Annotated in this window: 52 protein-coding genes and 2 pseudogenes (2 of these 54 cut by a window edge); 26 read left to right on the top strand and 28 right to left on the bottom strand. The window is 66.5% G+C overall.

What is annotated here, in order from left to right; all coding sequences use genetic code 11:
• Together BSY239_RS01505 and BSY239_RS01500 are read right to left on the bottom strand one after the other, a co-directional pair.
• Positions 1-659 carry the 5' portion of an ABC transporter substrate-binding protein gene (locus tag BSY239_RS01505; RefSeq protein WP_069045280.1) on the bottom strand. Its footprint begins 574 nt before the window's first position, so the window shows 659 of its 1233 coding nt (coding positions 1-659); it begins with the start codon at positions 657-659; the stop codon falls past the left edge of the window.
• Between the two features lie 321 nt (positions 660-980).
• Positions 981-2132: an ABC transporter substrate-binding protein gene (locus BSY239_RS01500; protein ID WP_069045279.1), complete on the bottom strand. Its 1152-nt coding sequence runs from the start codon at positions 2130-2132 to the stop codon at positions 981-983.
• A gap of 95 nt (positions 2133-2227) precedes the next feature.
• Between BSY239_RS01500 and BSY239_RS01495 the strand changes: the two genes are divergently transcribed.
• Genes BSY239_RS01495 through BSY239_RS01485 form a run of 3 tightly spaced genes read left to right on the top strand, consistent with a single transcriptional unit; the run spans position 2228 to position 5714 of the window.
• On the top strand, positions 2228-4270 hold the full coding sequence (locus BSY239_RS01495; RefSeq protein WP_069045278.1) for a molybdopterin-containing oxidoreductase family protein: 2043 nt from the start codon (positions 2228-2230) through the stop codon (positions 4268-4270).
• An 8-nt stretch (positions 4271-4278) separates the two neighbouring features.
• The gene (locus tag BSY239_RS01490; protein ID WP_442905756.1) at positions 4279-5370 is read left to right on the top strand and encodes an aminopeptidase; all 1092 of its coding nucleotides are present in this window, start codon (positions 4279-4281) and stop codon (positions 5368-5370) included.
• A gap of 20 nt (positions 5371-5390) precedes the next feature.
• On the top strand, positions 5391-5714 hold the full coding sequence (locus BSY239_RS01485) for a polyhydroxyalkanoic acid system family protein (RefSeq protein WP_069045276.1): 324 nt from the start codon (positions 5391-5393) through the stop codon (positions 5712-5714).
• A gap of 27 nt (positions 5715-5741) precedes the next feature.
• On the opposite strand, the gene BSY239_RS01480 is transcribed toward BSY239_RS01485, so the two are convergent.
• Positions 5742-5996, bottom strand: coding sequence for an acyl-CoA-binding protein (locus tag BSY239_RS01480; protein WP_069045275.1), 255 nt, complete (start codon positions 5994-5996; stop codon positions 5742-5744).
• A gap of 291 nt (positions 5997-6287) precedes the next feature.
• Here BSY239_RS01480 and BSY239_RS01475 point away from each other — a divergent pair, with 291 nt between their 5' ends.
• A complete protein-coding gene (locus BSY239_RS01475; protein ID WP_069048702.1) occupies positions 6288-7721 on the top strand; it encodes a wax ester/triacylglycerol synthase family O-acyltransferase in 1434 nt (477 codons plus the stop codon).
• Positions 7722-7808: 87 nt separating this feature from the next.
• Here the strand turns inward: BSY239_RS01475 and BSY239_RS01470 are convergent, their stop codons facing one another.
• Both BSY239_RS01470 and BSY239_RS01465 read right to left on the bottom strand, forming a co-directional pair.
• A complete protein-coding gene (locus tag BSY239_RS01470; RefSeq protein ID WP_069045274.1) occupies positions 7809-8579 on the bottom strand; it encodes a type III pantothenate kinase in 771 nt (256 codons plus the stop codon).
• A gap of 141 nt (positions 8580-8720) precedes the next feature.
• Positions 8721-9389, bottom strand: a complete 669-nt coding sequence (locus BSY239_RS01465; RefSeq protein ID WP_069045273.1) for a helix-turn-helix transcriptional regulator — start codon at positions 9387-9389, stop codon at positions 8721-8723.
• A 90-nt stretch (positions 9390-9479) separates the two neighbouring features.
• Here BSY239_RS01465 and BSY239_RS01460 point away from each other — a divergent pair, with 90 nt between their 5' ends.
• Both BSY239_RS01460 and BSY239_RS01455 read left to right on the top strand, forming a co-directional pair.
• Positions 9480-10820, top strand: coding sequence for a sensor histidine kinase (locus BSY239_RS01460; protein ID WP_069045272.1), 1341 nt, complete (start codon positions 9480-9482; stop codon positions 10818-10820).
• A 7-nt stretch (positions 10821-10827) separates the two neighbouring features.
• Positions 10828-11814, top strand: coding sequence for a response regulator (locus BSY239_RS01455; RefSeq protein WP_069045271.1), 987 nt, complete (start codon positions 10828-10830; stop codon positions 11812-11814).
• Here the strand turns inward: BSY239_RS01455 and cqsA are convergent.
• From cqsA to BSY239_RS22745, 3 genes and pseudogenes are all read right to left on the bottom strand, one after another.
• Positions 11802-13049, bottom strand: a complete 1248-nt coding sequence (gene cqsA, locus BSY239_RS01450; protein ID WP_069045270.1) for an alpha-hydroxyketone-type quorum-sensing autoinducer synthase — start codon at positions 13047-13049, stop codon at positions 11802-11804. The genes BSY239_RS01455 and cqsA overlap by 13 nt on opposite strands.
• Before the next feature lie 173 nt (positions 13050-13222).
• Positions 13223-13642 carry a rhodanese-like domain-containing protein gene (locus tag BSY239_RS22750; RefSeq protein WP_236944225.1) on the bottom strand — a complete coding sequence of 140 codons (420 nt, stop codon included), beginning with the start codon at positions 13640-13642 and terminating at the stop codon, positions 13223-13225.
• A gap of 24 nt (positions 13643-13666) precedes the next feature.
• Positions 13667-14347: pseudogene (locus BSY239_RS22745) on the bottom strand (MBL fold metallo-hydrolase); the annotation flags it as partial.
• Positions 14348-14643: 296 nt separating this feature from the next.
• On the opposite strand from BSY239_RS22745, the gene BSY239_RS01440 reads away from it, so the two are divergent.
• The 6 genes from BSY239_RS01440 (at position 14644) to BSY239_RS01415 (ending at position 23758) form a co-directional block, all read left to right on the top strand.
• Positions 14644-15762, top strand: coding sequence for a TRAP transporter substrate-binding protein (locus BSY239_RS01440; protein WP_069045268.1), 1119 nt, complete (start codon positions 14644-14646; stop codon positions 15760-15762).
• Between the two features lie 59 nt (positions 15763-15821).
• On the top strand, positions 15822-16442 hold the full coding sequence (locus tag BSY239_RS01435) for a TRAP transporter small permease subunit (RefSeq protein ID WP_069045267.1): 621 nt from the start codon (positions 15822-15824) through the stop codon (positions 16440-16442).
• Positions 16439-18478, top strand: coding sequence for a TRAP transporter large permease (locus tag BSY239_RS01430; protein ID WP_069045266.1), 2040 nt, complete (start codon positions 16439-16441; stop codon positions 18476-18478). The genes BSY239_RS01435 and BSY239_RS01430 overlap by 4 nt, the downstream gene beginning before the upstream one ends.
• Before the next feature lie 137 nt (positions 18479-18615).
• Complete coding sequence (locus BSY239_RS01425) at positions 18616-19506, top strand: PPK2 family polyphosphate kinase (RefSeq protein WP_083239752.1); 891 nt, start codon at positions 18616-18618, stop codon at positions 19504-19506.
• A gap of 45 nt (positions 19507-19551) precedes the next feature.
• Positions 19552-22845 (top strand): fused isobutyryl-CoA mutase/GTPase IcmF, encoded by a 3294-nt coding sequence (gene icmF / locus BSY239_RS01420; RefSeq protein ID WP_069045265.1) that lies wholly within the window; start codon positions 19552-19554, stop codon positions 22843-22845.
• A gap of 7 nt (positions 22846-22852) precedes the next feature.
• The gene (locus BSY239_RS01415; RefSeq protein WP_083239751.1) at positions 22853-23758 is read left to right on the top strand and encodes a diacylglycerol/lipid kinase family protein; all 906 of its coding nucleotides are present in this window, start codon (positions 22853-22855) and stop codon (positions 23756-23758) included.
• Here BSY239_RS01415 and BSY239_RS01410 read toward each other — a convergent pair.
• Together BSY239_RS01410 and BSY239_RS01405 are read right to left on the bottom strand one after the other, a co-directional pair.
• On the bottom strand, positions 23755-24837 hold the full coding sequence (locus BSY239_RS01410) for a DUF6352 family protein (RefSeq protein ID WP_069048700.1): 1083 nt from the start codon (positions 24835-24837) through the stop codon (positions 23755-23757). The genes BSY239_RS01415 and BSY239_RS01410 overlap by 4 nt on opposite strands.
• A 91-nt stretch (positions 24838-24928) precedes the next feature.
• On the bottom strand, positions 24929-26179 hold the full coding sequence (locus BSY239_RS01405; RefSeq protein ID WP_156775390.1) for a right-handed parallel beta-helix repeat-containing protein: 1251 nt from the start codon (positions 26177-26179) through the stop codon (positions 24929-24931).
• A 204-nt stretch (positions 26180-26383) separates the two neighbouring features.
• On the opposite strand from BSY239_RS01405, the gene rocF reads away from it, so the two are divergent.
• Entirely contained in the window at positions 26384-27301 is a 918-nt protein-coding gene (rocF, locus tag BSY239_RS01400) for an arginase (protein WP_069045262.1), read from the top strand.
• Here rocF and BSY239_RS01395 read toward each other — a convergent pair whose 3' ends face one another.
• Positions 27302-27601, bottom strand: a complete 300-nt coding sequence (locus tag BSY239_RS01395; protein WP_069045261.1) for an antibiotic biosynthesis monooxygenase family protein — start codon at positions 27599-27601, stop codon at positions 27302-27304.
• Positions 27546-29246 carry a GMC family oxidoreductase gene (locus BSY239_RS01390; protein ID WP_083239750.1) on the bottom strand — a complete coding sequence of 567 codons (1701 nt, stop codon included), beginning with the start codon at positions 29244-29246 and terminating at the stop codon, positions 27546-27548. Before BSY239_RS01390 ends, BSY239_RS01395 begins: the two co-directional genes overlap by 56 nt.
• Positions 29247-29423: 177 nt before the next feature.
• On the opposite strand from BSY239_RS01390, the gene BSY239_RS01385 reads away from it, so the two are divergent.
• The gene (locus BSY239_RS01385; RefSeq protein WP_069045260.1) at positions 29424-30275 is read left to right on the top strand and encodes a 3-hydroxybutyryl-CoA dehydrogenase; all 852 of its coding nucleotides are present in this window, start codon (positions 29424-29426) and stop codon (positions 30273-30275) included.
• A gap of 3 nt (positions 30276-30278) precedes the next feature.
• On the opposite strand, the gene BSY239_RS01380 is transcribed toward BSY239_RS01385, so the two are convergent.
• The 3 genes from BSY239_RS01380 to BSY239_RS01370 are packed head-to-tail and all read right to left on the bottom strand — an operon-like array spanning position 30279 to position 32594.
• The gene (locus BSY239_RS01380; protein ID WP_069045259.1) at positions 30279-31025 is read right to left on the bottom strand and encodes an SDR family NAD(P)-dependent oxidoreductase; all 747 of its coding nucleotides are present in this window, start codon (positions 31023-31025) and stop codon (positions 30279-30281) included.
• Between the two features lie 7 nt (positions 31026-31032).
• Positions 31033-31974: a pyridoxamine 5'-phosphate oxidase family protein gene (locus BSY239_RS01375; RefSeq protein ID WP_069045258.1), complete on the bottom strand. Its 942-nt coding sequence runs from the start codon at positions 31972-31974 to the stop codon at positions 31033-31035.
• On the bottom strand, positions 31971-32594 hold the full coding sequence (locus BSY239_RS01370) for a glutathione S-transferase family protein (RefSeq protein ID WP_069045257.1): 624 nt from the start codon (positions 32592-32594) through the stop codon (positions 31971-31973). The genes BSY239_RS01375 and BSY239_RS01370 overlap by 4 nt, the downstream gene beginning before the upstream one ends.
• 102 nt (positions 32595-32696) lie before the next feature.
• Between BSY239_RS01370 and BSY239_RS01365 the strand changes: the two genes are divergently transcribed.
• Entirely contained in the window at positions 32697-33602 is a 906-nt protein-coding gene (locus BSY239_RS01365) for a LysR family transcriptional regulator (RefSeq protein ID WP_069045256.1), read from the top strand.
• Entirely contained in the window at positions 33599-35008 is a 1410-nt protein-coding gene (gene gorA / locus BSY239_RS01360; protein WP_069045255.1) for a glutathione-disulfide reductase, read from the top strand. Before BSY239_RS01365 ends, gorA begins: the two co-directional genes overlap by 4 nt.
• 55 nt (positions 35009-35063) lie before the next feature.
• Here the strand turns inward: gorA and BSY239_RS01355 are convergent, their stop codons facing one another.
• Positions 35064-36305, bottom strand: coding sequence for an MgtC/SapB family protein (locus BSY239_RS01355; RefSeq protein WP_069045254.1), 1242 nt, complete (start codon positions 36303-36305; stop codon positions 35064-35066).
• 42 nt (positions 36306-36347) lie between these two features.
• Here BSY239_RS01355 and BSY239_RS01350 point away from each other — a divergent pair, with 42 nt between their 5' ends.
• The 3 genes from BSY239_RS01350 (at position 36348) to BSY239_RS01340 (ending at position 39638) form a co-directional block, all read left to right on the top strand.
• The gene (locus BSY239_RS01350) at positions 36348-37850 is read left to right on the top strand and encodes an AMP nucleosidase (RefSeq protein ID WP_069045253.1); all 1503 of its coding nucleotides are present in this window, start codon (positions 36348-36350) and stop codon (positions 37848-37850) included.
• A gap of 76 nt (positions 37851-37926) precedes the next feature.
• Entirely contained in the window at positions 37927-38586 is a 660-nt protein-coding gene (locus tag BSY239_RS01345; protein WP_069045252.1) for a DUF6088 family protein, read from the top strand.
• Complete coding sequence (locus BSY239_RS01340) at positions 38583-39638, top strand: nucleotidyl transferase AbiEii/AbiGii toxin family protein (RefSeq protein WP_172823056.1); 1056 nt, start codon at positions 38583-38585, stop codon at positions 39636-39638. The genes BSY239_RS01345 and BSY239_RS01340 overlap by 4 nt, the downstream gene beginning before the upstream one ends.
• On the opposite strand, the gene BSY239_RS01335 is transcribed toward BSY239_RS01340, so the two are convergent.
• From BSY239_RS01335 to BSY239_RS01325, 3 genes are all read right to left on the bottom strand, one after another.
• The gene (locus BSY239_RS01335) at positions 39613-40317 is read right to left on the bottom strand and encodes an anti-sigma factor (RefSeq protein ID WP_069045251.1); all 705 of its coding nucleotides are present in this window, start codon (positions 40315-40317) and stop codon (positions 39613-39615) included. The genes BSY239_RS01340 and BSY239_RS01335 overlap by 26 nt on opposite strands.
• Positions 40314-40880: a sigma-70 family RNA polymerase sigma factor gene (locus BSY239_RS01330; RefSeq protein WP_069045250.1), complete on the bottom strand. Its 567-nt coding sequence runs from the start codon at positions 40878-40880 to the stop codon at positions 40314-40316. Before BSY239_RS01330 ends, BSY239_RS01335 begins: the two co-directional genes overlap by 4 nt.
• Before the next feature lie 137 nt (positions 40881-41017).
• Positions 41018-41560, bottom strand: a complete 543-nt coding sequence (locus BSY239_RS01325) for a DUF3455 domain-containing protein (protein WP_069045249.1) — start codon at positions 41558-41560, stop codon at positions 41018-41020.
• A 168-nt stretch (positions 41561-41728) separates the two neighbouring features.
• On the opposite strand from BSY239_RS01325, the gene BSY239_RS01320 reads away from it, so the two are divergent.
• Entirely contained in the window at positions 41729-42496 is a 768-nt protein-coding gene (locus BSY239_RS01320; protein WP_172823055.1) for an ABC transporter ATP-binding protein, read from the top strand.
• 7 nt (positions 42497-42503) lie between these two features.
• Here BSY239_RS01320 and purT read toward each other — a convergent pair whose 3' ends face one another.
• Positions 42504-43706, bottom strand: a complete 1203-nt coding sequence (purT, locus tag BSY239_RS01315; protein WP_069045247.1) for a formate-dependent phosphoribosylglycinamide formyltransferase — start codon at positions 43704-43706, stop codon at positions 42504-42506.
• A 25-nt stretch (positions 43707-43731) separates the two neighbouring features.
• Entirely contained in the window at positions 43732-44583 is an 852-nt protein-coding gene (asd, locus tag BSY239_RS01310; protein ID WP_069045246.1) for an archaetidylserine decarboxylase, read from the bottom strand.
• A gap of 98 nt (positions 44584-44681) precedes the next feature.
• On the opposite strand from asd, the gene BSY239_RS01305 reads away from it, so the two are divergent.
• Positions 44682-45617 (top strand): ATP-binding cassette domain-containing protein, encoded by a 936-nt coding sequence (locus tag BSY239_RS01305; RefSeq protein ID WP_069045245.1) that lies wholly within the window; start codon positions 44682-44684, stop codon positions 45615-45617.
• The gene (locus tag BSY239_RS01300; protein ID WP_442905755.1) at positions 45618-46451 is read left to right on the top strand and encodes an ABC transporter permease; all 834 of its coding nucleotides are present in this window, start codon (positions 45618-45620) and stop codon (positions 46449-46451) included.
• 3 nt (positions 46452-46454) lie between these two features.
• Here the strand turns inward: BSY239_RS01300 and BSY239_RS01295 are convergent, their stop codons facing one another.
• The 4 genes from BSY239_RS01295 to BSY239_RS01280 form a co-directional block, all read right to left on the bottom strand.
• Positions 46455-46709 (bottom strand): hypothetical protein, encoded by a 255-nt coding sequence (locus BSY239_RS01295; RefSeq protein WP_069045244.1) that lies wholly within the window; start codon positions 46707-46709, stop codon positions 46455-46457.
• A 178-nt stretch (positions 46710-46887) separates the two neighbouring features.
• Positions 46888-48012, bottom strand: coding sequence for a YbdK family carboxylate-amine ligase (locus BSY239_RS01290; protein WP_069045243.1), 1125 nt, complete (start codon positions 48010-48012; stop codon positions 46888-46890).
• Positions 48013-48015: 3 nt separating this feature from the next.
• Entirely contained in the window at positions 48016-49203 is a 1188-nt protein-coding gene (locus BSY239_RS01285; protein ID WP_069045242.1) for a cation:proton antiporter, read from the bottom strand.
• Positions 49204-49350: 147 nt separating this feature from the next.
• Entirely contained in the window at positions 49351-50262 is a 912-nt protein-coding gene (locus BSY239_RS01280) for a class I SAM-dependent methyltransferase (protein WP_069045241.1), read from the bottom strand.
• Between the two features lie 57 nt (positions 50263-50319).
• Between BSY239_RS01280 and BSY239_RS01275 the strand changes: the two genes are divergently transcribed.
• From BSY239_RS01275 to BSY239_RS01260, 4 genes are all read left to right on the top strand, one after another.
• Entirely contained in the window at positions 50320-51360 is a 1041-nt protein-coding gene (locus tag BSY239_RS01275) for a serine/threonine protein kinase (protein WP_069045240.1), read from the top strand.
• Positions 51361-51592: 232 nt separating this feature from the next.
• Positions 51593-52366, top strand: a complete 774-nt coding sequence (locus BSY239_RS22665; protein ID WP_083239745.1) for a PEP-CTERM sorting domain-containing protein — start codon at positions 51593-51595, stop codon at positions 52364-52366.
• A 371-nt stretch (positions 52367-52737) separates the two neighbouring features.
• The gene (locus tag BSY239_RS01265; protein ID WP_069045238.1) at positions 52738-53190 is read left to right on the top strand and encodes a MarR family winged helix-turn-helix transcriptional regulator; all 453 of its coding nucleotides are present in this window, start codon (positions 52738-52740) and stop codon (positions 53188-53190) included.
• Positions 53191-53256: 66 nt separating this feature from the next.
• On the top strand, positions 53257-53685 hold the full coding sequence (locus BSY239_RS01260) for an organic hydroperoxide resistance protein (protein WP_069045237.1): 429 nt from the start codon (positions 53257-53259) through the stop codon (positions 53683-53685).
• A 98-nt stretch (positions 53686-53783) separates the two neighbouring features.
• On the opposite strand, the pseudogene BSY239_RS01255 reads toward BSY239_RS01260, so the two are convergent.
• The 3 genes and pseudogenes from BSY239_RS01255 to BSY239_RS01245 form a co-directional block, all read right to left on the bottom strand.
• Positions 53784-54119: pseudogene (locus tag BSY239_RS01255) on the bottom strand (hypothetical protein); the annotation flags it as partial.
• A 95-nt stretch (positions 54120-54214) separates the two neighbouring features.
• Positions 54215-55171 carry a response regulator gene (locus BSY239_RS01250; protein ID WP_069045235.1) on the bottom strand — a complete coding sequence of 319 codons (957 nt, stop codon included), beginning with the start codon at positions 55169-55171 and terminating at the stop codon, positions 54215-54217.
• On the bottom strand, positions 55168-55785 hold the 3' portion of the coding sequence (locus tag BSY239_RS01245; protein WP_069045234.1) for a hybrid sensor histidine kinase/response regulator. The gene runs 591 nt beyond the window's last position; 618 of the gene's 1209 nt are visible here — the last part of the coding sequence; the start codon falls outside the window, past its right edge; the stop codon is at positions 55168-55170. The genes BSY239_RS01250 and BSY239_RS01245 overlap by 4 nt, the downstream gene beginning before the upstream one ends.

The raw sequence follows: 55785 nt of genomic DNA, 5'->3' as shown, positions 1-55785 counted from the left end.
TTCACACCCACCTTGAAGCGCACGACGATCTGCGGCTTGAGGCCCACGGCCTGCAGCGCCGCTTCCAGGTCTTTGAGGCCGCCGTCGCCGTAGCCGGTGCTGTCCACCAGCAGCGCCACCTTCTTCAGGTTGCGTTTGACGATGTCGGCCACCAGAAACTGCGACTGGAGCTGGTCGCGCGCCGAGGTGCGGAAGATGTAGCTCTCGGCCGCCGGGTACTTGGCGGTGATGGCGGTGCCGGTGGCACACGGCACGATCAGGATGTGCTGGTTGGCCTGGAACACATCGAGGGCCTTCATGGCCACGCCGGTGTTGCAGAAGCCCACGGTGGCCGCCACCTTTTCGGTGAGCACCAGGTCTTCCGCGTGTTTGAGACCGGCGTCGGGGTTGGCCTGGTCGTCACGGATCACCAGCTCCAGCTTGCGCCCGAGGTAACCCCCCACGGCGTTGATCTCGTCCACCGCCACCTGCGCCCCCACCCGCGCGCTGTTGCCCATGTCGGACGACCCGCCGGTCAGCGGCAGGATCAGCCCGAGGCGGATGAGTTTGGGGTCTGGCGCGACCGGCGCAGCGCTGGCGGGAGCGGGCGCCTGAGCCCAGGCGGGAGCCAGGACAAGCGACAGGACAAGCGCCACCACAGGGCGAACGGACAACTGCATGAATAGCCTCCTGAGCGGATGAGATGTTCATCAACCAACTCGGAACAGGCTACAGCGCAACACTTTGGGAAGGCAATCGGGCGAAACGCGCTGTGGGGAATCGACACCGCTCGTCGCGGCGCAAGATTGCGCGGAGGGCAGTTACCTCAAACCCAATAACTTCATCTTGAAAACCACCAGCAAACAGATACCAAAGCATCTGTTTTCACATCGGCACCAACATCGGTTTTGCCAACGCCCCGGTGGCGCCATCTGTGCACGCAGCTGGCCCCCACGCCGCACAAGTGACGCAAGCGAGCAACGCGTTATTCCAGCCATCGGTTACCGGCGGATGCGCCCGTCTTCGGTGAGCAGCGTGAGCTCCACAAACTTCGAGCCGGTGTGTTTGTTGGCCCCAAAGTCCACCGGGAAGCCGCCGAAATTGACGTTCTGCATGCCCTGCACGGCGTTGATGAAGCCCTCGCGCGTGAGCGACCTTCCTGCGCGGCGCACGCCTTCGGTGAACACCTTGGCCGCCACAAAACCTTCCATGCCCGAGTAGTTGGGCTCCACGCCGCGTTTGTCCTTGATGGCCGCGAGGTACTCGCCCGAGAGCGGCGTGGCCGGCGTGTAGGGAAAGGGCATCACCTGGCTCACGGACACGCCCCGCGCTTCGGCACCGAGTTCGTCGATGAGGGCCTGCGTCCCCACAAACGACACGTTGTAAAAGTTGCCGTTGAAACCAGCCCGGCGCGCCTGGCGCACAAACGTGGCCACCGCCTTGTAAGCCCCGATCTGCACGATGGCCTCCGGTTTCAGGGCCATGATGTCTTTCACCGCCTGCGCCACCTCGATCGTATTGCGTTCCACCGTGCCCAGGGCCACAGGCTCCAGGCTCAAGGCGGTCATGGCCCGGGTGACACCCTCCAGACCTGTCTTGCCGTAGGCGTCATCCTGGTAGAACACCGCGATCTTCTTGATGCCGGTGGAGGTGATCTGGCGCACGATGGCGGCCGTCTCGTCGAAGTACGAAGCGCGCACGTGGATGGCGTAGCGGTTGAACGGCTCGCGAAGCGCCTGCGCACCGGTGAAGGGTGCAAAAAACGGCAGCTTGGCCGTGGAGGCCAGCGGCAAGGCGGCCAGACTGGTGGGCGTGCCGATGTAGCCGAACAGCGCAAACACGTCGTCGGCAATGAACTGGCGCGTGTTGGCGGCGCAGCGCTCGGGCTCGTAGCCGTCGTCCAGCCGTTTGATCTCGATCGTGCGGCCGTTGACCCCGCCCTTGGCGTTGACCGTGTCGAAGAACGCCTGCGCGCCCAGGTGGAACTGCAAGCCCAGCTGCACGGCCGCGCCGGTGAACGGGGCAGACTGGCCCAGCACGATGCGGGTGTCGCTCAGGGCGGCACTCTGCGCGCCGACCCGGGCCCCCCACGACGCCAGGGCGCCCGAGCCGACCAACTTGCACACTTGGGACAAGGCTTCACGACGCTGCATGCAGATACTCCTGATATGCTGATTTGGGAACCCCGCAGGGTAAAGCAAGCACCCTGCCAACACCGAGCAACCCGGACACAGATCCTTTCCTTCCGATGAACTCCACCGTGCACACGATCCGCGGCGCCTGCCCCCACGATTGCCCCGACACCTGTTCCCTCGTCACCACAGTGGAGAACGGTGTGGCGCTGCGCGTGCAGGGCAACCCCGAGCACCGACACACCGACGGTGCGCTGTGCACCAAGGTGTCGCGATACACCGAGCGCACCTACCACCCCGAGCGCCTGCTGCACCCCCTCGTGCGCACCGGTCCCAAGGGCAGTGGGCAGTTCAAACGCGTGGGCTGGGACGAAGCGCTGGACCTGATTGCCGCGCGCCTGCAAGACATCGCCGCGCGCGACCCGCAGGCCATCGTTCCCTACAGCTACGCCGGCACCATGGGCCAGGTGCAGGGCGAGGGCATGGCGGCGCGTTTCTTCCACCAGCTGGGCGCCTCACATCTGGACCGCACCATCTGCGCCTCGGCCGGCGGCGAGGGGCTGGTCCAGACCCTGGGTGGCAAGGTCGGCATGAAGGTGGAGCACTTTGCCGACTCCAGACTCATCGTGATCTGGGGAAGCAACTCCATCGGCAGCAACCTGCACTTCTGGCGCCTGGCCCAGCAGGCCAAACGCAAGGGCGCGCGCCTGGTGTGCATCGACCCGCGCCGCTCCGAAACGGCCGAGAAGTGCCACGAACACATTGCCCTGCGCCCGGGCACCGACGCCGCGCTGGCGCTCGCGCTCATGCACCAGCTCATCACGCACAACTGGCTGGACCACGACTACATCGCGCAGCACACGCTGGGCTGGGAGGGCCTGCGCGAGCGTGCGCTGCAGTGGCCACCCGAGCGCGCCGCCGAGGTGTGCGGCATTCCGGTGCAGCAGATCACCGATCTGGCACGCGACTACGGTACGACGAAACCCGCCGCCATTCGCCTGAACTACGGCATGCAGCGCGTGCGCGGTGGCGGCAACGCGGTGCGCGCCGTGGCCTGCCTGCCGGCGCTGGTGGGCGCCTGGCGCGAGCCCGCGGGCGGCCTGCTGCTGTCCAGCTCGGCGCAGTTCCCGGTGAACCGCACCGCCCTGCAAAAGCCCGAACTGCTGGCCGGACGCACGCCACGCACCATCAACATGAGCACCATCGGCAACGACTTGCTGAACCCGGGCTCGGCGGCCTTCGGCCCGAAGATCGAAGCGCTCATCGTCTACAACAGCAACCCGGTGGCGGTGGCGCCCGAGTCGGGCAAGGTGGTGCAGGGCTTCCTGCGCGAAGACCTGTTCACCGTGGTGCTCGAACACTTCCAGACCGACACCGCCGACCATGCGGATGTGATCCTGCCGGCCACCACGCAGCTGGAACACTGGGACATCCACACCAGCTACGGCCACACCGATGTGCTGCTCAACCGCCCGGCCATCGCACCCGTGGGCGAGGCCCGCACCAACACCGACATCTTCCGTGCACTGGCCGCGCGCCTGGGTTTTGACGACCCGTGTTTTGCCGACGACGACGAGACCCTGTGCCGCACGGCGTTCGGCACCAAGGTGGATTTCCAGACCCTGCTCGACCAGGGCTTTGCCACCCTGCCCATTCCCGAAGCGCCCTTTGCCCACGGCGGCTTCCCCACACCCTCGGGCCGCTGCGAATTCTTCAGCGCCCGCCTGGCCGCGCAGGGCCTGGACGGCCTGCCCGACCACCTGCCCAACCACGAGCTGGCGGGAACCTCGACCGCCTTCCCGCTGGCCATGATCTCGCCACCAGCGCGCAACTTCCTCAACTCCAGCTTCGTCAACGTGCAAAGCCTGCGCGACATCGAAGGCGAACCGCTGCTGGAAATCCACGCCGACGACGCGCAGCAGCGCGGCATCGAGACCGGCCAGATGGTGCGCGTGTTCAACGACCGCGGCGAGTACCGCTGCAAGGCCAAGGTGTCCACGCGCGCACGGCCGGGTGTGGTCAACGGCCTGGGCATCTGGTGGCGCAAGCTGGGGCCCTCGGGCACCAACGTGAACGAAGTGACCAGCCAACAGCTCACCGACATGGGCCGCGGCCCGGTGTTTTACGACTGCCTGGTTGAAGTCGCCGGCGTGGGCTGATGGCGGTCATGAGCAAGCTGCTGGTGCTCACCCTCGTGGCCCTGCTGGGCGCGGGCTGCGCCAGCAACACCACCGGCGTGGGTTACTACTGGCAGTCGGTCACCGGGCACCTGCAGCTGATGAAAGCGGCGCGGCCAGTGGACGACTGGCTGGCCGACGAAGCTGCGCCCTCCCTGCTCAAACAACGGCTGCAAAACGCGCGCCGCATCCGCGCGTTCGCGGTGAGCGAACTCGCCCTGCCCGACAACAACAGTTACCACCGCTACGCCGACCTGCAGCGCCGCGCGGCCGTCTACAACGTGGTGGCCGCACCCGCGCTCTCGCTCACACTGGAAACCTGGTGTTTTCCGGTGGCGGGCTGCGTGGGCTACCGCGGCTACTTCGCTGAAACCGACGCACGCGCCTTCGCCGACAGCCTCGACCCCCAACTGGAAGTGGCCGTCTACCCGGTCCAGGCCTATTCCACGCTGGGCTGGATGAACTGGGCCGGCGGCGACCCCCTGCTCAACACCTTCATCACCTACCCCGAGGGTGAACTCGCGCGCATCGTGTTTCACGAACTCGCACACCAGGTGGTCTATGTGCAGAACGACACCGCCTTCAACGAGTCGTTCGCCACCACGGTCGAGCGGTTGGGCGGCGCGCGCTGGCTCGCCCGCTCAAACGACCAGGCCCGCGCCGACTACGCCACCTTCGACAATCGCCGCCGCGCGTTTCGCGCACTCACCCGCGCCACCCGCGAGCGCCTGAAGGCGATCTACGAAGACGCCGAGCTGCCGGACAACACCAAGCTGCAGCGCAAGGCCGTTGTCATGAACGACTTCCGCCAGCGATACGCCGAGCTGAAAGCCGGCTGGAACGGCTATGCCGGCTACGACCCCTTTGTGGCCCGCGCCAACAACGCCAGCTTTGCCGCGCAGGCCGCCTACGACGAATGGGTGCCCGCGTTCGCGGCCTTGTTCGAACGCGAGGGCCGCGACTTTGCGCGGTTTTATGATGCGGTTCGCGCGCTGGCCCGCCAGCCGAAAGACGAGCGCCAGGCAGCCCTGCGCGAGTTGGCGCCCACCGCCCTGGCCGCCAGTGACACGCCCCGCCCCTGACAACAACACCGAGAGACACCATGGCCGACATCCACATCGAACGCGATCACCAACTCGGCATGGGCGGCGCACGCAAGCTCGCCTGGCGCTGGGCCGAACAGGCCGAAAGCGACTTCGACATGAGCTGCACCTACGAAGAGGGCGACGACTGCGACGAGGTGCAGTTCACCCGCTCGGGTGTGAGCGGCACGCTCAAGGTGTCGGCAGACAAGTTTGAACTTGATGCACGCCTGGGCTTTTTGCTGGGCGCATTCAAGGAGCGCATCGAGGGCGAGATCGTCAAGAACCTCGACGAACTGCTGGCGGCGAAAAAACCCGCCGCCAAAAAGAAAAAGGCCGGTTGAACAACCGGCCTTGCGCCCAGCTGAAACTCAGCTGAGTTCCTGGATGAGGTCGATGTACTGCTGCATCGCGTCGTCCTTGCCCGTGCCCTTGAAGCCGTTCCACGCGTCCCACTTGGCGCGCCCGACCATGTCTCCAAAGCCAGGCTTCTTGCCCTCCACATCGCCCTCGGTGGCCTGCTTGTACAACGCGTAGATTTTCAGCAGCGTGGCGTTGTCGGGGCGCTCGCTGAGGTTCTTGGAATTCGCCACCGCGGCGTCGAAAAGGGCTTTGAGATCGGCCATGTGTGCTCCTGTTGTTGAAATGAACCACCTCGGCAACATGCGCCGGGCTAAGGGCTCTCCCGCTATCTTACGGTCGAGCGCCTCTGCACAATAGGTCCAAAGGCCAAGACCCGCACAGCCACCCGAGGAGCATCCATGGTTCAACGCGTTGCCGCTCGCAGCGGCACCCCTGCGGGGCGCTCCAGTCGCCCCCCGGCACCCCGCAAGGCGGCACCCAATGGCGCCGTGGCCAGTGTGCTGCCGGCGGTGAAGCAGGCGCTGTCCACCACGCTGGGGCTGGAAGGCGAGCGCATGAGCAAGGTCGACACGGCCTGGCTGCGCATGGACTCCCCCAGCAACCTGATGATGATCGTCGGCGTGTGGATTCTGAAGCCGGGCATCACCATCGAAGCCTTGAGGGAACGGGTGCGCGAGCGCCTGCTGCCCTACCCCCGGTTTGTGCAGCTGGCGCGCGAAGATGCCGCCGGGGCGCACTGGATCCACGACCCCGACTTCCGCCTCGACCGCCACGTGGTCACGCACCGCCTCTCGCAGACCGGCGCGCAGACCGGGCAGGACGCCTTGCAGGCCCGTGTGGCCGAGCTCGCCATGCAACCGCTGGACCGCCAGCACCCGCTGTGGCGCTTCGAGCTGATCGAGCAGTACGGCGAAGGCTCGGCACTGGTGGCCCGCATCCACCATTGCATAGCCGACGGCATTGCGCTCATCAGCGTGATGATGAGCCTGGTCGACGGTGGCGGTGCGCCCCCGCAGCGCCAGAAACGCAAGAACAGCAAGCCCGGCCTGGACGGCGCCGAAGACTGGGTGGTCGACACCTTGATCCGACCCTTTGGCGACCTCACCGCCAAAGCCCTGGAAGCCGCGGGCGGCGGGGCCGCCAAGTCATTCGCCATGCTCGCGTCGCCTCAACAAAGCCTGACCGACTCGCTGGGCCAGGCGGTGGATCTGGCGCGCATGGGTGGACAGCTCGCCAGCGATCTGGCCGCACTCGCGCTCATGCCCGACGATTCGCCCACCCGCCTCAAAGGCCAGCCCGGCAACACCAAACGCGTGGCCTGGTGCGAACCGATCCCGCTCGACGAGGTGAAGGCGATCGGCAAGGCGCTGAATTGCTCGGTCAACGACGTGCTGCTGGCTTGTGTGGCCGGTGCCATCGGCGCGTATCTGCAAAGCCTGGGCGACTCAACCGAGGGCAAGGAAATCCGCGCCATGGTGCCGATCAACCTGCGACCGATGGAAGACGCCTGGAAGCTCGGCAACCGCTTCGGGTTGGTCCCGCTGGTGCTGCCCATTGGCTGCACCAACCCGGTGGAGCGCGTGTTCACCGTGCGCTCGCGCATGAACAACCTCAAGGGGAGCCTGCAGCCGCTGCTCACCTTCGGCCTGCTCTCGGTGGCGGGCCTGCTGGTGAAGCCCGCGCAAGACGCCATGCTCAGCCTGTTCGGCCGCAAGACCACGGCGGTCATGACCAATGTGCCCGGCCCGGCCACCAAGCTCAAGGTGTGTGGCTCCACGCTGGAGCAGACCATGTTCTGGGTGCCGCAAACGGGCACCGTGGGCCTGGGCGTGTCGATCCTGAGCTACGGCGGCGGCGTGCAGTTCGGCGTGATCGCCGACACCACCTTGTGTCCCGAGCCGCAGCGCATCATCGACGAGTTCGAGCCGGAGTTCCGGCGCCTGCTCACCTTGACGTTGATGTTGCCCTGGGGCGAGAGCAAGGCCTAGTGCCCCCACGCTCCGCCGCTGCGCGGGTCGCTGCCCCCCGAGGGGGCTGATCCGGCTTGGGCCGGCCCGGCGCCGGATCGATTGCCTTCACGCGATCGCCAGTCGGCGCGAGGCGATCTCCAGCAAGCCGTCAAAGATCAGGCCCTCCACCAGCTCCACCTGCAGCGCCATGCTGGGCGCCATCTTCCAGCCGGCGCCGCCGGTCATGAAACACACCGGTTCCTCGCCGCAGTGGCGGCGCAGGTTGTCCACCATGCGCTGCACCGCGCCGGCAATGGCGAAGGTGCCGCCGCTGGTGAGCGCGTCGCTGGTGTTGGTGGGGAAATCGCGCACTTCGCCGGTGGGCACGTGCAGGCCAGCCGTGCCCGATTCGAGCGCGCGCAACATGATGCCGTGGCCCGGCAGGATGATGCCGCCCAGGAAGCGCCCTTCGGTGTCGATGGCTTCCACCGTCACGGCCGTGCCGACCATCACCACCACGCAGGGCTGATTCAAGCCGCGCGAGACCAGGCGCTGGCGCGCCCCGATCACCGCCACCCAGCGGTCCGCGCCCAGACGCGCGGGATGGTCGTAGCCGTTGACCACCCCCGCCTCGGCGTTGCCGGACACCACCCATTGCGGGGTCACATCCCAGAGTTCGAGCTGTTCCTCGACCCGGCGCTTGACCGCGTCCCCCGCGACCACACAGCCCAGCACCCAATGCGGCGCGGGCAGATCGGCCCAGTCGCCTTCGGCCAGGGTTTCGATGTTTTCAAGGAATTGGGCGCCTTGAGCGATGAGGCGCGAACCGGAACGCGGTTCTTCATACAAGGCCCACTTCAGGCGGGTGTTGCCAACGTCCAGGGCCAGAAATGTCATGCGCGGATTATGACCACGCCAACTCCGGCCCTCTTGCGCACTGCAGCATGAGTATCCGGCGCCGGGCCGCCCCAAGCCGGATCAGCCCCCTCGGGGGGCAGCGGACCTCGCGCAGCGGGGGAGCGTGGGGGCCCATAACCTCTAGATCAATCCAATCCAGCACGCGCGCTGCACCGCCGCCAGCTTGTTGTCGGTCTTGAGCTTGGCCATGGCGTTGGCCAGGTGGTAGTTCACCGTGCGTTCCGAGCAGTCCATGCGCAGGGCGGTTTCGCGTGCGGTGAGGCCCTCAAAGGCCATGTTCAGGCTCTCGAGCTCGCGCGGGCTCAGGTTCACCCTCGCTTCGGCGATCGCGCGGCGCAACATGGGCCAGATGTTGAAGGCCGACCAGGCCAGTGCCGCCGCTTCCGACCGGTCACCAAATGCGCGCGGACTGAACATGAAACATTCAAACGCGCGGCCGGCAGGCAGGCTGAAAGCCACGCGCACCAGCGTCTGGTAGCCGTGTGCCAGCCACAGGCGCCGCCAGCGGCTGGATTGTTCAAACACCGACTTGGAGATGTCCTGCCACGCCACCAGGGGCGCGTCGCTGTCGCGCCAGCTGGCGCCAAAATCGGTGCTGTCGGCCAGGGCCTGGGCGGCCGACAGCAGGCGGGGCGGGTGCACCGCCAGCACCTCGCGCTGGTCACGCCCGCCGGTGGGCGCCGGGCCCAGCACCATCACGGACTCCACGCCCTGGTCATGCAAGGCACACACCCAGTCGGCCAGGATGCTGTCCAGGCTCACACTGTCAAAGTTGACAGGCAGGGTCATGACCGCGAACACTCTGTTGCAGACACAATGGGCCCGGCACTGGGGCAACCGGAACGGGCAACGGGTGTTCTGCAATTCAAGGAGTACATATTGCCTCTGGACCGGTTGAGGTTGCTCAGCGCGAAGGCGCGTTTGTGGCGGTGGCTGCTGGACGAGGTGGTGCACGCGCCGCTGGAGCCGATTTTGCACCCATCCCGCGCGCGGCTGCAGTACCTCGGCGCGTTCACCATCCTGGGCCACATCGCCTTCGGGTGGATCTGGATCGAACTCCTGCCGCAGCCCTACGAGAATCTGGCCACCCGCGTGGCCATGGCCGGCCTGGGCATCCCCTTGCTGATCGGTGCGATCAACCGCGATCTGACGTCGCAGGCCACCATCTGGATCTATTCGATGGCCTGCTGGCTGCAGCTGCCCATGTTCTTCTCCCTGATGTACTGGCTCAACGGCGGCAACGACGTGTGGCTGGCCAGCATGGCGTGCATGCTGGTCATCTACTACCACCTCACCGACTGGCGCCTGGCCACGCTGGGCGCGGTCGCGGGGGTCGTGCTCAGCCTGGTACTGGCCCGCACGCTGCAAGGGGCACTGAACGCCGAGGCCACCCAGGCCGACCACCTGGTGGTGCTGGCGTTTGCCTGGGGCGCAGCGCTGATGCTGGGCGCCTCCAGCGCCAACCTGCGCCGCACCCGCCTGATCAACACCCTGAGCACCATGGGCGTGATGGCGCACGAGTTGCGCACCCCGCTGGCCACCGTCAACCTGATGGGCGATGTGTTGCGCAACCTTTCGCAGCACGACCTGCCCGAGTCCAAGCAGAAGAAGTTCGACGAACTGGCCACGCGTCTGCAAAACCTGGTGCGCAGCATGAACCGGCAGATCGACACCCAGATCTCCAACGCGCAGCTCACCCGCCTGCCGCGCGACCAGTCGTCCATCCGCGCGGCCGAACTGGTGCAGGACGTGGTGCTGAACTACCCTTACCGCTCTTCGCGCGAGCGCGACTGCGTGCAGGTGCACATCCAGCAGGACTTCCATTTCGTCGCCTCGCGCCAGTTGTTCTCGCAGGTGCTCACCAACCTGATCAAAAACGCCCTGCACTCGCTGGCCTCGGCCAGCCAGGCGCCCAGCCCGGGCGACCTCCGGCTGGACGTGGGCGTGCACCACGGCAAAGGCCGCATTGCAGTATCTGACGACGGTATCGGCATTGCCCACGATCAGCAGGCGAGAATCTTTGAGCCTTTCTTCTCCACCCTGGCGGGCGCCGGCAACGGCCTGGGTCTGACGTTCTGCAAGAACGTGGTGGAAGCGGCTCAGGGAAGCCTGAGCGTGCATTCCGAACCGGGTCTGGGCGCGGTCTTCATGATCGACCTGCCCCTCAAACCCACGGCTTCCACCGCATCAGCCAACACCGCTTCATTTTCCCCACGCTGACGACACGATGGCACTGACGATCCCCCTTTTCCACCGTCCCGGCAGCATCCTGTTCCTTGACGACGACACCGACTACCTCGACATGCTCGGGCTGGTCATCCCCACGCACTGGCAGGTGGAGCTGTTCTCGCGCCCGTCGGGCTTTTCGCAGCGCATGCAGCAGGAGCCCGCCCGTTGGGAAGCCGACGCCATGGTGCAGTTGCAGATGATCGAGCGCTGGCGCCAGGGCCAGCCCCTGCTGCCGCAGATCCTGCGCTACTGGGCGGTGAATCCGGCGCGCTACCAGCTGGTCAAGACCTGCGTGGTCGACTACGCCATGCCGGGCACCGACGGCCTCAAGGTGCTCAACACCCTGCTTGACTGGCCAGGCTCGCGCGTCCTGCTCACCGGCCAGGCGGACGAGCAGATCGCGATCCAGGCCTTCAACAACGGCCTGATCGACCAGTTCGTGCCCAAGCAGACCACCGACATCACGCGCCATTTGCTGGGCGTGCTGCGCAAGCTGATGCACGCGCCCCACCCGCGCCTGAACACGCTGTGGCGCGGTGCCATGCAGCCTTCGCAGCAGTCGCTGCTGCAGATCCCCGCGATCGCGCAGGCACTGCAGGCCTTCACCAGCCAGAACTGGGTGGAATACGCGGTGCTGGGCGAGCCCTTCGGCCTGATCGGTCTGGACGGCGCGGGCGACGCGCATTGGCTGCAGTTGGAGCCCACCAGCGGCCTGGGCGACCTGGCGGAGCTGGCGGGCTCGGCCGGGCTGGGCTTCGACGTGGTTCGTGCCATTCAGGCGGGCCACCAGTTGGCCGCCGTGGAACTGCACCAGCAGCTGAACCTGAGCGGACCGATCCGCACCGCACCCGCATTTGCGCTGGGCGACGACAAGCTGGTGACGGGGGCGGTGTTCTCGCTGGACACGACCGACCTGCCCCAGCCCATTTACGGCTACCGGCGCTTTCTGGACGCCGAAGGCCACCGCACCGTTCAGGACAACTGAGCGCAGGCGGCGCGGGCGCGCCGCGCAATCGGCCAGTCCCACGGCTTGACCAGCGGCGCCACCTCGCGCGCCGCGGCGGCCACGTGATCGAGCTCCGCCTCGGTGAGCGCGGCGTGCAGCGTGAGGCGCACCATGGTGCGGTTGCGGCTGGTGGCCGGCGCGCAGAACACGGCACCGAACACGTCGCGTTCTTCCAGCAGATCGCGCAGCACCATGGTGGCCGGTTCGGTGCCGGCTTCCAGCGCAATGATCTGCTCGGTGCCCTGGTGGATGGGATAACCCAGGTCGCTGAGCATGCCGCGCAGTTGCAGCGTGTGGGCGTGCAGCCGCTGGCGCTCGGTGTCGCTGCGCCGGATCACCTCCAGCGTGGCGTCGAGCGCTGCAATTTCGTGCGGCAGCAGACACGAGCTGAACATGTTGGGGTAGCTGGTGCTGAGCACGTAATTGCGCATGGCCGCCGGCACGCTGAGAAAACCCGCACGGCCTGCAAACGCCTTGGCCAGACTCGCGGTGATGAAGTGCACGCGGTGGCTCAGGCCGAGTTCGGCGCACAGGCCGGCGCCTTGTGGTCCGTGGGTGCCCAGGGAATGCGATTCGTCCACCAGCGTCATGCAACCCCGGCGCTCGGCCACCTCGACCACCTGCACCAGAGGCGCCACGGCGCCGGTGGTGCTGTAGACCGAGTCCACCACGATCAGACCGGCACCGTGGCGCTGCACCAGGCGGTCGAGGTGCTCGGCATCGTTGTGGCGAAACGGGTGGGTGGTGGCGCCGGCACGGCGCGCGCCTTCCCACAGCGAGGTGTGGGCCAGCGTGTCCATGTAGATCACGGTCTTGTCGTCCGCGATCGACTGCAGCAGACCCAGGTTGGCGGCGTAACCCGACTGGCAGATCAGCCCGTCTTCCTGACCCAGCAGGTGCGCGAGCTTGAGTTCGAGCTTGCGCGCAGGGTGCTCGTCCAGCAGAAACACGCCCGACTGGATGACGAACTCGGCATCGGTCTTGATGGCCAGCGTCTGCGCCTGGACGATGTCCGGGTGGCCGGTGAGGCTCAGGTAGTCGTTGCCGTTCAGGCGCACAGCGCCCGGACCCGCTTCGCGCCCGTGAAGCAGGGAACGCCCGCTCCAGAGCGTGTCCCAGCGGGTGGTGAACTCCCGCCGGATGCGCCCGGCCAGATGTTCGGAGATCGCCGGGTGGGCGGGAGCTTTGTCACGGGTGCAGGCCAACGACGTCATGAGGTAATCCTTTTGGAATGGAAAACCCCATTGAAAAAAGAAATGTGCGAAAAATCACGATCACCCTGTCAAGCCTGACAGGGTCTGTGAATCTTTCTTCTCAGTTCGCGCGCATGCAAACCGACCGGCGGTTGCATTGCTGCCCAAGCGCCCGGCGGGCGGGCTTCAGCGCCTCAGTTCTGCCGCCACGGCAGCGCGTGGTAGCGCCAGCCGCCTTGTTGACCGCGGTGCGCATGCGCGTCGGGGTCGCCTTCGAAGCCTTCGAGGATGTTGTAGGCCTCAAGCCCGAGCTCGGTGGCGCGCTTGGCTGCTGCGATCGAGCGCACGCCGCTGCGGCACAGCAGCACGACCTTCTTGCCCGCAGACGCCGCCCTCACCTGCGCGTCGAAGTCGGGGTTCATGGACATGCCGGGCCATTGCTTCCAGGCCACCGGCACGGCGCCCGGCACAAAGCCCACCCATTCGCGTTCGGCGTCGGTGCGCACGTCCACCAGCACCGCCTCACCCGCCTGCACCCACTGCCAGGCGAGTTGCGGCGTGACGTCACCCGCGTAGCTGCCCCTGTGCGGGCCGGCCGCGGGTCGGGGTTCCATGAACAGCACGCCACCGGCGTCGTGCCGCTGGCCCGACATCCGGTTGGCCGGCACCGCTTCGTCGATGCGCCGCGGTCTGGGCAGGTTCAGCGATTCCATCAGGGCAATGAACTCCGCTTCGGTCTTGCCCGCCACGCGTTCGTTGTGCCGCTTCTCCGCGCCGATGGTGGAGTGGTGACGCCCGTGGTAGTCGTGCCCGGGCCAGACGGTGGTGTCGTCGGGCAGGTCGAACAGCACCTGGGTGATGCTGTGAAACAGGTCCTTGGCGCTGCCCGACTGGAAGTCGGTGCGACCGCAGCCGCCGATCAACAGCGTGTCGCCGGTGAACACATGGTGGCGCCAGACCAGGCTCATGCTGCCGGCGGTGTGGCCGGGTGTGTGCAGGGCACGCAGCACCTCGCCGCCAAAGCTGAGCGTGTCGCCGTGCGCCAGTTGCACGCCTGCGGTGCCGATGCCGCACCCGATGGGCGCCGCCGTCTTGGCGCCGGCCAGCTCGGCCAGCTTGGCGGCGCTGGTGATGTGATCGGCGTGCGCGTGGGTTTCCACGGTCCACACCAGCTTCAGGCCGTACTCGCGCAAGGTGGCCAGATCGCGTTCGATCTGTTCGTCCACCGGGTCGATGATGAGCGCATCTCGCGTGGTCTGGTCGAACAGCACGTAGGTGAAGGTGCTGGACGCGGGATCAAAAAGCTGTATCGGTTTCATGGTTCACAGCATGCCACCGGCGGAGCCCTCCTGTGAACTCGCGTCCGAGCACTCCGAATGAAAAAACAAAGCTTGCACCGGACTTACAGCCCATCAGCCCCTCGGCCCATTGCGTCGCAAAACGGTCAAACAGTTAGCATGCAAACCCTTGTTCGCGCGGCTTTTTGTACGCTTTTTCGAAATCTCGAACGGCGCAAAGTAATTCGAACGAATGGTGGTCGGTGAAAACCCTCTCGGGCACATCGCTCCATGGGCCGCATGATGCGAGATCCTCAACCCAGACTGGAGACAAACCCATGTCAGACAAGAAAACCGTGACTTCAAGACGCGGCATGCTCAAAGGCGCGGCAGTCGCGGCTGGCGCCATGTCGGTGCCGATGATCGCCACTGCACAAACCACCTCGCTGCGTTTCCAGAGCACCTGGCCCTCGAAGGACATCTTCCACGAGTACGCCCAGGACTTCGCCAAGAAGGTCAACGACATGGCCGGCGGCAAGCTCAAGATCGAAGTGCTGCCCGCAGGCGCCGTGGTGCCCGCATTCCAGCTGCTCGAAGCGGTGGCCAAAGGCACGCTGGACGGCGGCCATGGCGTGGTGGCTTACCACTACGGCAAAAACTCGGCACTGGCCCTGTGGGGTTCCGGTCCCGCATACGGCATGGACCCCAACATGGTCCTGGCCTGGCACAACTACGGCGGCGGCAAGGCCCTGCTGGAAGAGATCTACAACAGCCTGAACCTGGACGTCACCTCGTACCTGTACGGCCCCATGCCCACGCAGCCGCTGGGCTGGTTCAAGAAGCCGGTGGCCAAGGTCGCCGACATGAAGGGCCTGAAGTTCCGCACCGTGGGTCTGGCCGTGGACGTGTTCACCAAGATGGGCACCGCCGTCAACCCGCTGCCCGGTGGCGAGATCGTGCCTGCTCTCGACCGCGGTCTGATCGACGCAGCCGAGTTCAACAACGCATCGAGCGACCGTTTGTTGGGCTTCCCCGACGTGGCCAAGAACTGCATGCTGCAGAGCTTCCACCAGTCTGGCGAACAGTTCGAGATCCTGTTCAACAAGGCCAAGCTTAACGCTCTGCCGGCCGAAATGAAGTCCATCATTGACTATGCTGTACAAGCCGCCAGCGCCGACATGAGCTGGAAAGCCATCCAGCGCAACTCGCAGGACTACATTGAGTTGAAGAAGCAAGGCGTGAAGTTCTACAAGACGCCCGACGCCATCCTGCGCGCACAGCTGGCCGCCTGGGACGAGACCATCGCGGACAAAGCCAAGTCCAACCCCGTCTTCCAGAAGGTGCTCGATTCGCAGAAGGCCTTTGCCCAGCGCGCCGGCCAATGGCAGAACGACTACCTGGTCGACTTCAAGATGGCGTACAACCACTACTTCGGCAAGGGTGCCAAGAAGTCCTGATCGGGCTTTTCTGAACTCGGGGCGCCTGCGGGCGCCCCTTTCTGTTTCTGGAAATTCGCATGCAAAAACTATTGCTGGCCGTGGACCGGTTGTCGACCTGGTTCGGCAAGGCCTGTGCCTGGACCGTCATCGGTCTCACTCTGTTGATCACCTGGGAAGTGTTTTCCCGCTACGTGCTCAACACCCCCCACGCCTGGGTGCTGGACGCCCAGATCATGTTGTACGGCGTGCTCTTCATGTGCGCCGGAGCCTACACACTCGCCAAGAGCGGCCATGTGCGCGGTGACGTGCTCTACGGCTTTTTCAGTCCGCGGACACAAGCCGGCTGGGACCTCGCCCTGTACATCGTGTTCTTCCTGCCCGGCATCGTGGCCCTGACCTACGCCGGCTGGTTCTTTGCCAATGAATCGCTCGCCATTCGCGAACAGACCTTCAACGCCGACCCCCTGCCGGTCTACCCGTTCAAGTTTGTGGTGCCCATTGCCGGCGCCTTCCTGCTGTTGCAGGGCTTCGTGGAAATCATCCGCTGCATCATCTGCCTGCAAACGGGCGAATGGCCCAAGCGGGAAGAGGACGTGGAAGAAGTCGACGTCGAAAAACTCAAGGAAATGGTGCACGTGAAAGACGCTGACCTCGCCGATCTGGACCAGCTCGTCCCGCAGAAGGGTGGCCAGAAATGAAGATCCGCAAAGAACTCTGGTTCGGCTTCACGCTGATGGCGCTCATCGGCGCCGCCGCGCTCACCATGGTCTTCAGCGTGGAGACCATGACCAATGGCCACTACGGCCTGCTGATGCTCTCTCTGGTGGTGGTTGCCATCATGCTGGGCTTCCCGACCGCCTTCACCCTCATGGGCATGGGCATGATGTTCGCGTTCTTCGCCTACCACTCCGGCACACAGACCGCGGGCGGGGCCATGCAACAGACGCTGGACCTGATGGTGCAGCGCGCGTTCTCGGTGATGGGCAACGACGTGCTGATCTCGATCCCGCTGTTCGTGTTCATGGGTTACCTCGTGGAACGGGCCAACCTGATCGACAAGCTGTTCCGCAGCCTGCACCTGGCCCTGGCCCGCGTGCCCGGCTCGCTGGGCGTGGCCACGCTGGTGACCTGCGCGGTGTTCGCCACCGCCACCGGCATCGTGGGCGCGGTCGTCACGCTGATGGGCCTGCTGGCCTTGCCGCAGATGCTGCGCGCCGGCTACGACGTGCGCCTGTCCGCCGGTGTCATCACCGCCGGCGGCTGCCTGGGCATCCTGATCCCGCCCTCGGTGCTGCTCATCGTTTACGGCGCCACAGCCGGCGTGTCGGTGGTGCAGCTGTACGCTGGTGCCTTCTTCCCCGGCATCATGCTGGCCGGTCTGTACATCCTTTACGTGATCATCATGGCCAAGCTCAAGCCGGACTGGGCACCGCCGCTCACCGCAGCGCAGCGTTTCGTGCCCCTGCCGCCGCCGCTGATGGCCATTGGCGCCACCGGCGACGGCTGGGCCGTGTCCAACCTGATCAAGGCACTCAAGGGTCAGCGCAACCAGAACGTCTCCACCAAGTACCTGTTGGGCCAGCTCGGTATTGCCCTGCTGCCGGCGATCCTGTTTGCTGCAGTCGCCATCACCAGTTACCAGAGCGCCACCACCGTGGTGCCGGTGGAAACCTACGAAGAGCTGCAGCCCATGGGCGCGGGCGCCAAGGTTGACGAAAACGACTACCAGGGCAGCCTGGCCGATCCGCCTGCGCAAGAAAGCGGTTTGGCAGGACCCCCAACTGAAGAAGGTGGCCTCGCCGAACCCCCGTCCGACGATGCGGTGGCCGAACCACCTGGTGCGGACGCGGACGCCGTTGCCGAACCGCCGGGTGCCGAAGCCGAAGCCCCAGCGGCAGGTGCGCCGGCCGATGCCGTGGCCGAGCCAGCAGCCGCAGCCGCGCCAGCGGGTGACACCGCCGAGCCGGTGGCCACCACCAAGCCCGCGTCCATGAGCTTCTGGATCGGGCTGGCTGTGGGCTTGCTGGCCATGGTGGTCTTCTACGCCATCCTGAGCTTCACGCGGCTGGAAGTCTTCAAGATGCTGCTCTCCAGCTTCTTCCCGCTGCTGGTGCTGATCCTGTCGGTGCTGGGCTCGATCGTGTTTGGTCTGGCCACGCCCACCGAGGCGGCGGCGGTGGGCGCGTTCGGCGGCTTCCTGCTGGCCGCGGCCTACCGCCAGCTCACCTTCAACGTGGTGAAGGAAAGCGTGTTCCTCACCGCCAAGACCAGCGCCATGGTGTGCTGGCTGTTCGTGGGCTCGGCCATCTTCTCGGCGGCGTTTGCGCTGCTGGGCGGGCAGGAACTGGTCGAGACCTGGGTGCTGAGCATGAACCTGACGAAGACCGAGTTCCTGATCATGTCGCAGGTGATCATCTTCATCCTCGGCTGGCCGCTGGAGTGGACCGAGATCATCGTGATCTTCATGCCCATCTTCATCCCGCTGCTGGACAACTTCGGGGTCGACCCGCTGTTCTTCGGCCTGCTGGTGGCGCTGAACCTGCAGACCGCTTTCCTGAGCCCGCCGGTGGCCATGAGCGCGTTCTACCTGAAGGGCGTGGCACCGAAACACGTGACGCTGAACCAGATCTTCGCCGGCATGCTGCCGTTCATGGGTATTCAGGTGCTGGCCATCGTGTTGCTGTACCAGTTCCCGGCCATTGGCCTGTGGCTGCCGCAGGTGCTCTACCGCTGATCCAGCGGTCTGGAACCACGCAGATCAGGGGCGCGCGAGCGCCCCTTTTTTGGTCTGGACGCGTTAACATGACGTTTACGTAAACGTCAATCAAAACGGGCTCGCAAGACCGAGCCCGAGCCACGAACGGAGACCCCATGCCCAGCTCGAACGACGCCCCACTGCCCTTCCCCACGCGGGCCATCGTGGCCGCCAAAGGCAGCCCGTGGCAAGACTGGCAGGTGGCGCCGGGCAACGGCGGCAAGAAGCCCAAAGGGGTCTCGCTCAAGTCGTTCAAGCCCGACGCCAAACCGTTTTCGGTGGGCAACAAAACCGCCGACCAGGCGGCCGTGGCCAGCCTCGCCGAAGAGCTCGACGCGCTGCAGAACCTCTTCTACGCCGATGGCCGCTACAAGCTGCTGGTGGTGCTGCAAGGCACCGACACCTCCGGCAAGGACGGCACGGTGCGCGGCGTGTTTGCGCGCACCAGCCCGCTGGGTGTGCACACCGTGGGCTGGAAGGCGCCCACCGAAGCCGAGCGCGATCACGACTACCTCTGGCGCATCCACCAGAAGACCCCGGGCGCAGGCGAAATGATGATCTTCAACCGCAGCCACTACGAAGACGTGCTGGTGCCGGTGGTCAATGGCTGGATCACGCCGCAGCAGACGCTGCAGCGCTACGAGCACATCAAGGACTTCGAGCGCCTGCTGGCCGAGACCGGCACGGTGATCCTCAAGTTCATGCTCCACATCAGCCATGAAGAACAGCGCGAACGTTTGCAGGAGCGTATCGACGACCCAGAAAAGCACTGGAAATTCAGCCTGGGCGACATCGAAGTGCGCAAGCAGTGGGACGACTACCAGAGCGCCTACGAAGCGTTCCTGAACGCCACCAGCACGCCCTGGGCCCCGTGGACCGTGGTGCCGGCCGATTCCAAGACCCACCGCAACCTGATGATCGCGGCCATCGTGCGCGACACGCTCAAGGCGCTGGACTTGCGCTTTCCCCCTGAAGACCCGACGCTGACCGGGTTGAAGATCGCCTGAAGCCCGGCACCGCCTTTTCGCCACCGACCGACAGAGAGAGACACCATGAGCAACCTCGCCGCCGAATACCAGGCCCTGGCCAACTACCGTCCCACGCACAAGGTGCGTTTCGTCACCGCCGCGAGTCTCTTCGACGGGCACGACGCGGCCATCAACATCATGCGGCGCATCCTGCAGGGCATGGGTGCCGAGGTGATCCACCTGGGCCACAACCGCTCGGTGGACGAGGTGGTCACCGCCGCGCTGCAGGAAGACGCGCAGGGCATCGCGATCAGTTCCTACCAGGGCGGCCACGTCGAATATTTCAAGTACATGGTCGACCTGCTCAAGAGCCGGGGCGGCGAACACATCCAGGTGTTCGGTGGCGGCGGCGGCGTGATCGTGCCGAGCGAAATCCGCGAACTGCAGGACTACGGCGTGACGCGCATCTACAGCCCGGAAGACGGCCAGAAGATGGGCCTGGCCGGCATGATCGGCGAGATGGTGATGCGTTGTGACCGCGACCTGAGCCCGTACGCACCCACGTCACTGGCGGCCATTGAAGGCCAGGGCGAAATGAACTGGCGCGCGCTGGCGCAGCTGATCACGGTGCTGGAAAACGGCAACGCCGACCAAGCCATCGTGAGCGCCTTGCGCGAACAGGCCAAGACGAAGAAGGTGCCCGTGCTCGGCATCACCGGCACCGGCGGTGCGGGCAAGTCCTCGCTCACCGACGAACTCATCCGCCGCCTGCGCCTGGACCAGGACGACAGCCTGCGCGTGGCCGTGATCAGCATCGACCCTTCGCGCCGCAAGAGCGGCGGCGCGCTGCTGGGTGACCGCATCCGCATGAACGCCATCAACCCGTGGAGTCAGGGCCAGCGCGTGTACATGCGCAGCCTGGCCACACGCGACTTCGGCAGCGAGATCAGCGCCGCCCTGCCGGACGTGATCGCCGCCTGCAAGTGCGCGGGCTTCGACCTCATCGTGGTCGAGACCTCGGGCATCGGCCAGGGCGATGCGGCCATCGTGCCGCACGTGGACCTGCCCATGTACGTGATGACACCCGAGTTCGGCGCGGCCAGCCAGCTGGAGAAGATCGACATGCTCGACTTCGCCGCGTTCGTGGCCATCAACAAGTTCGACCGCAAGGGCTCGCTCGACGCCCTGCGCGACGTGTCCAAACAAGTGCAGCGCAACCAGGAAGCCTGGAGCACGCCGCCCGACCAGATGCCGGTGTTTGGCACCATGGCCGCGCGCTTCAACGACGACGGCGTGACCGCGCTCTACCAGGCGCTCAAGACGAAGCTGGGTGAACTCGGCCTGCCGCTGAAAGACGGCCGCCTGCCCACGGTGAAGGTGCGTCACAGCACCAACCAGACCCCCATCGTGCCGCCAGCGCGAACGCGTTACCTCGCCGAGATCAGCGACACGGTGCGCGGCTACAAGAAGAAGGCGATCGAGCAGGCGCGGCTGGCGCGCGAGATCCAGCAGCTCACCGCCAGCGCGACCATGCTGCGGGTGGAAAAACCCGAACGTTCACGCGCCGCCGAGGCGGTGATCGATCTGGCGCAGGTGCGTGAACTCGACCAGGACCCGGCCGCCCGCAAGCTGCTGACCCAATGGCCCGACATGCAGAAGGCCTACGCGGGCGACGAGTACGTGGTGAAGATCCGCGACAAGGAAATCCGCACCGCGCTCACCACCAGGAGCCTCTCGGGCACCACCATCCGCAAGGTGGCGCTGCCCAAGTACGAGGACCACGGCGAGATTCTGAAGTGGCTGATGCTGGACAACGTGCCCGGCAGCTTCCCGTACACGGCCGGCACCTTCGCCTTCAAGCGCGAAGGCGAAGACCCCACCCGCATGTTCGCGGGGGAGGGTGACGCCTTTCGCACCAACACGCGCTTCAAGCTGTTGTCGGCCGGCACACCGGCCAAGCGCCTTTCCACCGCGTTCGACTCGGTCACGCTCTACGGCAACGATCCCGACCCGCGCCCCGACATCTACGGCAAGGTGGGCAATTCGGGTGTGAGCATCGCCACGCTGGACGACATGAAGGTACTCTACGGTGGCTTCGATCTCTGCCACCCCGCCACGTCGGTCTCCATGACCATCAACGGCCCGGCGCCCAGCATCCTGGCGATGTTCATGAACACCGCGATCGACCAGAACCTGGAGAAGTTCGAAGCCGAGAACGGCCGCGCGCCCACCGACACCGAAGCCGCCAAGATCCGCGAATGGGTGCTGGCCAACGTGCGCGGCACGGTGCAGGCCGACATCCTGAAGGAAGACCAGGGCCAGAACACCTGCATCTTCTCCACCGAGTTTTCACTCAAGGTGATGGGCGACATCGCCGAGTACTTCGTGCACCACGACGTGCGCAATTTCTACTCGGTGTCGATCTCGGGGTATCACATCGCAGAAGCCGGCGCGAACCCGATCAGCCAGCTCGCGTTCACGCTCTCCAACGGCTTCACCTTCGTGGAGGCGTACTTGGCGCGCGGCATGCACATCGACGACTTCGCGCCCAACCTGAGCTTCTTCTTCAGCAACGGCATGGACCCAGAGTACACAGTGTTGGGCCGCGTGGCCCGGCGCATCTGGGCCGTGGCCCTGCGCGACCGCTATGGCGCCAACGAGCGCAGCCAGAAGCTCAAATACCACGTGCAGACCAGCGGCCGCAGCCTGCACGCGCAGGAGATCCAGTTCAACGACATCCGCACCACGCTGCAGGCGCTGATCGCCGTCTACGACAACTGCAACAGCCTGCACACCAACGCGTTTGATGAAGCCATCACCACGCCGACCGAAGACTCGGTGCGCCGCGCCATGGCGATCCAGCTCATCATCAACCGCGAGTGGGGCCTGGCCAAGAACGAGAACCCCAACCAGGGGGCGTTCATCATCGACGAGCTCACCGAACTGGTGGAAGAGGCCGTGCTGCAGGAGTTCGAAAAGATTGCCGAGCGCGGTGGCGTGCTGGGCGCGATGGAAACCGGCTACCAGCGCGGCAAGATCCAGGACGAGTCCATGCACTACGAGATGCTCAAGCACACGGGTGAGTACCCGATCGTGGGCGTGAACACCTTCCGCAACCCGCACGGCGATGTGACGCCCGACACGCTCGAGCTGGCGCGCTCGACCGACGACGAGAAACAAAGCCAGCTCAAGCGCCTGGCCGAGTTCCACGCGCTCCACGCCAACGAGTCGCCGGCCATGCTGCAACGCCTGAAACAGGCGGTGATCGAGAACGGCAACGTGTTCGAGGTGCTGATGCAGGCGGTGCGCGTGTGCTCGCTCGGCCAGATCACCTCGGCCCTGTTCGAGGTGGGCGGCCAGTACCGCCGCAACATGTGAGCACCCGTTGAGATCGGGTCCGCAGCGCTGCGTGCTGCTCAATCCGCACGCCCAGGGCGGGCGGGCAGCGGCCTTGTTGCCACGGTTGCAGGCGGCCTTGCCGCCCGACGTGGTGCTGCACGCGCCGCGCGACCTGGTGGATGCCCTCGCGCTGCTGCAGAAACTGCCCGAGGGCAGCCGGGTGGTGGCGGTGGGCGGCGATGGCACGCTCAACCGCTGGCTGCCTGCCCTGCTGCATCGCGGCCACGAGCTGGGTGTGGTGGCGGTGGGCACCGGCAACGACGTGGCGCGTTCGCTCGGCCTGCACGGGCGCGCCCCACTGGCCTCGCTGGTCCACGCGCTCAACGCCGACCCGCGCGCCATGGACGTGGGCTGCGCCGAGTGGATGGACCCGCAGGGGCGTGAATACCGCGTGCTGTTCCTCTCCAGCTTCACCGCGGGCTTTGACTCGGCGGTGGTGCTGCGCACGCTGAGCGGGCCGCGCTGGCTCAGCGGCATGCCGCGCTATGCGTGGGCCGCGCTGACCGAGCTGGCCCACCTGCAGACCTGGCGGCTCGACGTCACGGCCAACGGCAAACACATGCACAGCGGCCCGGCGCTGTTTGCATCCAGCCTGAACACGCCCACCTTCGGCAGCGGCATGCCCGCCACACCGGCCGCGCGCACCAACGACGGCCTGCTCAACCTGCTGCTGGCCGGGGAGTTTGGCCGGCTGGGCGCGCTGGGCATGTTGCCGCGCCTGCTCACCGGCACGCACCTCGGCCACAGCCGCATCCGCACCCGCGCTTTCGACAGCCTCACCGTGAGCAGCGACCCCGACCTGCCGCTGGCGGCCGACGGTGAGTTCCTTGGCTATGCGCGGCAGCTGAAGTTGAGCGTGTTGCCGGGCGCGCTGGCGGTCGTGGGGATCTAGATCGATCGTGCCAGCGGCAGGTTCAGCAGCAGGTTCTGCGGCTTGATCTTCAGCAGGCCTTCGGCGTTCATGGCCAGGCCCAGGTAGACCGGCTTGCCGCGCACGTCGCCCTGCATGTCTTGTGGATCGTCGAAGCCCAGGCGGAACAGGCTGATCAGGCGCTGCTGGCGCTCGGGCTCCACGTCAACGCCCCGGTACAGGTCGTTGAGCAAGGCGGTGGACTCGGCGTCCAGCCCGACGTGCCAGCGCCAGGCTTCGTCATCCACCCGTGCCTCGGGCTGCACCTGCACCGCCACGCCGTGGAAATGCCGCACCCACCGCTGCAGCACCTGCGCCAGCGCCTTCAGGCCCGACTGCGAACGGTTCATGGTGAGCGTGAGGCCGTGCGAGAGCTCGCGCTGGATTTCGTGGGTGAGGTCGAGCACGAAGTTGAAGCGTCCGTTGCCCGCGCGGCTCTGCAGGTAGCGCGCGGCGTTGTCGTCGCTCAGCACCTCGATGTTCACCTCGGGGATGGCCGCGCCGCTCTGCATGAGCAGCCGGCCCACCGCGCCCAGGCCGCCGGTTTCGTTCAGCATGTCCAGCACCTCGCTGTCGCCGCTGAGCACGCGCCCGTCCTGCACACGCACGCGCTGGCGGCGAAACAGCATCTCGGCCGCGCGCCACTGCCAGGCGTCGTCCACGCCGTCCAGCAGGTTGCACACCAGGGCCTGCACCACGAGGTCGAGGAACAGCGGAGGGATCTGCACCGAGCCGGCCTTGAAGAAACCGGCGTAGGCCGCTTCCAGCGAACCGGCCGCGATCACCGCGTCGCGAAACCCCAGGAACAGGCGGTGGTTGGCGCGTGCGTCGTCGTCTTCAAACGCGTCGAGTTCGTGTGGAGCCACCGTGCGTGTGGGCGCGTCCGTGAGCCAGGCGTGCAAGGCCTGCTCGGCGGCACACGATTCTTCGACCAGGGCCAGTTCGGGCCGCTGCAGCCACAGGCGCCAGTAGTCGTCGGTCGGCACAAGCCAGCCACGCGGGTTGCGCGTCAGGTGGTCAAAGCCACAGGGGGTCCACAGGGGAGAAGCTTGGGAAGGCATGGCAGGCGCCCGCGGCGCGAGGCCGGCGTGGGTGGGTTTTACAGGGACACAGGGGGCCTGCATTGTCGTTCACCCGCCCTGCCCCCCGGGTTCAAGGGGCCGACTGCAAGGCCCCTGCTTTCCGGGCGCCCGAGATCGCGCGCAACTGGTAGGGCCGCGGTGCATCGCGCACGTAGCCCGCGTCGAGCACGCTGCCCACATCCAGCATGGCCTGCAGGGACACATCGGGCCAGAAGCGCGGGTTGGCGATGTTGTCCACGCCCGGGATGTTGCCGGCCAGGCCGCTCACGTTGCCGGTCTGCACCGCATTGCCACTGGCGAAGCTGCCGGTGAGCACCGCCTGGTTGCCGGTGCCGGCGAACAGGTTGCCCTTGAGGTTGACCGCCTGGGTGCCGGCGTAGGCGGCCACGAAGGCGCCACCCGAGCGCGTGATGGCCACGGTGTTGTGCGTGAGCTCCAGCGTGTTGGTGGCGTGGGCCAGGCCCTCGGCGCCGAACGAGATCGCGCTGGGGTTCTGCGCATTCGGACCCTTGTGGAGCAGGTTGCCCCGCATCACCACCCGTCCGCCGTTGGGGAAGTCGGCCAGGTAGCTGGCCGTGCCGGAGGTTCCGTCCATCAGGTAGCTGTTTTCAATGACCGACTCGCGCGCACGGCTCTTGAGGTTGTGGCCCACCTTCGCTTCGTGGAAATAGCTCGCCGAGACCGTGAGCCGGTCGATCTGGCCCACGTAGAGGTTGTGGGTGTAGCCGTCTCCCCGCCCGTTGCGCGCGAACTCCGAGCCTTCGATGACCAGGCTCGCTGCGCCGGCGCTGGTGAGGATGCCGTTCTCGTTGTCGAAAAAGCCGCTGTTGCGGATGCGCAGCCAGCCGCCGTGTTCGGCGCGGATGCCGGCCCCGTTGTGGTCGGGCACGGCGGCATTGCGGAACTCGACGCTGTCGATGGTGATGTTGCTGCCCGACACCACCCAGATCGCCTTGCCACCCGCACTCTTGCCATCGGCAAAGAGTCGGGCACGGCCGCCCACGCCGCAGAGGGTGAGGTCGTTCTGGCGCCAGGTGGCGACATCGCCGCGGTAGTCGCCCGCAGCGATGCGGATCACGTCGCCGTTCCGGGCCGCGGCCGCGGCGGCGCTGGGGGTGGCCAGCGCTTTGCCCGGGCCCACGTTCAAGACACGCCCGGTGGCGCTGTCGCAAGCCAGGCTGCCCTGCGGCACGGCGGGCAGGGAGGCCTGGCTCGCCGGTTCGGCACGGGGGGTGGCGGTGTCGTCCGATCCACCACCACCGCAGGCGCTCAGGCCGAGGGTGGTCAACAGAAGACAGGTCCAGGAAATCGGTGTGTTCATCGGTCAGGGTCCAGGGTCGGATTCGGCAAAGGCCGCAGTCTGCCAGCGACCTCTGGTGCAACCGGCCTGGAACGTAGGTTGATGTAACGGCCTTCTACCCACGCGCCCGGTGCATCGGCGCACAGACGCCCGCATCCCGACACAGCCCATACCAAGAGATACACGGCGGCCACCCCGTTGGCGCTTCTCAAGGACAATCGCCGCATGCAAAAACACATCAGCCTCATCGGCGTGCCCACCGACATCGGCGCTGGCACGCGCGGCGCCTCCATGGGCCCCGAGGCCATGCGCGTGGCCAACCTCGCCAGCGTGCTCGAGGGCCACGGTCTGAACGTGATCGACCGGGGCAACCTGAGCGGCCCGCCCAACCCCTGGCAGCCGCCCACCGACGGCTACCGCCACCTGCCCGAGGTGGCGGCCTGGAACGAGACCCTGCACCACGCGGTGCATGCCGAACTGGCGCTGGGCCGCCTGCCCATCGTGCTCGGGGGCGACCACTGCCTGGGCCTGGGCTCCATCAGCGCGGTGGCACGCCATTGCCGCGACACCGGCAAACAACTGCGGGTGCTCTGGCTCGACGCCCACGCCGACTACAACACCGCCGCGCTCACGCCCAGCGGCAACATCCACGGCATGCCGGTGGCGCTGCTGTGCGGGCACGGGCCGGCGCTGCTCACCGGCATCGGCGGCACCACGCCGGCCATTGACGCGAGCGTGGTGCGCCAGATCGGCATCCGCAGCGTGGACGCCGGTGAAAAGCGGCTGGTGCACGAAGAAGGGCTGGAGGTGTTCGACATGCGCTACATCGACGAGATGGGCATGCGCCACACCATGGAGCAGGCGCTCGCGGGCATGGACGACAACACCCACCTGCACGTGAGCTTCGACGTGGACTTTCTCGACCCCGACATCGCGCCCGGCGTGGGCACCACCGTGCCCGGCGGCCCCACCTACCGCGAAGCGCAGCTGTGCATGGAAATGATCGCCGACACCGGACGGCTGGCGTCCATGGATGTGATGGAACTCAACCCGGCCCTGGACGTGCGCAACCGCACGGCGGAGCTGGCGGTGGACCTGATCGAAAGCCTGTTCGGCAAGTCCACGCTGATGCGGAGAAGCTGATCAGCTTTTGCCCACCAGCTCCAGGTGCTCGACCACCGGGGGCTGGGCGAAGAACGGGCCGACGATGGCGCGCCACTGGGGGAACAGGTCGGAGCCGCGAAAGCCCACCGTGTGGTCTTCCAGCGTGTCCCAGTAAATCATCAGCAGGTAGCGCCCCGGCGTCTCGATGCTGCGGTTGACCTTGTAGCCCTTGAAACCCTTTGCGTGCGCAACGACGGTCGTCACGCCGCGCAGGATGGCCTCCTCAAACGCCGAGCTCTTGAGGGGATCGATCCGGATGTCGGCGTGTTCGAGAATCATGGTCTTGTTCCTGAAATGAAGATGCCTGGAGGCGGTCGTCCAGCATCATATCGACCGCCTTCTCGGCCATCATGATCACGGGGGCATTGGTGTTGCCGCCCACCACCGTGGGCATCACCGACGCGTCCACCACCCGCAGACCCGCCACACCGTGCACGCGCAGCCGCGCGTCCACCACGTCCATCGGGCCAGGCCCCATGCGACACGTGCCCACCGGGTGGTAGATGGTGTCGGCGTGGTTGCGCACGAACTGCTCGATCTGCGCCGGGCTTTGTGCCAGCACCGAGGTGGCCGACTCGGTGCCACCGTGGCGTTTGAGCGCGGGTTGCTCCAGCAGCCGGCGCATCACCTCGAAGCCACGCACCAGGCGCGCGGTGTCGTCGGGGTCTTGCAGAAACGCGGGATCGATGAGCGGTGCCACCTGCGGGTCGGCGCTGGCCAGGCGCAGGCTGCCGCGGCTCTTTGGGCGCAGCAGACACACGTGGCACGAATACCCATGGCCCAGCACCGACTTGCGGCCGTGGTCCACCAGCTTGCCCACCACAAAGTGCAGTTGCAGGTCGGGGATGGCTTCTTCCGGAGCACTCTTGATGAAGCCGCCGGCCTCGGCGAAGTTGCTGGTGAGAATGCCACTGCGCCGGCGTCGCCATTCGAAGATGCCTCGCAGTGCTTTCCACATCCCGCCCGGCGTGAGGCCGAACAGGTCTTTCACCTTCGGTGCGTTGACCACGATCACCACGTCCACGTGGTCGTGCAGGTTCGCGCCCACGCCGGGCAGGTCCAGTACCGGCGAGATGCCGTGTTCTTGCAGGTGTGCCGCCGGGCCGATGCCCGAGAGCATGAGCAGCTGGGGTGAGCCGAAGGCGCCGGCGCTCAGCACCACCTCGCCGCCCGCGTTCAAACGCAGGCTCTGCAAAGGACCGCGCCCGCCATTGCTCCGGTATTCGACACCCACTGCGCGCGGTGGGTTCACGTCGGTGTCCATCACCACGCGGGTGGTCAGTGCGTTCGTGATCACCTGCAGGTTGGGCCGCTGCAGGTGCGGCGTGAGGTAGGCCTTGGCGGCGCTGAAGCGCTCGCCGTTCTTGTGCGTGACCTGGTAGGCGCCCACACCTTCCTGCTCAAGCCCGTTGAAGTCGGTGTTGTGCCGGTAGCCTGCCTGCTGGCCGGCTTCGATGAACGAGGCCAGAAACGGATTGGGGCTGCGCAGGTCCATCACATTGAGTGGGCCACCCTGGCCGTGCAGCGCGTCGGCACCGCGTTCGTTGTGCTCGGCGCGTTTGAAGTACGGCAACACGTCGGCGTACGACCAACCCGGGTTGCCCTGCGCGGCCCAGCCGTCGTAGTCGCTCGCGTGGCCGCGCGCGTAGACCATCGCATTGATCGAGCTGGAGCCGCCCAGCACCTTGCCGCGCGGCTGGTAGCCACGCCGGCCGTTCAAACCGGGTTGTGGCACGGTGTTGTAGCCCCAGCCGTTCATTTCGAACTTGGCGATCACTGCGAGACCGGCCGGGCAATGGATCAAGACGCTGCGGTCGGGCGGGCCGGCTTCGATGAGCGCGACGCGAAGGGCGGGGTCTTCGCTGAGGCGGCCGGCGAGCACGCTGCCGGCCGAGCCGCCGCCAACGATGATGTAGTCGAACATGGGTGTCTCCGTCGTGTGTGGCGCCCGTCAAAGCGTGCGCGACAATCCAGCAGCAAGTTAGCACCGGGGTTGGCGCGCCGGTAGGCAGTGGCACCTAGGAAACCAGGCCCGTCGACACCCCGGCGACACAGGGAAAACCCCGACACCACCACCCACATCCGCAGGAGAAACCACCACATGAACAGCATCCAGACCGTCGGCATCATCGGCTCGGGCACCATGGGCAACGGCATCGCGCAGGCCTGCGCCACCAGCGGCATCCGCGTGGTCATGGTCGACATCGCGCAGGCCGCGGTCGACAAGGGCCTGGCCACCGTGGCCGGCAGCCTGGACCGCCTGATCAAGAAAGACAAGATCAGCGCCGCCGACAAGGACAAGGCGCTGTCGCTCATCACCGGCTCGACGAACTACGACGACCTCAAGGGCGCGCAACTCGTGATTGAAGCGGCCACCGAGAGCGAAGGCCTGAAGGTCAAGATCCTGCAGCAGCTCGACGGCCTGCTCGCCGCCGACGTGATCGTGGCCACCAACACCAGCTCGATCAGCATCACCAAGCTGGCCGCCGCCACGCAGCGCCCCGACCGCTTCATCGGCATGCACTTCTTCAACCCCGTGCCCATGATGGCGCTGGTGGAGATCATCCGCGGCCTGCAGACCAGCGATGCCACACACGACGCCGTGAAAGCCCTGGCGCTGGCGCTGGGCAAGACTCCGATCACGGTGAAGAACGCGCCCGGCTTCGTGGTCAACCGCATCCTCGTGCCCATGATCAACGAGGCCTTCTTCGTGCTGGCCGAAGGCCTGGCCACGCCGGAAGACATCGACGCCGGCATGAAGCTCGGCACCAACCAGCCCATCGGCCCGCTGGCGCTGGCCGACATGATCGGCCTGGACGTGTGCCTGGCGGTGATGAACGTTTACGTGGCCGAGTACAACGACAGCAAGTACCGCCCTGCGCCGCTGCTGAAAGAAATGGTGGCTGCGGGCTGGCTGGGTCGAAAGACCGGGCGCGGCGTCTACACCTACTGAGCTTCACCAGGGGACTGGCAGTCCCTTGTGATCGAAGAACTGCCCGCTGCTGCCAGCGGGCAGCGCGTCGATGACGGCCAGCAGATCGCTCGCGGCTTCTTCGGCGGGCCGCACCTGCAAACCGGTCTTGGCAAACGGCTGCGACAAGCCCGTGTCCACCGTGCCCGGGTGCAAGGCCACACACAGCGCCTCCTTGTTGCGCCGCGCCAGTTCAATGGCCGAGGTGTGCACGAGCTGGTTGAGCGCAGCCTTGGACGCGCGGTAGGCGTACCACCCGCCCAAAGCGTTGTCGCCGATGCTGCCCACACGCGCCGACAGGAACGCGGCCACGCAGCGCCCCTGCCTGGGCAACAGCGGCAAGAAGTGGCGCATCACCAGCGCGGGGCCGATGGCGTTGATCAGGAAGTTGTGCTGCAAGGCATCGGCGCTCAGGTGTTGCCACGAGCGCTCGGGTTCGGCGCGTTGGCCACTCGCCGTGGCACCGTGCAGGAAGCCGGTGGCCACGATCAAGCGCTGCAATGGCCCGCCGGTGCGTGCGAGGTGATCGGCCACGTGACCAGCGCAGGCGGCCACGGTGGTCTCCTCCGCGTAGTCCAGCGCGGGGTGCGTGCTCCGCCCCAGCGACAGCACCTCGAACCCCTGCGCCTGCAACCCCGCCACCAGCGCCGCGCCGATGCCGCCGGTGCCGCCGATCACCACCGCCAGGCCTTGGGTGTCGTGGGCGCGGTCGGGCGAAGAGACAGTGGTCATCGGCCCATTATCTGGATGGCCAATAACCCGTGCCGGCGAGGTGGGGCGAGCGTTCGGCAGGACCCCAGCGCAGTGGCAGACCCCCTTGCACGTGAACGACCTGGGTGACGTCCAGCCGCAGCAGGCGCTGCGCACCCGCAAAGGCTGCGAGCTCCGGGCCGTCCCACACCACGCTGGCGCGCGCCGCGAGGTAGAGCCGCTCGCCGCGCTCGAAGTCCACGAACAGCAGACCCGCCAGCGGGTGCACCGCGATGTTGCCCAGCGTGTTGAAAAACTGGTTGCCGACGAAATCGGGCACGGTGAGGCGGTCGCCCTCGACCTTCACGAAACCCGGCGCGCCGCCGCGGTGCGACACGTCCAGGCCGTGGCGAGGCTCGTGTGCGGCAGCCGCTTGCGGATGTGCGGTGGCGATGAAGAAGGTGTCGGCGGCACGGATCAGTTCGCGCGCCACGTCGTTGAGACCCGGCCCCTGGTGCACCACCTGAGCGGCCGGTGCGGCGTCTGTCCACGCCGGCTCCCGAGCCTGGATGTACTTCGGGCAGTTGCCGAAGCTCTGGCCCACCTCGACCCGCAGGCCACCGTCTTGCAAGTGCACCGTGCCGTTCATGCGGTTGCGACGGCGCGTGTGCGGCTGCATGCCGAGCAGGCCGATGGCAGCGCCCTCGTGCAGCGTGTGCTGCAGGGGGTCGTGTGGCAGCGGCTGGGCGCGGATGTGCAGGTGCGTGGGGTCGGGCGACTGCATGAAGCCGGGTGCACCCGCGAGCACGCTGGCCCAGGGCTGGCCCAGGCCGTCCAGACTGCCCACCACCACAAACGGCAGCAGGCCGAAAAATTCGCGGTGCTGGTCGGGCATGTGGTCGCGCATCACGCGCGGGCCGATCTGCGCCATCTGCGCCTGCACGCCCACCCGCGCCTGCAGGGCCCGCTCACCGGCATGAAAGGCGGTCATGACGCCAGCCCCACCGGCGACTTGAGCATGGGCACAAAACCCGGCAAGGCCTCGATGCGCGCCAGCCAGGCGCGGATGGCGGGCCAGGGCTGCAGCGACACCAGGCCTTCGGGCGCGCGTGCCACGTAGGCGTAGTGCGCCACATCGGCGAGCGTCGCGCGCTCACCCACCAGAAACGGCGTGCGCTCCAGTTCGGCCTCCATCAAACCGAACAGGGCTTCGGAACGCGCCACCGCATCCTTCGGGTCGGTCGGCAACTTGAACAGCTGCACCACGCGGGCGGCGGCCGGGCCGAAAGCCAGCGGGCCGGCCGCCAGCGACAACCAGCGCTGCACACGCGCCGCACCCACCGGGTCGCGCGGCAACCACTCGCCCGGCGCGTGCCTGCCTTCCAGGTAGACCAGGATGGCGTTCGAATCGGCCAGCGTCAGGTCACCGTCGCGCAGCACAGGGATCTGGCCCAGCGGGTTCATGGCCAGAAATTCGGGCGACTTGTGCTGCTTCTGCGCGAGGTCGACGTCGATGCTTTCGTACGGCAGGCCGAGCAGCGAGAGGAAGAGTTCGACGCGGTGGCAGTGGCCGGAGACAGCGTTGCGGTAGAGCTGGAGGCTGGGTTTCATGGGGACTCCTGGGTGGGTGAGGCCGCCATCTTGTTTGCTGCGGCCAGTTTCACAAATACCCTTTGCCACACATGACTGCTCCATAAATCGGTCTAATGACGCATGGACAAATTCCGCGCCATGGGCACCTTTGTGCAGATCGCCGACGCCGGCAGCCTCACGGCGGCGGCCTGGGCCATGGGTGCCTCCTTGCCCGCGGTGGTGCGTTTGCTCGCGGCCTACGAGGCCGATCTGGGTGTGCGCCTGTTCAACCGCACCACGCGCCGCATCTCGCTCACCGAAGAGGGCCGCCGCCACCTGGAGAGCTGTCGCGCCCTGCTGGCCGCGGTGAACGAGGCCGAAGCCGATCTCAAAAACGACGCCACCGAGCCCGCCGGCCAGCTCACCATCACCGCGCCGGTGCTGTTCGGTCAGATGCACGTGGCACCCCTCGTCACGCGATTTGCACAGCAGCACCGCCAGATGCGCTGCCGCGTGATGCTGCTGGACCGCGTGGTGAACCTGCTCGAGGAAGGCATCGACGTGGGCATCCGCATCGGCCATCTGCAGGACTCCAGCCTGGTGGCGCTGCCGCTGGGCGAGATGCGTCGGGTGGTGGTGGCCAGCCCGACATACCTGCGCGAGCACGGCCGACCCGCACACCCCAACGATTTGCTCGCGGCCAACTGCGTGCGCGTGGCCGACCACACCCCCACCTGGGGCACGTTTCGCGACGGCAACAAAACCCTCAAGCTCGGCGTGGGCGGCAACCTCGAGTTCAATCACATTGCGCCCGCCGTGCAGGCCTGTGCCGCGGGCGCGGGCTTCGGCCAATTCCTCTGGTACCAGGTGGCACCGCTGCTGAACACTGGAGAATTGCAGACCGTGCTGGAGGGCTTTGAAGACACGCCACGCCCGATCCACGTGGTCTACCCGCACGCCCGCCTGCTGCCCACGCGCACGCGGGCCTTCATCGATTTCATCCGTCAAGAACTCAAGGGCTTTGCGCCCGGGAACACACCACCATGACCTCAACAACATTTGACTTCGACCTCTTCGTGATCGGCGGCGGCAGTGGCGGCGTGCGCGCTGCTCGCATGGCCGCGCAACGCGGCGCGCGCGTGGCGCTGGCCGAGGTGCTGGGCACCGACGGCCTGGGCGGCACCTGCGTGAACGTGGGCTGCATCCCCAAGAAGCTTTACAGCTACGCGGCGCATTTCGCTGAATCGTTCGAAGAGTCCCATGGCTTCGGCTGGGAAGGCGTGAAGCCGACCCTGAACTGGACCACCCTCAAGACCCAGCGCGCGAAAGAGATCACGCGCCTCAACGGCGTCTACGGCAACCTGCTGCGCGGCTCGGGTGTCACCGTGTTCGACGCCTTTGCGCGCCTCACCGGCCCACACGGCATCGCCCTGGCCACGCTCAACGCCGACGGCTCACCAGGCCACCAGGCATTCACCGCCCAACACATCCTGATCGCCACCGGCGGCACACCGCACGTGCCGCATTTTGTGGGGCGCGAACACGCCATCACCTCCAACGACATCTTCGACCTGGAGCCCTTCCCGCAGCGCCTGTTGGTGGTGGGCGGCGGCTACATCGCGAGCGAATTCGCCTCCATCTTCAACGGCCTGGGCTCGCACGTGACCCAGCTCTACCGCGGCGAGCAGATCCTGCGCGGCTTCGACGACGAGATCCGCCACTTCGTGGCCGGCGAGATGCGCAAGGCCGGTGTGGATGTGCGCCTGAACGCCGACGTGGTCGACATCCGCAAGACCGCCGAAGGCCTGCGCGTGGAGTGCGAAGGCGGTGGTGTGGTCATGGCCGATGCGGTGCTCTACGCCACCGGCCGCGTGCCCAACGTGAAAGACCTCGGGCTGGAGGCCGTGGGCGTGGCCCAGGGCGCGCAAGGTGAGGTGATCGTGGATGCGAACTACCGCACCAATGTGCCCTCGGTGTTCGCCGTGGGCGATGTGACCAACCGCGTGCAGCTCACCCCGGTGGCGCTCGGCGAGGCCATGGTGGTGGTGGACCAGCTGTTCGGCCCCACCGCCGGCAAGCCGCCGCGCAGCATGGCCTACGAGTTCATTCCCACCGCCGTGTTCACGCACCCGAGCATCGGAACCGTGGGCTACGGTGAACAGGCGGCGCGCGCGAAGTTCGGCGATGTGACCGTCTTCCGCAGCGAGTTCAAGGCGCTCAAACACACGCTGTCGGGCAGCACCGAGCGCACGCTCATGAAGCTGGTGGTGGACACTGCGAGCGACCGCGTGGTGGGTCTGCACATGGTGGGCGCCGAAGCGGGCGAGATCGTGCAGGGCTTTGCCGTGGCCATGAAAGCGGGGGCCACCAAGGCGGTGTTCGACAGCACCATCGGCATCCACCCCACAGCGGCCGAAGAGTTCGTGACCATGCGCGAACCCGTGAAGGCCTGAAACCGCCCCTTTCGCCCTGGGCCTGTCGAGGGGCCCCCGGGGGTCGCACAGCACTTCACAGCACGAACAGCAAGCCCATCACCAGCAGCGTGTGCGCCCACAAGCCGGGCAAAAACCACAGCGCATAGGTTCGCCCGCCCACCAACGCAGCCGTCACGCTCTTGCTGGCGGCGTGCACCGCCAGCGCCCCCATCACGGCCTGGTGGCCAATCGGCGCGGGCGGGCCCGTGGTGAAAACCGCCGCCAGCGCCGAATGCAGGTCGACCAGCGCCCCCAACAGGCTGCCCACGACGAGACCGGCCTCGCCCAGCCACAGCGTGAGCGCGTGCACCAGCACCTGAATGCCCGCGAGCAGGGCCGCCACGGCCACGGCGCCCTTCAGGCTGAACATGCGTTCGTCCTGTTCCACGGCGTCGGGTGCGACCTCCGACGGCGCGCCGCGCACCAGCCACCAGCCCAGGGCCAGCGCGAGCACGGCACCCGCCAGCGCAGGCCACACCAGGTGCGCCAGCCACGCAGGCTGCACGGCGGCCGCCACCAGCAGCAACTGCAGCAGCGTCGACACACAGCTGAGCAGCGCACCACCGGCCATCAGCCGCGCGCCGCTGCGGCCCTCGCGCACGGCCAGGCCCAGTGTGGCGATGGTGGCCGTGCTCGACACAAAGCCCGAGGCCAGCGCCGACAGCGCCACCGCGTGCCGCGCCTGCAACAGCCGGCGCGCCAGGTGGGCCGCGGCCTGCACACCCAGCAGCAAGGCCAGCAGCTGCACGATCACGTGCGGGTTGAGCGTGTTGCCCCACAGCGGCCGGTCGGGCACCAGTGGCAAGGCCAGCAGCACCAGCGCCGCGAGCACGATGCCGTCGCGCACCTCGGCCGGGCGCAGCCAGTGGCGCGCCAACCGGTGCATGCGCTCGCGGCTGAAGAGAACGGCCGTCAACCCCACCGCCAGGCCGGCGGCCAGCGGCAGGCTCCACGCACACATCACGCCGATCAGGTAGGTGAGCAGCAGCGCCACCTCGGTGGTGACGCCGGGGTCATCGGAGCGGTCGCGAAAGTAGGCCACCGCGCCGAGTGCGGCCACAAACAAGGCGCCGGCCACGATCACACCGTTGATCTGGATGAGGGCAGCGGCGGCACCCGTGACACACGTCAACGCAAAGGTGCGCAGACCCGCCAGCGCCCTGCCCGGCCCCTCGCCCTTGCGGCGCTCGCGCTCCACGCCGATCAACAAGCCACAGCCCAGCGCGGCGGCCAGCGTGGTGGCGGCCTGGGACAGATCGGGGGTGGCGGGGATCATCGTGTCATGCCGGTTCATTGGTGCACAGCCACAATAAGCCCCATGCACAAGACACCCGACTTTACCGCTCCGATTTTCCTCAACGAACCGGCCGCTGCCCTGCGCCAGGTGCAGCGCATCTACCACGACAACGTGGAATTCCTGCGCCAGGCCATGCGCGACTTTGTGGGCGGTGGCGACTTCACCCACACCCGCGTGCGCGCCTGCTACCCCTACGTGCGGCTGCACACCCACAGCGTGTCGCGCCAGGGCAGCAGCAGCCTGCCGCTGAGCCGCCTGAGCTACGGCTTCGTGGCCGGCCCCGGCCGTTTCGAGACCACACTCACCCGCCCCGACCTCTACAGCGACTACTACCTGGAACAGTTCCGCCTGCTGCTGGCCAACCACGGGGGTGAGCTGGAAATCGGTACCAGCACCCAGCCCATCCCGATCCATTTCTCGTTCGCCGAACACGACCACGTGGAAGGCAGCCTGGACGTGGCGCGCCGCGCCCTGATGCGCGACGTGTTCGACCTGCCCGACCTCACCGCCATGGACGACGGCATCGCCAACGGCACCCACGAACCCCGGCCCGGCGAAGCACACCCGCTGTCGCTGTTCACCGCGCCGCGCGTGGACTATTCCCTGCAGCGCCTGCGCCACTACACCGGCACCGCGCCCGAGTGGTTCCAGAACTTCGTGCTGTTCACCAACTACCAGTTCTACATCGACGAGTTCATCAAGCTCGGCCACGCAGAAATGGCCAAACCCGACAGCGAGTACATCGCGTTTGTGGAGCCCGGCAACGTGGTGATGCGCCGCGCCGGCCTGGCCGCCGAAGCCATCGACCAGCTCGGCCACCCACCACCGCGCCTGCCCCAGATGCCCGCCTACCACCTCATGCGCGCCGACCGCAGCGGCATCACCATGGTCAACATCGGCGTGGGCCCGGCGAACGCCAAGACCATCACCGACCACATCGCCGTGCTGCGCCCGCACGCCTGGCTCATGCTCGGCCACTGCGCCGGCCTGCGCACCAGCCAGCAGCTCGGTGACTACGTGCTGGCCCACGCCTATGTGCGCGAAGACCACGTGCTCGACGAAGAGCTGCCGCTGTGGGTGCCGATTCCCGCGCTGGCCGAAATCCAGCTGGCGCTGGAAGTGGCCGTGGCTGACGTGACCGGCGTGGCGCCGGCCGAAGTCAAACGCATCATGCGCACCGGCACCGTGGCCAGCACCGACAACCGCAACTGGGAACTGCTGCCCGACAACAAGCCACAGCGCCGGTTTTCACAGTCGCGCGCCGTGGCGCTCGACATGGAAAGCGCCACCATCGCCGCCAACGGCTTCCGCTTCCGCGTGCCCTATGGCACCCTGCTGTGTGTGAGCGACAAGCCTCTTCACGGCGAGATCAAGCTGCCCGGCATGGCCAATCACTTCTACAGAGAGCGCGTGGACCAACACCTGCGCATCGGCATCCGCGCCATCGACATCCTGCGCGAGGGCGGGCCGGACCAGCTACACAGCCGCAAGCTGCGGAGTTTTGCGGAGGTGGCGTTTCAGTGATTCACGGGGGGCAGCGCTTTTATTTGTCCGAAAAACATGCTATTTTTCGGACAAATAAATGACACCAATGCGCGCAATGCCACGCTCCGTTTCTCCCGACAGCGTCGAATCCCGGGTTGCCCAGCAAGTTCACCGCTCGGCCAGGGGAACCGTGTTCACGCCCGACAGTTTTGCGACCCTGGGCAGCCGCTCGGCGATCGACAAAGCGCTGCAGCGCATGGCCGCGCGTGGTGAACTGCGGCGCCTGTCTCGCGGTCTCTACGACAAGCCACGCAAAGACGAAATGTTGGGGACACTGTGGCCGTCGGTGGACGCCATCGTGAAGGCGGTGGCGGGCAAAGACCGCATCCGCACGCAGCCCGCAGGCGTGTACGCAGCCAACTTGCTGGGCATGTCGGAGCAAGTCCCAGCCCAGGTTTTGCTGCTCACCGACGGCATCAGCCGCACGGTGGAAGCTGGACCCATGAAGATCAGCTTCAAACGCACCACGCCGCGCCAGATGGCGGCGGCCGGCCGTTTGAGCGGGCTGCTGATCCAGGCCTTCAAGAGTCTGGGAGCGCCGCACATCACGCCCACGCGCCTTCAGCGCTTGCGCCAGAACCTGCCGGCCGAGGAGCGCACCAAGGTGCTACAAGACCTGGCACTGGCACCTGCATGGATGAGGCCCCTGCTGCGCGAAGTGGCCCGCGTCGACGAAACCAGAACCACCAGCACCCGGCGAGGAGATGGCGCGTGAATCTGGCCGAGCGTTTTCTCGCGTTGCCACCCGAGCGTCGAGCGCTCGCGTTCGAACAAGCAGCGGCGGGACGTGCGGGTCAGGCCGTGATTCTGGAAAAGGACTTCTGGGTGTCCTGGTTGCTGGGCCTGCTTTTTGCCAACTCCGAGTTGGCGCCCCACCTGGTGTTCAAGGGTGGTACCTCGCTGTCCAAAGTGTTCGGCGTGATCGACCGGTTTTCGGAAGACATCGATCTCTGCCTGCTGCCCGAGTTCGTGGGCGCGGACGCGGCAGCCTTCGATGCGCTGGGCAGCCGAGGCAAGCGCGACGCAGCGGTGCTCGACATGCAGCGCCTGTGCGCCGAGAAGGCACAGGCGGTGGTATTGCCACTGTTGGAGCAGACCATTGCGCAGCGGCTGGGCAAGGCACCAACGGGCCAATGGCTGCGCTACGAACTGGACGTGGACGCGAAGTCGCCCATCATCTATTTCGCCTACCCCACCACGCAGCTTGGCGGCTTCGCCTATGTGGTGCGCGAGGTGAAGCTGGAATTGGGCACGCTCACTGACCAGCAGCCAACCGAGGTTCAACCGGTGCGCCCGCTGCTGGCCGATGCGTTCCCCCAGCTGTTTGAAAAATGGAACTGCACGGTGACGGCACTGGCACTGCAACGCACCTTCTGGGAGAAGGCGACGATCCTTCACGCGGAGTTTCACCGCCCACCCGAGTCGCCCACGCCCGACCGGTATGCGCGCCACTATTTCGACATGGTGAAGCTGCTGGGCCATGCACAGGCCACCGCATTTCTTGCCGACAAAGCCCAATGCGACCGGGTGGTGGACTGGAAGAGTCGCGTGTTCGCACGGGGTTGGGCGCGCTACGACCTGGCGCACCATGGGAGCTTTCGGCTGGTTCCACCTCGAGCGCGTCAGGATGCCCTGGCTCGGGACTATGCAACGATGCGGCCGATGTTCATGTCCGAGCCGCCATCCTTCGCCGAGCTCATGCTCGGACTGGCTGAGGCCGAGCACTCCCTGAACAAGCCACTCAGAGCTGCACCGACCGCCCGATGAACTGGATCGGCCCGGTGGGCCGTCCGGTGGGTGAGCCGTTGTAGGGCTCGACCGTGATCTCGAACAGCTGGTTGGGTTCGATCGGGGGCAGCTTGTCGAGCGGGATCTCGATGGGCTTGCCCGGCTCCACCAGTCCCAGCGACACCGGCGCGCTCCAGCTGTCGGCCTTGGTCCAGAACTGCAGCGAGCGCTGCGCGGGCACGGGCTCGGGCGCCACGGGAATCAGTTTCAGGCGCTGCGGGCTGCTGGCCTGCACCACCCAACCGGGCGCCGTGCCTTGCGGGGCCACCAGCACCACCATGTATTGGGGGCGCGCGGGCGCGAACAGTCCCACCGTGGGTGCGATGGCCATGACGCTGGCGGCGGCAAAGCCGGTGGCAGCGGCGAAGCGCCAGAAGGCCACGCTGTGCCACCAGCGGCTCAAGCCGGCCGGCCCGGCCGCGGGGGCAGCACGGGGTTTCGTCGGCAGGCTCTTTTCAATGCGCTGCCACAGCGCGGGTGAAGGCTCGACCGGCTCCACCAGTTGCGTGAGGGGGTGCAGCTTGGCTTCCCACTGCTGCACGGCGGTGCGCAACATGGCGTCTCTGGGCAGGCGCTCCTCGACCTCAATGCGCTGGCCAGCGGACAGCGTGCCGAGCACGTAGTCGGCCGCGAGCTGCTGAAGAGGGTCCAAGCTCATGCCAGACACTCCTTGAGCGAAGCCATGCCCCGGCGGATCCACGCCTTCACCGAGCCCAGCGGAGCGCTCAGGCGTTCGGCAATCTCGGCGTGGGTGCATCCGTCCAGATAAGCGAGCAGCACGCAGTTGCGCTTGGCCACGTCGAGCCGTTCCAGGCAGTGGTCGAGCTGCCCCAGCGTGGAGCGCATGGAAAAGGCGTCGAGCATGTCGGGTGCGGCCTGGAGTTCGGCGTTCTGCAAATCGTCGAGAAGTTCTTCGTCCACCGACACGGTGCGGGCATTGGCGCGCACCGCGCTGAGTGCGCCGTTGCGCACGATGCTGCACATCCAGCCGCGGCCTTCACCCCGGTTGGGGTCGAAAGTGGAGGCCCGGTTCCAGATCGCCATGAAGGCGTCGTGCAACACGTCTTCGGCGGCGGCGCGGTCGCGCACGATGCGCAGGGCCACGCCCATCAAGAAGCGGTGTTCGCGTTCGTAGAGTCGCCGCAGGGCGCCCTGGTCGCCGCGCGCGCAAGCGGCCAGCGCGGCGTTGTGATCGAAAGGCGTGGGATCGTGGGAGGGCACGGGCGTCGGTCGGACCAGCGGATCGATCGGACGCCGGGCACCTCGTTGAAGAGATACCCGGCAGGGTTGCCGACGATGGTACCCGAGGGTCTGCCTCGACCGGCTGGCCGGCGCCACACGACGCCGGCCAGCGATCATCAGACGGCCTTGTAGAAGATGTAGTCGGCCTGGTACTTCACGATCTGCTTGCTGCCCATGTTGGTGGCACCACAGGCCATGGCCGGCGCAACACCACCCACGGTGGCCACGCGCTGCACATAGGTCACACCGGTCATGGCGCCCATGCCCATGGCGGGGTTGGCTTTCACCAGCTGCAGCGGGATGGCACCGGCGCCGGCCGGGGCCACGGCCACTTGCGTGCCGGTGAACTTGGAGCCGTCGTTGCTCTGCCAGGTGGCGGGGGGGCCATAGTAGGTGCCCACTTGTTTGCCGGCGCGGTCCATCAGCTTGGCATCGGGACCGACGAAGACCCATTCGAACTGGCCGGCCATGTTGGCCTTGGCGCGGCATTCGTAGGTGATGTCGCCAGCGCCCACGGTTTCCATGACCACTTTGTGGCCCATGGGCACCTGCACCGAGGCGGGCAGCATGGCTTGCGAATACATCATGGGCGCGGGGCCGGTGGCGCAGGCGGTCAGGGCAAGGGCGGCAGCGGCGGCCAGGGTGGACTTGATCATCATGGGGAAAACTCCTCGGAAGTGGTTTGTGGGCAGCGGCGCAAATTCAACGCCACTGCTACCACTACGCCCCAGAACGGCATCTGGATGCACCCGACCCGAAAAAAAATTTACGCGCATGCGTACGGCTCCGAACGGAGTGAACCGAAGGCACTGCGTAAGCTGCGCCCCATGAACCTTGACTTCAATATCTCGGACATGAAGCAACCACCCGCAACCCGGCCAACGGCGTCACTGCCGCTGATGCGCCTGACGGGCGCGGGCAAGCTCTACGACAAGGGCAGCAGCCCCCGCGAAGCCTTGCGCTCGGTCGATCTGGACATCCACCGGGGCGAGTTCGCCGCCATCGTCGGGCCCAGCGGATCGGGCAAATCGGCCTTGATGAAGATGCTGGGCCTGCTGGAAGCACCCACCAGCGGCGGCTACCGCTTTCAAGGCGTGCCGGAACAGTCCCTGTCGACCGAGCAGCGCCTGTGGCTGCGGCGGCGCTTTTTCGGTTTCGTGCCACAAGAGTTCCATTTGCTGCGCAGCACATCCTTGCAAGGCAACGTGGCCCTGCCCTTGATGTACCGTGGCCTGTCGGCCGAGCGTTGCCACTCGGCCGCCATGCGCGCGCTGGCCTTGGTGGGTCTGGAAGACCAAGGCCACAAGATGCCCGACGAGCTGGACAGGACGCAGCATGGCAAGGCCGCCATTGCGCGTGCCCTGGTGTGCAACCCCAGCGTGTTGCTGGTGGACAGCGCCAGCCGGCCCTCGGACCAACCCTTGTGCCCGCACATCGGCGGTCTGCTGCGCACGCTCAACACGGAGCACCTGATCACGGTGGTGCTGGTGACCCAGCAGGCCAGCGCCGGCCACTGGGCCCAGCGCACGGTGTCGCTCAACGGCGGTGAGGTGGAGCAGGACATCGTCCGCACAGCGGCCAGCGCCCTGCACTGAACACGCGTCAGGCGGCGCGCGGCTTCACCAGCGCAGCGGCCTGCTTGGCGCGCGTGCGCGCCGTTTCCACGTCGGCGTCGAACGCCAGCGCCACGCCCATGCGGCGCTTGGTGAAACTCTCGGGTTTGCCGAACAGGCGCACTTCGGTCTGCGGCACACGCAGGGCGTCGTCCATACCGTCGAAGGCGATGCCGGTGGCGTCCATGCCGCCGTAGATCACGGCGCTGGCGCCCGGGCTCTTGAGCGCGGTGCTCACGGGCAGGCCCAGGATGGCGCGCGCGTGCAGTTCAAACTCGTTCTGCCACTGCGTGATCATGGTCACCATGCCGGTGTCGTGCGGGCGCGGGCTCACCTCGCTGAACCAGACCTGGTCGCCTTTGACGAACAGCTCCACGCCATAGAGCCCCTGACCACCGAGGTCGTCGGTCACGGCCTGGGCCACGCGGCGCGACTCGGCCAGCGCCGCCGGCGTCATGGGATGCGGCTGCCAGCTCTCCACGTAGTCACCGCTCACCTGCACATGGCCGATGGGGTCGCAGAAATGGGTTTCGATCTGCCCGTCGGCACCGAGCGCTCGCACGGTGAGCTGGGTGATTTCGTAGTCGAAGTCGATGAAACCTTCCACGATGATGCGGCCCGGGCCCACGCGGCCACCCGACATGGCGTGGTCCCAGGCCTTTTGCACGTCGGCCGGGCCATCGATCTTGCTCTGGCCCTTGCCGCTGCTGCTCATCACCGGCTTGACGATGCAGGGATAACCAATACCACCATCAATCGCGGCCTGCAGTTCTTCCAGCGAATCGCAAAATTGGTAGGGGCTGGTAGGCAGGCCCAGCGTCTCGGCCGCCAGGCGGCGAATGCCCTCGCGGTCCATGGTCAGGCGCGCGGCGCGCGCCGTGGGAATCACACGCACCACACCGGCGGCTTCCAGCTCCTGCAGCATGGGCGTTGCAATGGCTTCGATCTCGGGCACCACCAGGTGCGGGCGTTCGGCCTCGATCAGCGACTTGAGTTGCGACGGATCGCTCATGGTGATGGTGCGCGCGTGGTGCGCCACCTGCTGACCGGGTGCGTTCTCGTAGCGGTCCACCGCGATGGTTTCCACCCCCAGGCGCTGCAGCGCGATCAGCACCTCCTTGCCGAGTTCGCCCGAGCCGAGCAGCATGACCTTGGTGGCCGAAGGGGACAGCGGGGTGCCGAGCGTGGTCATGTGGGGGCTCCAGGAAGAAAGAAATTCAGAGGGCGTTGGCCATGGCTTCGCCCAGGCGCACGGTGTTGCCGGGCGCCCAGTCGGGGTTGAAGCTGACGGTGTCGCGCGGCCAGAGCAGCACCACGGTGGAGCCGAGCAGGAAGCGGCCCATCTCGTCGCCGCGCGCAAAGTCCACCGGCGCGTCGTCGTAGTTCCAGGTGCGCACCTGACCCGGGCGCGGCGGGTTCACCACACCGTGCCAGGTGGTGGCCATGCTGCCCACGATGGTGGCGCCCACCAGCACCTGCACAAACGGCACGGTGGTCTCACCCACCTGCAGGTCAAACACACACACCACGCGCTCGTTGCGCGCGAACAGGCCGGGCACGCCCTGCGCCGTGGCCGGGTTCACCGAGAAAAGGTCGCCCGGCACATGGATCATCTGGCGCAGGCGGCCACCGGCCGGCATGTGGATGCGGTGGTAGTCCTTGGGGCTGAGGTAGATGGTGGCGAACGCGCCATGGTCGAACAGGCCCGCCAGCTCGGCGTCGCCACCGACCAGCGCACGTGTGCTGTAGGTATGGCCCTTGGCCTGGTAGATCTGGTCGCGTGCGATCACGCCGAACTGGCTGATCGCGCCGTCCACCGGGCACACAAAGGCGGCGTCGGCCAGCGGGCGCGCGCCAGGCTTCAAGGCACGCGTGAAGAACTCGTTGAAATTGCCGTAGGCGGTGGGGTCCGGGTTCGCGGCTTCGGCCATGTTCACGCCGTACTTGCGAATGAAGCGGCGGATGATCCACTGCGTGATGGCGCCCCAGCGGCCGTTGGCCACCCAGCCTCCAAGTTCGGTGAGCGCACGCTTCGGGAAGAGGTATTGCAGGGAAACGGCGAGGGACATGGGTGGGTGAAAGCGTGGAGACAAGACCCTGACGGGCAGCCCCGCATTGTAGGGGTCGACCCCCTTGGGCCCCGCTTGGGCGGGCACAATCCCGCACCATGACGCAAGCCTTGTTTGAATGCCGCAACCTCCTCAAACGCTATGGCGACAGCACGGTGGTGAACGACCTGAGTTTTGCCATCGAGCCCGGTGAGTGCCTGGGCGTGATCGGGCCCAACGGCGCGGGCAAGACCACCACCATCCGCATGTGTCTGGGTTTGACCGCACCCGACACCGGCACCATCACCGCATTTGGACTGGACATGCCGCGCGACGCGCTGGCCATCAAGTCGCAGCTCGGGGTGGTGAGCCAGATGGACACGCTGGACCCCGACTTCGACTGCGCCGAGAACCTGCTGGTCTATGGCCGCTTTTTCGGTCTGCCGGCGGCCCAGGTGCGCGCACGCATTCCACAACTGCTCGAATTCGCCGCGCTCTCGCACAAGGCGCAGGCCAAACCGGGTGAACTCTCGGGCGGCATGAAGCGCCGCCTGTCGCTGGCGCGCGCGCTGGTGAACGACCCCAAGCTGCTGATGCTCGACGAGCCCACCACCGGCCTGGACCCGCAGGCGCGTCACCTGATGTGGGAGCGCCTGCAACTGCTGTTGCAGCAGGGCAAGAGCATCTTGCTGACCACGCACTTCATGGACGAAGCCGAGCGCCTGTGCTCGCGCCTGCTGGTGCTGGACCACGGCCGCAAGATCGCCGAAGGCAAGCCCCGCGAACTGATTGCGCAGCACCTGGAGCCGGACGTGGTGGAGGTGTATGGCCAGGGCGCGCTGGCCATTGCGCACGCCGATGAACACGCATCGATCCGTGCACTGGCCGCGCGGGTGGAGGTGAGCGGCGAGACGGTGTTTTTCTACACCGCGCAGGCCATGCCATTGCTCGCAGCGCTGGGCGCACACCCGCAACTGCGCACGCTGCACCGGCCGGCGAACCTGGAGGACCTGTTCCTCAAGCTCACGGGCCGGCAAATTCGAGAAGACGGGTAGATGATGAACACACAGACACTGGCCGCAACACCTTCCCATTGGTCACCGCCTCGCGTGTCAATGCGATGGTGGCCGGTCTTCCTGCGCAACCTGCTGGTCTGGAAGAAGCTCGCCATCCCCAGCCTGGTGGGCAACATCGCCGAGCCGCTCATGTGGCTGGTGGCGTTCGGCTACGGCATGGGTGCGCTGGTCGGGCAAGTCACCATCAACACGCCGCAAGGTGCGGTGGCCGTGCCCTACATCCTGTTTCTCGCCAGCGGCAGCATCTGCATGAGCGCGATGAATGCGGCCAGCTTCGAGGCGCTGTACTCGGCCTTCTCGCGCATGCACGTGCAGAAAACCTGGGACGGCATCATGAACGCGCCGGTGAGCCTGGACGACGTGGTGCTGGCCGAGATGCTGTGGGCCGGCTTCAAGGCCTTGTTTTCGGTGACGGCCATCATGGGCGTGATGCTCGCGCTGGGCATCAGCCATTCCCCCAAACTGCTGCTGGCCTGGCCGGTGCTGCTGGGGGTGGGCATCACGTTCTCGTGCATTGCCCTGGTGTTCAACGCCCTGGCCCAGGGCTACGACTTCTTCACCTACTACTTCACGCTGTTCCTCACACCGATGATGTTTCTCTCCGGTGTGTTCTTTCCGCGGGAACAATTGCCGGCGGTGGTGCGCCACCTCTCCGACTGGCTGCCGCTGACCAACGCGGTGGAACTGGTGCGACCGCTCTTCATGGACCAATGGCCTGCGCAGCCTTGGCTGCATGCGGGCGTGCTGCTGGTCTACACCGTGGCAGCGTTCTGGCTGGCCCTTGCTTTGACTCGCAAGCGCTTCGCCAAATAGTCGTCAATGAACCGTCTGCAGCGCTGGCTGGGCGTCCATGTACAGCTCGGCGCCCGAGTCCATGAACTCTTCGGCCTCGATCACGGCGTCGAAGTCGCGGGCGGCATCAAAAATCTTGGGGATCAGGGGCTTGTCCAGCGGGCGGCAGACGCGCTGGCGCAGGCCGCGCAGGTTGGCACTGGTCTCCATGGCGTGGATCACGGCTTCCGGATCGAGCATGAGGACGAAGGGGTTGAGGCGGCTGGACGTGGTGGACATGGTGGGCTCCTGGGGGAATGCGGTGGATGTTTCAAATCGGGTGTCGATGAAACAAACTGTATTCGCGGCCCCTCGAGCCGTTAAGTCGGCGCAGCCCCATTCCCGCTGTAAGAAGTTGCCTGACACGGCGTCCGGGACACCTACACGCCCGACGTGAACAAAGTCACGACCCGGTGCATCACGGCCCGGTTCGCAGGGCCTCCACGCTGGCGCGCACCACGGCCTGCACGCTGCCACTCTCCTTGTACTGGTTGCGCAGGTAGGTGGCGTGGTTGCCCACGCGGCCGGCGGTGCGCTCGATCTCGTCGAGCGCGGCCATGGAGTTGAGCGACTGGGCGTGCGGCGCTGTTCTGCGCAGCGTGGCCAGAATGTCTTCGCGGATGCTGATCTGCTCGCGCGTCTTGGGATTGACCATCATGCCGTCCAGACCGAAGCGGCAGGCCTGGAAACGGTTGTAGGTGTAGACGAGGTAATCGTCTTCTTCGGGCGGCGGCTCGTTGCGCTCCAGCAGGTGGCGGCACAGCGCCTGCAAGTAACACGCAAGACCCGCGGCGCGCTCCACCGTGAGCGGTGTGTCGCACACGCGCAGTTCGATCGTGCCGTACTCGGGCTTGGGTCGGATGTCCCAGTAAAAGTCCTTCATGGACTTGACCACGCCGGTGCTCTCCATCTTGGTGAAGTACACGTTGGCAAACTCTTCCCAACTGAGCACGAAGGGCGCTCGGCCGCTCAAGGGAAATGCGAACACCGAGTTCAGCCGCGCCGAATCGAAAAGCGTGTCCACGCCCTGAGAAAACGGCGACGAGGCCGACAGCGCAATGAAGTGCGGTACGTAGCGGTTGAGCGAGTGCAGCAGGAACAGCGCCTCGTCGGCGTTGGAGCAGCCGATGTGCACGTGCTGACCGAACACGGTGAACTGCTTGGCCAGGTAGCCGTACAGGCCCGAGAGCTCCTGGAAACGCGGTTTGGAAAAAATGCGCTGTTCGAACCAGCGCTGGAACGGGTGCGTGCCCCCGCCGGCGATCTCGATGTTGAGCCGGTCACCGGCGCGCACCAGCGTGTCGCGGATCTGCTGGAGTTGCGCCAGCAGCGGACCGTGTTCGCGCTGCACGTCGGTGGCGATTTCGATCATGCTTTGTGTCATCTCGGGCGTGACCACACCCGGAAACGGCTTGCGCTTGAGCAGCTCCAGCAAATCGTTGGCGCTGCTGGAGAGATCGAGGTCGTAGGTGTTGACGAGCTGCAGTTCGAGCTCCACGCCCATGGTCAGCGAATCGGACGACTTGAAGGTTTCCAACGGCATGGCTTATTCCTTGGTGACGTGGGTTTCTTGGGCGGTCATCAGCGCACGCTGCGTGACCACCGGCCCCAGCAGTTCCTGCACCAGCATCATCCCGGCCATGGCCGAGAGCACCGCCACCGCGGGCGCAAAGCCGTAGAGGCGGGTCTGCTCCAGCAACAAAATGGCAAACGCCGACATGGGCGTGAGCGCCAGCCCCGTGAGCACACCCTTGCGCTCGGTGATGCCCGACAGCCGCGCGGCCACCAGGTTGCAGCCCACCTTGGAGGCCGTGCGCACCGCGATCAGCAGCAGGCCCATGAGCATGCCGGCGCCCACGTCGGCCCAGTTCAACAGCGAGGCGATGTAGACAAACAGGAACACCGAGAGCAGGTCGCCGGCGGTGCCGAAATCGCGCTGCGCGTTGGTGAGGTGCACGCGCCGCTCGCGCGCCACGATGCCGAACGAGAGCGCGGCGAGCAGCGGCGAGAGCTTGAGACCGTAGGCGGCGGTGGTGAGCAACAACACGGCCAGGGCAAACACCACCGTGACGCCGCGCTCGTGCGTGTTTCGCTGGCGCAGCAGCCACGGCACGGCCACGCCCATCAGCGCGCCGATGGCCACCGAGGTGGCCACCACGTACATGCTGCCAAAGGCCGCCATCACCAGGTCGCCCGAGGTGCTGAGGGTCCAGTAACCCACCACCAGCTTGAGCGCCACGGCCGACAAGATGCAGTTGATGGCGCACAGGTGCAGCACGCGTTCGGTGACTTGCCCCGCGCTGCGCAGCTCGTTGGCCACGCGCACCACACCGGCCGGCGAGGCCGAGATGGAGAGCGCCGCGATGATGAGGCGGTGGTCCACCGGCAAATCAAACCAGCCGCTGACCCAGTAGATGAGACCAAAGGTGACGAAGGACTCGACCACACCGAGCGCCAGCATCCACGGGTTGTGGCGAAACCAGCGCAGGTTGATGCGGTAACCGAGTTCAAACAGCACCAGCGAGAGCGCCACGTTGGCCAGAAACGGCAGACCGGGCACATCGGTGGTGAGGCCAGGCAGGTTGATCAAGCCGCCAATGAGGCCCACCGCCACGTAGCTGGTGACGCGCGGAATGTGCCAGCGCTCGAAGCACAGCTCGGCCAGAAACCAGGCCAGCAGCAGCACCAGCGGCCAGGCGATGGACTGCAGCAGAAAAGCGAAATCGGTGACCATGGGCAGGCTCTCCAGGATGGGGTCTGTGGGATGGCGCTCCCGGGTGCAAGGCACCTTGGGATCACCAGGCAAACCGGCATCAGCGTGGCGCTGACTTGTACACCGGGAAGATGGCAAACAGGCGACCCGAAGGGCCGCCGCGAACAATCATGTCGTCACTGTGGACAAACCTGATGCGACCTGATCGACAGCAAAACGCGTCCTGAGTTCCGGCAGGCCCAGTTCATCGAGCACCTGCACCAGCCGCTGCCGCGCCCGATCGCGGGCACCGTGTCGGTCGTCGGCCATTCTACGGGCCAGGATCAGCTCGTTTTTCATGGAATGCTCCCACCCCACCAGCTCGGTCACGGTGACGCTGTAGCCACTGGCTTCAAGCTGCAGGCAGCGCAGCACGTTGGTGATCTGGCTGCCGAACTCGCGTGTGTGCAGCGGGTGCCGCCACAGCTCGGCCAGTGGTGAGCGCGACAGGCTCAGCGCCTTGTGCTGGCGCAGCACACCAGCCACTTCGGCCTGGCAACACGGCACCAGCACCATGTGGCTGGCGTGTTTGGCCAGCCCGAAGGCAATGGCATCGTCGGTGGCGGTGTCGCAGGCATGCAGCGCGGTCACCACGTCGATGCGCGCGGGCAGGCCCGGATGCGTGAGCGCCTCCTGCACCGTGGTGGCCAGAAAGTCCATGCGCCCGAAGCCCAGTTGGGCCGCCAGCGCGCGCGACTTCTCCACCAGCTCGGCCCGGGTTTCCACGCCGATGACGCGGCCCGTGGTTTTGGCCTTGAAGAACAGGTCGTACAGGATGAAGCCCAGGTAGGACTTGCCCGCACCATGGTCGGCCAAAGTCACGTCGCCACGCGCCGCCAGCACCTCGGCCAGCAGCGGCTCGATGAACTGCACCAGGTGGTAGACCTGCTTGAGTTTGCGGCGCGTGTCCTGGTTGAGCTTGCCGTCGCGGGTGAGGATGTGCAGCTCCTGCAGCAAGGCCACCGACTGCCCTTCGCGCAGCTCGGGCAATTGCTCCTGCAGCGTCGGCGCGGCGCGGGGGGAAGATTTCGTTTTTGCCATGGGTCGATGATAGGTGCGCTGTGCCGATCGGCCCCTCGGCAAGGGCGACAATGGCCCATGACATCCGACAACAACAGCACCCACCCCTACAGCGCCCTCACCCCCGACGTGGTGCAGGACGCACTGGCCAGCATCGGCCTGTGGGGCGACGGGCGCATGGCCGCACTCAACAGCTTCGAGAACCGCGTGTACCAGATCCACCTGGAGTCGCCCCTGGACGGCGTGGACCAGGTGGTGGCCAAGTTCTACCGCCCAGGGCGCTGGAGCGATGCACAAATTGCCGAAGAGCATGCCTTTGCCGAAGAGCTGGTGGCGGCCGAAGTTCCGGCGGTGCCACCGCTGCGCGTGCAGGGCGAAACACTCCACCACTTCGGCGGCTTCACCTTTGCCGTGAGCCCGCGCCGCGGTGGGCGCCGGCCCGAACTCGACAACTTCGAGGTGCTCGAATGGATCGGCCGCTTCCTCGCGCGCATCCACAGCGTGGGCGCGAGCCAGCCGTTCCAGGTGCGCCCGGCGCTGGACGCCGCCAGCTTCGCCCACGAACCGCGCGACTGGTTGATGGAACACGCCGCTGTGGCGCCCGAGGTGCGCACCGCCTGGTCGGCCGCGTTGGCCGAGGCGCTGGCCCTGATCGAAGCCCACCCGGTGCTCCAACCCGGCGCGCTGCTGGACGAAGACAGCATCCGACGCATCCGCCTGCACGGTGACTGCCACCCCGGCAACATCCTCTGGACCCCCGAAGGCCAACCCGGCGCCGGCCCGCATTTTGTGGACCTGGACGACGCGCGCACCGGTCCGGCCGTGCAAGACCTCTGGATGCTGCTCAGCGGCGACCGCCGCCAGCAGACGCAGCAACTCGGTGCGCTGGTCGACGGTTACGAGCAGTTCCGCGCGTTCGACCGGCGCGAGCTCGCGCTGATCGAACCCTTGCGAACGCTGCGCCTCATCCACTACAGCGCCTGGGTGGCGCGCCGCTGGGACGACCCGGCCTTCCCGATCAACTTCCCCTGGTTCGGCAGCCGCGACTACTGGCAGGGCCAGGTGGACATGCTGGTGGAGCAGATCGAGGAAATGCAGGGCGAGCCTTTGATGGCCTGAGCTGACTCCGCAAAGGATGTCGGATTTTTTGACAGCTTCCCTTCCGGGGCCGGTGAGACGACGCGAACGCCCAGCCCGGGGCCACGAGCACTTGTGGCTTTCGACACGGAAGTCTTGACTGCGTAGCGCCCCGCGTGCCTCCGAAGACGCTCTGGAAGCCCGAAAAGGCCAAGCGGGCCCGGTTCGTGCGTTTGGTTACAACGGTCACATTCCTCAACCACTACACGTTCCAATGAAGCTCTCTCACATCGCAGCCGCCCTGGCAATCACCCTTGGCGCATTTACCCAGGTTCATGCAGCGCCCCTCCTGTTGGGCGACAAGGTCACCGTCGACAACCGCGAAGGCAGCGTTTTCACACCTGGCACCAACGCTGACGCCAACGGACTGCACACCGTTGTGAGCTTCACGCTCAGCGGCAAAAACAAACCGACAACCACCAGCTTGGCCGATGCCGGTCTGTTCGTGCTGGACTACCAGCATGTGAGCAATGCCGTGAGCACCAGCTGGACCCAGTTCCTGAGCTTCTGCCTGGAGCCCGATGTCAATCTGGCGCCGTTCGACAACCCGTATCAGGTGAAGAGCCTTGAAAGCACCAGCAACAGCGCCGTGAGCGACCTGGTCAGCGAGCTCTGGGGTCGTTACTTCGGTCTCGTCAACAGCGACGTCACGGCAGCCGCTTTCCAGGTCGCGTTGTGGGAGCTGGCCTTCGGCAGCACCGACAAGGACCTGACCAAAGGTGACTTCCAACTCACCTCGGGCGGTGACGTGAAGAGCCTCGCCCAACGGTGGCTCTCCAGCCTGGACGGCACGGGCACCATGGCCCAGGGCCTGGTGGTGCTGGTCGACAACACAGCGGGGAAAAACAACCAGAACCGCCAAGACCTGCTGACCCAGGTCCGCGTCAACGACGTGCCCGAGCCCGCCATGCTCGCCCTGCTCGGCATCGGCCTGGCCGGCATGGGTCTGGCACGGCGTCGCCCGTCGGGTGCACGGCAAGCCGCCTGAAGCGACTTCGCCCCGCGCATTGCGCCGCCCAGAACCCGCCATCCGGCGGGTTTTTTCATGGGTGCGCCCCAACCTGCCGCGCTCCGGCCACAATGAATATCTTTTGCTTAACAGGACTCCCATAAACGGCGCAAAGGAGACCGAACATGTTCTCTTTGGAAGTATTTTCTGGAATCCACCCTGCGTGCCGAACAAGCCGCTTTCAGCTCTTTCGTTTCAAGGGGATCAAGTCCATGTGACAGAACAGAACCGCGAGAAATCCGAACCACCCGGCAGCGAAGTGCCTGAAACCCGGCGCCAAAGTCCCCACAGCGGCACTGCCTTTATGCAATTCAACTGCACACAATTAAATTGCTCACAATAATACTGCCATGACCTCACGCTCCCTGCCTTCCGCCGAGCAAGCCCTGCGACTCGACCACCAGCTGTGCTTTGCGCTCTATTCGGCTTCACTGGCCATGACCAAGCTCTACAAGCCACTGCTCGACGATCTCGGCCTGACTTACCCGCAGTACCTCGCCATGCTCGCCTTGTGGGAAGAGGACGGACTCGCGGTGTCCGACCTCGGTCAGCGGCTGCACCTCGACTCCGGCACCCTCACCCCGCTGCTCAAGCGGCTGGAATCGGCCGAGCTGCTGACTCGGCTGCGCGACGTGGAAGATGAGCGCCGCGTGCTGATCCGCCTCACCGCAGCGGGCCGAAAACTCAAGGCCCGCGCGGCCGGCATTCCGGCCTGTGTGCTCGACGCCTCGCAATGCAAGCTGTCCGAAGCGATGGCGCTCACTCAACAGGTGCAGGCCTTGCGCGACCGCCTCATGGCCTGACTGTTCACCGATTCACCCACCCCTTTCACCACCCGCTTGTTGCAAGCAACTCAACCAGGAGCCTTCATGCCCACCAACCTCGACAAAGTCGTCTACACCGCCCGCGCCCACACCACCGGCGGCCGCGAAGGCACATCCCGTTCCGACGACGGCATGCTCGACGTCAAGCTCTCGCCTCCCAAAGCCATGGGCGGTTCGGGCGCAGCCACCAACCCCGAGCAGCTGTTCGCCGCAGGTTATTCCGCCTGCTTCATGGGTGCCATGAAACACGTGGCCGGAATGAAGAAGATTGCCGTGCCGGCCGACGCCGCCATCGACGCCGAAGTCGACATTGGCCCGATCCCGGCCGGCTTCGGCATCGCCGCCCGTCTGAACGTGAGCCTGCCCGGCATGGACCGCGCCGTGGCCCAGGACCTGGTGGACACCGCGCACCAGGTGTGCCCGTACTCCAACGCCACGCGCGGCAACATCAACGTGACGATCACGCTGGTGTAAGCGCTTCGGCTCACGCAGCAAAAAGCCCGTCCGGCAATCGCCGGACGGGCTTTTTTGCGGCCGTCGACACCGGGTCAGCGGCGGTACAGGTCCCGCTCACGGTCGGGGTCGTAGATCGTGGTGCTGGTTCCCACACCCACGCCCACCCGTGCATTGCTGTTGCCGATCGGGGTGCTGGTACCCACGCCGGCACCGGCGCTCACCGCACCGCGCTGGTTCACGCCCACACCCACGCCCACCGGGCCCACGCCGGTGCTGACACCGGCGCTCACACCGCCCGAGCCCAGCCCCACGCCGATGGAAAACGGACCGACGGGAATGCCGACCCCCACGCCCACCGCACAGCCGCCCAGCAGCGCGCCCGCGCAGAGCAGCACGGCCAGGCGGGCTGTGGGTACCAGGGGGTTTCGATGGGAGCGCGAAAGGATGTTCATGAAGTTCCCGACAGGTTCAGAGCCAAGCGTACGCCAGACTGCGCCTGACTGACTGCTTTGCGCCGCCTTGGTTCCAGCGTGCCGGCCAGACGGTCTCAGGCCGGGTCTTTGCCCAGGCGTTCCATGGCGTCGGCCAACCAGTCGGCTCGCAGGGCATCCGGCGCCGCCGGTCGCACCAGCCAGCCGCCCTGCGCAGGCGTCACGCGGGCCTGACCGTCCTGCCAGAGAAGCCACGCCAGCCATGCACATTGCGGCGCCGTGGGCAGCTGGCCGGCGGGCGAGACGAGCAAGGCGGTGAACACCGAGGCATCGGCCACCAACACCCCATCGCCGCTCAACTCTCCACCCACCGAACGCGCCAGCGCCGGCAAGGCGGCAGCGGGGTCCACGCGTGGGCCCAGCACCTGCACCGCCTCGCGCAGCAACGACGCGATGGCCGCGCCGCGCAGCGCTTCGGCCTGCAGCAGATCGGCGTGGTCCCACCGGTGCCAGTCCACCTGCGGCTCGGCCCCACCCACGGCGCGCGCCGCTTCGGCGAATCGGTGCAGGGCCTGGTCGTGTGCACCCACGTGCACCGCGGAGCCCACCATGAGCAAGGCGGCCAGCCGGTTGGCCAGCAGCCGGCTTTGCTGGGCCAGCAGCTTGTCGCGCATCAGGCCGTCGCGCTCGCTGCGCAGTGCCGCCAGTTCCAGGGCGTTCTTCAGGTCGGCACGCAGGCTCTCCAGCTCCCAGGGTTTGTTGATGTAGCGGTAGATCTCGCCGGTGTTGATGGCTTCGATCGCGTCGCCCAGCTCCGAATAGGCGGTGGTCAGCATGCGCACGATGCCGGGGTAGTACTCACGCGCGTGGCGCAGCAGCTCGTTGCCGCGTTCACCGGGCATGCGTTGATCACACACCAGCACGGCCACATCGGCCCCATGGGCCAGCAGCACGGCTCGGCCCTCTTCCACCGATCCGGCGGTGAGCACCGGGGCCAGCGGGCTGACCAGGCGCTCGAAGTACTTCAACGCCATGGCCTCGTCGTCCACATACAGAATCTTCGCGGGTGTCATCGGGTCTCCTCGACCGGTGTGTCGTCAGTCGACGGTGGGAAATAAAGGGTCACGGTGGTGCCCTGGCCCTGGAGGGAGTGCACGGCGATCTCGCCGCCCAGGGTGGTCATCACGCGCTGGCAAAACAGCAGTCCCATGCCACTGCCACCGCTCTCGGCGCGCGTGGTCACAGGCTCGCGCGTGAGGCGCTGCAGCACCTCGGGCGCGATGCCTGGACCATTGTCGATCACGCGCACGGCCGGCTGCGGGCTCAAGCCCGGCACCATGGCGACGCGATGCAAGGCGATGTGCACCCGGGGTTGGGCCGGTGGATCGCCACGCAATGCGATCAGCGCGTTCTTGACCAGCGTGCACAGCACCAGGTAGAGCAGGTCGCGCCGCCCGGGCAGCGTGAAATCGGGCTCGAGCTCGACCGAGAGCCAACCGGACTCGCCGGCATCGAAGGGGTATTCGTCCTGCACTGCGCACACCAGTTCGCTGGCGCGCAGGCTGGCGGAAGTGTCGCCCCGGCTGGCATCGCGCGCGGTCTGCACGAAGGTGGACACCAGCGACTGCGCGTACTCGGCGCGCCGCTGCGCGGCTTCGATCATGAACAACACATCGCCTGGTTTTTG

Origin of the sequence: Hydrogenophaga sp. RAC07, assembly GCF_001713375.1 — a bacterium.
Lineage (GTDB): Bacteria > Pseudomonadota > Gammaproteobacteria > Burkholderiales > Burkholderiaceae_C > Hydrogenophaga.
This window is presented reverse-complemented; position numbering and strand designations above follow the sequence as displayed.

What these genes read in the sequence shown, in the direction of transcription:
- BSY239_RS01500 (WP_069045279.1), bottom strand. Translation starts at nt 2,132, where the DNA reads ATGCAGCGTCGTGAAGCCTTGTCCCAAGTGTGCAAGTTGGTCGGCTCG.
- BSY239_RS01495 (WP_069045278.1), top strand. Translation starts at nt 2,228, where the DNA reads ATGAACTCCACCGTGCACACGATCCGCGGCGCCTGCCCCCACGATTGC.
- BSY239_RS01490 (WP_442905756.1), top strand. Translation starts at nt 4,279, where the DNA reads ATGAGCAAGCTGCTGGTGCTCACCCTCGTGGCCCTGCTGGGCGCGGGC.
- BSY239_RS01485 (WP_069045276.1), top strand. Translation starts at nt 5,391, where the DNA reads ATGGCCGACATCCACATCGAACGCGATCACCAACTCGGCATGGGCGGC.
- BSY239_RS01480 (WP_069045275.1), bottom strand. Translation starts at nt 5,996, where the DNA reads ATGGCCGATCTCAAAGCCCTTTTCGACGCCGCGGTGGCGAATTCCAAG.
- BSY239_RS01475 (WP_069048702.1), top strand. Translation starts at nt 6,288, where the DNA reads ATGAGCAAGGTCGACACGGCCTGGCTGCGCATGGACTCCCCCAGCAAC.
- BSY239_RS01470 (WP_069045274.1), bottom strand. Translation starts at nt 8,579, where the DNA reads ATGACATTTCTGGCCCTGGACGTTGGCAACACCCGCCTGAAGTGGGCC.
- BSY239_RS01465 (WP_069045273.1), bottom strand. Translation starts at nt 9,389, where the DNA reads ATGACCCTGCCTGTCAACTTTGACAGTGTGAGCCTGGACAGCATCCTG.
- BSY239_RS01455 (WP_069045271.1), top strand. Translation starts at nt 10,828, where the DNA reads ATGGCACTGACGATCCCCCTTTTCCACCGTCCCGGCAGCATCCTGTTC.
- cqsA (WP_069045270.1), bottom strand. Translation starts at nt 13,049, where the DNA reads ATGACGTCGTTGGCCTGCACCCGTGACAAAGCTCCCGCCCACCCGGCG.
- BSY239_RS22750 (WP_236944225.1), bottom strand. Translation starts at nt 13,642, where the DNA reads ATGGAACCCCGACCCGCGGCCGGCCCGCACAGGGGCAGCTACGCGGGT.
- BSY239_RS01440 (WP_069045268.1), top strand. Translation starts at nt 14,644, where the DNA reads ATGTCAGACAAGAAAACCGTGACTTCAAGACGCGGCATGCTCAAAGGC.
- BSY239_RS01435 (WP_069045267.1), top strand. Translation starts at nt 15,822, where the DNA reads ATGCAAAAACTATTGCTGGCCGTGGACCGGTTGTCGACCTGGTTCGGC.
- BSY239_RS01430 (WP_069045266.1), top strand. Translation starts at nt 16,439, where the DNA reads ATGAAGATCCGCAAAGAACTCTGGTTCGGCTTCACGCTGATGGCGCTC.
- BSY239_RS01425 (WP_083239752.1), top strand. Translation starts at nt 18,616, where the DNA reads ATGCCCAGCTCGAACGACGCCCCACTGCCCTTCCCCACGCGGGCCATC.
- icmF (WP_069045265.1), top strand. Translation starts at nt 19,552, where the DNA reads ATGAGCAACCTCGCCGCCGAATACCAGGCCCTGGCCAACTACCGTCCC.
- BSY239_RS01410 (WP_069048700.1), bottom strand. Translation starts at nt 24,837, where the DNA reads ATGCCTTCCCAAGCTTCTCCCCTGTGGACCCCCTGTGGCTTTGACCAC.
- BSY239_RS01405 (WP_156775390.1), bottom strand. Translation starts at nt 26,179, where the DNA reads ATGAACACACCGATTTCCTGGACCTGTCTTCTGTTGACCACCCTCGGC.
- rocF (WP_069045262.1), top strand. Translation starts at nt 26,384, where the DNA reads ATGCAAAAACACATCAGCCTCATCGGCGTGCCCACCGACATCGGCGCT.
- BSY239_RS01395 (WP_069045261.1), bottom strand. Translation starts at nt 27,601, where the DNA reads ATGATTCTCGAACACGCCGACATCCGGATCGATCCCCTCAAGAGCTCG.
- BSY239_RS01390 (WP_083239750.1), bottom strand. Translation starts at nt 29,246, where the DNA reads ATGTTCGACTACATCATCGTTGGCGGCGGCTCGGCCGGCAGCGTGCTC.
- BSY239_RS01385 (WP_069045260.1), top strand. Translation starts at nt 29,424, where the DNA reads ATGAACAGCATCCAGACCGTCGGCATCATCGGCTCGGGCACCATGGGC.
- BSY239_RS01380 (WP_069045259.1), bottom strand. Translation starts at nt 31,025, where the DNA reads ATGACCACTGTCTCTTCGCCCGACCGCGCCCACGACACCCAAGGCCTG.
- BSY239_RS01375 (WP_069045258.1), bottom strand. Translation starts at nt 31,974, where the DNA reads ATGACCGCCTTTCATGCCGGTGAGCGGGCCCTGCAGGCGCGGGTGGGC.
- BSY239_RS01370 (WP_069045257.1), bottom strand. Translation starts at nt 32,594, where the DNA reads ATGAAACCCAGCCTCCAGCTCTACCGCAACGCTGTCTCCGGCCACTGC.
- BSY239_RS01365 (WP_069045256.1), top strand. Translation starts at nt 32,697, where the DNA reads ATGGACAAATTCCGCGCCATGGGCACCTTTGTGCAGATCGCCGACGCC.
- gorA (WP_069045255.1), top strand. Translation starts at nt 33,599, where the DNA reads ATGACCTCAACAACATTTGACTTCGACCTCTTCGTGATCGGCGGCGGC.
- BSY239_RS01355 (WP_069045254.1), bottom strand. Translation starts at nt 36,305, where the DNA reads ATGATCCCCGCCACCCCCGATCTGTCCCAGGCCGCCACCACGCTGGCC.
- BSY239_RS01350 (WP_069045253.1), top strand. Translation starts at nt 36,348, where the DNA reads ATGCACAAGACACCCGACTTTACCGCTCCGATTTTCCTCAACGAACCG.
- BSY239_RS01345 (WP_069045252.1), top strand. Translation starts at nt 37,927, where the DNA reads ATGCCACGCTCCGTTTCTCCCGACAGCGTCGAATCCCGGGTTGCCCAG.
- BSY239_RS01335 (WP_069045251.1), bottom strand. Translation starts at nt 40,317, where the DNA reads ATGAGCTTGGACCCTCTTCAGCAGCTCGCGGCCGACTACGTGCTCGGC.
- BSY239_RS01325 (WP_069045249.1), bottom strand. Translation starts at nt 41,560, where the DNA reads ATGATGATCAAGTCCACCCTGGCCGCCGCTGCCGCCCTTGCCCTGACC.
- BSY239_RS01320 (WP_172823055.1), top strand. Translation starts at nt 41,729, where the DNA reads ATGAACCTTGACTTCAATATCTCGGACATGAAGCAACCACCCGCAACC.
- purT (WP_069045247.1), bottom strand. Translation starts at nt 43,706, where the DNA reads ATGACCACGCTCGGCACCCCGCTGTCCCCTTCGGCCACCAAGGTCATG.
- asd (WP_069045246.1), bottom strand. Translation starts at nt 44,583, where the DNA reads ATGTCCCTCGCCGTTTCCCTGCAATACCTCTTCCCGAAGCGTGCGCTC.
- BSY239_RS01305 (WP_069045245.1), top strand. Translation starts at nt 44,682, where the DNA reads ATGACGCAAGCCTTGTTTGAATGCCGCAACCTCCTCAAACGCTATGGC.
- BSY239_RS01300 (WP_442905755.1), top strand. Translation starts at nt 45,618, where the DNA reads ATGATGAACACACAGACACTGGCCGCAACACCTTCCCATTGGTCACCG.
- BSY239_RS01295 (WP_069045244.1), bottom strand. Translation starts at nt 46,709, where the DNA reads ATGTCCACCACGTCCAGCCGCCTCAACCCCTTCGTCCTCATGCTCGAT.
- BSY239_RS01290 (WP_069045243.1), bottom strand. Translation starts at nt 48,012, where the DNA reads ATGCCGTTGGAAACCTTCAAGTCGTCCGATTCGCTGACCATGGGCGTG.
- BSY239_RS01285 (WP_069045242.1), bottom strand. Translation starts at nt 49,203, where the DNA reads ATGGTCACCGATTTCGCTTTTCTGCTGCAGTCCATCGCCTGGCCGCTG.
- BSY239_RS01280 (WP_069045241.1), bottom strand. Translation starts at nt 50,262, where the DNA reads ATGGCAAAAACGAAATCTTCCCCCCGCGCCGCGCCGACGCTGCAGGAG.
- BSY239_RS01275 (WP_069045240.1), top strand. Translation starts at nt 50,320, where the DNA reads ATGACATCCGACAACAACAGCACCCACCCCTACAGCGCCCTCACCCCC.
- BSY239_RS22665 (WP_083239745.1), top strand. Translation starts at nt 51,593, where the DNA reads ATGAAGCTCTCTCACATCGCAGCCGCCCTGGCAATCACCCTTGGCGCA.
- BSY239_RS01265 (WP_069045238.1), top strand. Translation starts at nt 52,738, where the DNA reads ATGACCTCACGCTCCCTGCCTTCCGCCGAGCAAGCCCTGCGACTCGAC.
- BSY239_RS01260 (WP_069045237.1), top strand. Translation starts at nt 53,257, where the DNA reads ATGCCCACCAACCTCGACAAAGTCGTCTACACCGCCCGCGCCCACACC.
- BSY239_RS01250 (WP_069045235.1), bottom strand. Translation starts at nt 55,171, where the DNA reads ATGACACCCGCGAAGATTCTGTATGTGGACGACGAGGCCATGGCGTTG.